The 57671-nt window shown below is 31.1% G+C and carries 55 protein-coding genes and 1 tRNA gene (2 of these 56 cut by a window edge); 40 read left to right on the top strand and 16 right to left on the bottom strand.

Annotated features, from left to right (window positions below; genetic code table 11):
- The 3 genes from CDLVIII_RS00530 to CDLVIII_RS00520 all read left to right on the top strand — a co-directional run.
- Positions 1-264, top strand: partial view of a RyR domain-containing protein gene (locus CDLVIII_RS00530; protein ID WP_009167529.1) — the 3' portion only. 2316 nt of this gene lie to the left of the window's left edge; the window shows 264 of its 2580 coding nt (coding positions 2317-2580); its start codon lies beyond the left edge, outside the window; it ends in the stop codon at positions 262-264.
- Between the two features lie 234 nt (positions 265-498).
- Entirely contained in the window at positions 499-1548 is a 1050-nt protein-coding gene (locus tag CDLVIII_RS00525) for a galactose ABC transporter substrate-binding protein (RefSeq protein WP_009167528.1), read from the top strand.
- A 412-nt stretch (positions 1549-1960) separates the two neighbouring features.
- Positions 1961-3673 carry a methyl-accepting chemotaxis protein gene (locus CDLVIII_RS00520; protein ID WP_009167527.1) on the top strand — a complete coding sequence of 571 codons (1713 nt, stop codon included), beginning with the start codon at positions 1961-1963 and terminating at the stop codon, positions 3671-3673.
- Positions 3674-3855: 182 nt separating this feature from the next.
- Here the strand turns inward: CDLVIII_RS00520 and CDLVIII_RS00515 are convergent, their stop codons facing one another.
- A complete protein-coding gene (locus CDLVIII_RS00515; protein WP_009167526.1) occupies positions 3856-4434 on the bottom strand; it encodes a cyclase family protein in 579 nt (192 codons plus the stop codon).
- Positions 4435-4601: 167 nt separating this feature from the next.
- Here CDLVIII_RS00515 and CDLVIII_RS00510 point away from each other — a divergent pair, with 167 nt between their 5' ends.
- The 9 genes from CDLVIII_RS00510 to CDLVIII_RS00470 all read left to right on the top strand — a co-directional run bounded on the left by CDLVIII_RS00510 (position 4602) and on the right by CDLVIII_RS00470 (position 13055).
- Entirely contained in the window at positions 4602-5090 is a 489-nt protein-coding gene (locus tag CDLVIII_RS00510; RefSeq protein ID WP_009167525.1) for a MarR family transcriptional regulator, read from the top strand.
- A 16-nt stretch (positions 5091-5106) separates the two neighbouring features.
- Positions 5107-5637 carry a methyl-accepting chemotaxis protein gene (locus CDLVIII_RS00505; protein WP_035301608.1) on the top strand — a complete coding sequence of 177 codons (531 nt, stop codon included), beginning with the start codon at positions 5107-5109 and terminating at the stop codon, positions 5635-5637.
- Positions 5638-5757: 120 nt separating this feature from the next.
- Positions 5758-6228 carry a Fur family transcriptional regulator gene (locus tag CDLVIII_RS00500; RefSeq protein WP_009167524.1) on the top strand — a complete coding sequence of 157 codons (471 nt, stop codon included), beginning with the start codon at positions 5758-5760 and terminating at the stop codon, positions 6226-6228.
- A gap of 334 nt (positions 6229-6562) precedes the next feature.
- Positions 6563-8239 carry a peptide-binding protein gene (locus CDLVIII_RS00495; protein WP_009167523.1) on the top strand — a complete coding sequence of 559 codons (1677 nt, stop codon included), beginning with the start codon at positions 6563-6565 and terminating at the stop codon, positions 8237-8239.
- Positions 8240-8512: 273 nt separating this feature from the next.
- Positions 8513-9475 (top strand): ABC transporter permease, encoded by a 963-nt coding sequence (locus CDLVIII_RS00490; RefSeq protein ID WP_009167522.1) that lies wholly within the window; start codon positions 8513-8515, stop codon positions 9473-9475.
- Positions 9476-9492: 17 nt separating this feature from the next.
- On the top strand, positions 9493-10332 hold the full coding sequence (gene opp4C / locus CDLVIII_RS00485; protein WP_009167521.1) for an oligopeptide ABC transporter permease: 840 nt from the start codon (positions 9493-9495) through the stop codon (positions 10330-10332).
- A gap of 14 nt (positions 10333-10346) precedes the next feature.
- Positions 10347-11339, top strand: coding sequence for an ABC transporter ATP-binding protein (locus CDLVIII_RS00480; RefSeq protein ID WP_009167520.1), 993 nt, complete (start codon positions 10347-10349; stop codon positions 11337-11339).
- Positions 11332-12324 (top strand): ABC transporter ATP-binding protein, encoded by a 993-nt coding sequence (locus CDLVIII_RS00475; RefSeq protein WP_009167519.1) that lies wholly within the window; start codon positions 11332-11334, stop codon positions 12322-12324. The genes CDLVIII_RS00480 and CDLVIII_RS00475 overlap by 8 nt, the downstream gene beginning before the upstream one ends.
- Positions 12325-12344: 20 nt before the next feature.
- Positions 12345-13055 (top strand): gamma-glutamyl-gamma-aminobutyrate hydrolase family protein, encoded by a 711-nt coding sequence (locus CDLVIII_RS00470; RefSeq protein ID WP_009167518.1) that lies wholly within the window; start codon positions 12345-12347, stop codon positions 13053-13055.
- Positions 13056-13151: 96 nt separating this feature from the next.
- Here CDLVIII_RS00470 and CDLVIII_RS00465 read toward each other — a convergent pair whose 3' ends face one another.
- The 3 genes from CDLVIII_RS00465 to CDLVIII_RS00455 form a co-directional block, all read right to left on the bottom strand.
- The gene (locus CDLVIII_RS00465; RefSeq protein WP_009167517.1) at positions 13152-14216 is read right to left on the bottom strand and encodes a galactose ABC transporter substrate-binding protein; all 1065 of its coding nucleotides are present in this window, start codon (positions 14214-14216) and stop codon (positions 13152-13154) included.
- A 174-nt stretch (positions 14217-14390) separates the two neighbouring features.
- Positions 14391-15554, bottom strand: a complete 1164-nt coding sequence (locus tag CDLVIII_RS00460) for an iron-containing alcohol dehydrogenase (RefSeq protein ID WP_009167516.1) — start codon at positions 15552-15554, stop codon at positions 14391-14393.
- Between the two features lie 480 nt (positions 15555-16034).
- Positions 16035-16268 carry a hypothetical protein gene (locus CDLVIII_RS00455; RefSeq protein WP_144005353.1) on the bottom strand — a complete coding sequence of 78 codons (234 nt, stop codon included), beginning with the start codon at positions 16266-16268 and terminating at the stop codon, positions 16035-16037.
- Positions 16269-16471: 203 nt separating this feature from the next.
- Here CDLVIII_RS00455 and CDLVIII_RS00450 point away from each other — a divergent pair, with 203 nt between their 5' ends.
- A complete protein-coding gene (locus CDLVIII_RS00450) occupies positions 16472-17119 on the top strand; it encodes an MBL fold metallo-hydrolase (RefSeq protein ID WP_009167514.1) in 648 nt (215 codons plus the stop codon).
- Between the two features lie 145 nt (positions 17120-17264).
- Positions 17265-18212 (top strand): 4Fe-4S double cluster binding domain-containing protein, encoded by a 948-nt coding sequence (locus tag CDLVIII_RS00445; protein WP_009167513.1) that lies wholly within the window; start codon positions 17265-17267, stop codon positions 18210-18212.
- A gap of 69 nt (positions 18213-18281) precedes the next feature.
- Here CDLVIII_RS00445 and CDLVIII_RS00440 read toward each other — a convergent pair whose 3' ends face one another.
- Complete coding sequence (locus CDLVIII_RS00440) at positions 18282-18902, bottom strand: LysR family transcriptional regulator substrate-binding protein (RefSeq protein WP_242836045.1); 621 nt, start codon at positions 18900-18902, stop codon at positions 18282-18284.
- Between the two features lie 490 nt (positions 18903-19392).
- On the opposite strand from CDLVIII_RS00440, the gene CDLVIII_RS00435 reads away from it, so the two are divergent.
- The 6 genes from CDLVIII_RS00435 to CDLVIII_RS00410 all read left to right on the top strand — a co-directional run bounded on the left by CDLVIII_RS00435 (position 19393) and on the right by CDLVIII_RS00410 (position 26780).
- Positions 19393-20292 (top strand): AraC family transcriptional regulator, encoded by a 900-nt coding sequence (locus tag CDLVIII_RS00435; protein ID WP_009167512.1) that lies wholly within the window; start codon positions 19393-19395, stop codon positions 20290-20292.
- 475 nt (positions 20293-20767) lie between these two features.
- A complete protein-coding gene (locus tag CDLVIII_RS00430) occupies positions 20768-22204 on the top strand; it encodes an MFS transporter (protein WP_009167511.1) in 1437 nt (478 codons plus the stop codon).
- A gap of 312 nt (positions 22205-22516) precedes the next feature.
- The gene (locus tag CDLVIII_RS00425) at positions 22517-23053 is read left to right on the top strand and encodes a VapA/VapB family virulence-associated protein (protein WP_009167510.1); all 537 of its coding nucleotides are present in this window, start codon (positions 22517-22519) and stop codon (positions 23051-23053) included.
- Between the two features lie 462 nt (positions 23054-23515).
- Positions 23516-25513 carry a methyl-accepting chemotaxis protein gene (locus CDLVIII_RS00420; RefSeq protein ID WP_009167509.1) on the top strand — a complete coding sequence of 666 codons (1998 nt, stop codon included), beginning with the start codon at positions 23516-23518 and terminating at the stop codon, positions 25511-25513.
- A 160-nt stretch (positions 25514-25673) separates the two neighbouring features.
- On the top strand, positions 25674-26054 hold the full coding sequence (locus CDLVIII_RS00415) for a desulfoferrodoxin family protein (RefSeq protein WP_009167508.1): 381 nt from the start codon (positions 25674-25676) through the stop codon (positions 26052-26054).
- A gap of 81 nt (positions 26055-26135) precedes the next feature.
- Complete coding sequence (locus CDLVIII_RS00410) at positions 26136-26780, top strand: flavin reductase (RefSeq protein WP_009167507.1); 645 nt, start codon at positions 26136-26138, stop codon at positions 26778-26780.
- A 95-nt stretch (positions 26781-26875) separates the two neighbouring features.
- On the opposite strand, the gene CDLVIII_RS00405 is transcribed toward CDLVIII_RS00410, so the two are convergent.
- Positions 26876-27922, bottom strand: coding sequence for a galactose ABC transporter substrate-binding protein (locus tag CDLVIII_RS00405; RefSeq protein WP_009167506.1), 1047 nt, complete (start codon positions 27920-27922; stop codon positions 26876-26878).
- Between the two features lie 185 nt (positions 27923-28107).
- On the opposite strand from CDLVIII_RS00405, the gene CDLVIII_RS00400 reads away from it, so the two are divergent.
- From CDLVIII_RS00400 to CDLVIII_RS30970, 7 genes are all read left to right on the top strand, one after another.
- Entirely contained in the window at positions 28108-29439 is a 1332-nt protein-coding gene (locus tag CDLVIII_RS00400; protein ID WP_009167505.1) for a replication-associated recombination protein A, read from the top strand.
- 392 nt (positions 29440-29831) lie between these two features.
- Positions 29832-30824, top strand: coding sequence for a sodium:calcium antiporter (locus CDLVIII_RS00395; protein ID WP_009167504.1), 993 nt, complete (start codon positions 29832-29834; stop codon positions 30822-30824).
- A 291-nt stretch (positions 30825-31115) separates the two neighbouring features.
- Positions 31116-31598 (top strand): MarR family transcriptional regulator, encoded by a 483-nt coding sequence (locus CDLVIII_RS00390; RefSeq protein WP_009167503.1) that lies wholly within the window; start codon positions 31116-31118, stop codon positions 31596-31598.
- A gap of 201 nt (positions 31599-31799) precedes the next feature.
- The gene (locus CDLVIII_RS00385) at positions 31800-32369 is read left to right on the top strand and encodes a flavodoxin family protein (RefSeq protein WP_035301992.1); all 570 of its coding nucleotides are present in this window, start codon (positions 31800-31802) and stop codon (positions 32367-32369) included.
- A gap of 137 nt (positions 32370-32506) precedes the next feature.
- Positions 32507-33742 (top strand): tetracycline resistance MFS efflux pump, encoded by a 1236-nt coding sequence (locus tag CDLVIII_RS00380; protein WP_009167501.1) that lies wholly within the window; start codon positions 32507-32509, stop codon positions 33740-33742.
- Positions 33743-34255: 513 nt separating this feature from the next.
- Positions 34256-34447: a hypothetical protein gene (locus CDLVIII_RS00375; protein WP_009167500.1), complete on the top strand. Its 192-nt coding sequence runs from the start codon at positions 34256-34258 to the stop codon at positions 34445-34447.
- 86 nt (positions 34448-34533) lie between these two features.
- Positions 34534-34692, top strand: coding sequence for a hypothetical protein (locus tag CDLVIII_RS30970; protein ID WP_186005536.1), 159 nt, complete (start codon positions 34534-34536; stop codon positions 34690-34692).
- A gap of 61 nt (positions 34693-34753) precedes the next feature.
- Here CDLVIII_RS30970 and CDLVIII_RS00370 read toward each other — a convergent pair whose 3' ends face one another.
- Positions 34754-34972 (bottom strand): DUF2922 domain-containing protein, encoded by a 219-nt coding sequence (locus CDLVIII_RS00370; RefSeq protein WP_009167499.1) that lies wholly within the window; start codon positions 34970-34972, stop codon positions 34754-34756.
- A gap of 42 nt (positions 34973-35014) precedes the next feature.
- Positions 35015-35239, bottom strand: coding sequence for a DUF1659 domain-containing protein (locus CDLVIII_RS00365; protein ID WP_009167498.1), 225 nt, complete (start codon positions 35237-35239; stop codon positions 35015-35017).
- Positions 35240-35475: 236 nt separating this feature from the next.
- Between CDLVIII_RS00365 and CDLVIII_RS00360 the strand changes: the two genes are divergently transcribed.
- Positions 35476-36000: a hypothetical protein gene (locus CDLVIII_RS00360; protein ID WP_009167497.1), complete on the top strand. Its 525-nt coding sequence runs from the start codon at positions 35476-35478 to the stop codon at positions 35998-36000.
- Between the two features lie 72 nt (positions 36001-36072).
- Here CDLVIII_RS00360 and CDLVIII_RS00355 read toward each other — a convergent pair whose 3' ends face one another.
- Positions 36073-36621, bottom strand: coding sequence for a TetR/AcrR family transcriptional regulator (locus CDLVIII_RS00355; protein ID WP_009167496.1), 549 nt, complete (start codon positions 36619-36621; stop codon positions 36073-36075).
- Positions 36622-36991: 370 nt separating this feature from the next.
- Here CDLVIII_RS00355 and CDLVIII_RS29125 point away from each other — a divergent pair, with 370 nt between their 5' ends.
- Complete coding sequence (locus tag CDLVIII_RS29125; RefSeq protein WP_009167495.1) at positions 36992-37936, top strand: hypothetical protein; 945 nt, start codon at positions 36992-36994, stop codon at positions 37934-37936.
- Positions 37905-38636 carry an ATP-binding protein gene (locus CDLVIII_RS00345; protein ID WP_242835810.1) on the top strand — a complete coding sequence of 244 codons (732 nt, stop codon included), beginning with the start codon at positions 37905-37907 and terminating at the stop codon, positions 38634-38636. The genes CDLVIII_RS29125 and CDLVIII_RS00345 overlap by 32 nt, the downstream gene beginning before the upstream one ends.
- 313 nt (positions 38637-38949) lie before the next feature.
- Here CDLVIII_RS00345 and CDLVIII_RS00340 read toward each other — a convergent pair whose 3' ends face one another.
- Complete coding sequence (locus tag CDLVIII_RS00340) at positions 38950-39951, bottom strand: SDR family NAD(P)-dependent oxidoreductase (RefSeq protein ID WP_009167493.1); 1002 nt, start codon at positions 39949-39951, stop codon at positions 38950-38952.
- A 197-nt stretch (positions 39952-40148) separates the two neighbouring features.
- Between CDLVIII_RS00340 and CDLVIII_RS00335 the strand changes: the two genes are divergently transcribed.
- Together CDLVIII_RS00335 and CDLVIII_RS00330 are read left to right on the top strand one after the other, a co-directional pair.
- Positions 40149-40559: a MerR family transcriptional regulator gene (locus CDLVIII_RS00335; RefSeq protein WP_009167492.1), complete on the top strand. Its 411-nt coding sequence runs from the start codon at positions 40149-40151 to the stop codon at positions 40557-40559.
- Positions 40560-40596: 37 nt separating this feature from the next.
- Positions 40597-41745 (top strand): metallophosphoesterase, encoded by a 1149-nt coding sequence (locus tag CDLVIII_RS00330; RefSeq protein ID WP_009167491.1) that lies wholly within the window; start codon positions 40597-40599, stop codon positions 41743-41745.
- 234 nt (positions 41746-41979) lie between these two features.
- Here the strand turns inward: CDLVIII_RS00330 and CDLVIII_RS00325 are convergent, their stop codons facing one another.
- Together CDLVIII_RS00325 and CDLVIII_RS00320 are read right to left on the bottom strand one after the other, a co-directional pair.
- Entirely contained in the window at positions 41980-43830 is a 1851-nt protein-coding gene (locus tag CDLVIII_RS00325; RefSeq protein WP_009167490.1) for an N-acetylmuramoyl-L-alanine amidase family protein, read from the bottom strand.
- A gap of 399 nt (positions 43831-44229) precedes the next feature.
- Positions 44230-44799, bottom strand: coding sequence for a hypothetical protein (locus CDLVIII_RS00320; protein WP_009167489.1), 570 nt, complete (start codon positions 44797-44799; stop codon positions 44230-44232).
- A 204-nt stretch (positions 44800-45003) separates the two neighbouring features.
- On the opposite strand from CDLVIII_RS00320, the gene CDLVIII_RS00315 reads away from it, so the two are divergent.
- The 4 genes from CDLVIII_RS00315 (at position 45004) to CDLVIII_RS00300 (ending at position 48175) form a co-directional block, all read left to right on the top strand.
- Positions 45004-45477, top strand: coding sequence for a hypothetical protein (locus tag CDLVIII_RS00315; RefSeq protein ID WP_009167488.1), 474 nt, complete (start codon positions 45004-45006; stop codon positions 45475-45477).
- A gap of 161 nt (positions 45478-45638) precedes the next feature.
- Positions 45639-46916 carry a hemolysin family protein gene (locus tag CDLVIII_RS00310; protein WP_009167487.1) on the top strand — a complete coding sequence of 426 codons (1278 nt, stop codon included), beginning with the start codon at positions 45639-45641 and terminating at the stop codon, positions 46914-46916.
- 416 nt (positions 46917-47332) lie between these two features.
- A complete protein-coding gene (locus tag CDLVIII_RS00305; RefSeq protein WP_009167486.1) occupies positions 47333-47782 on the top strand; it encodes a nucleoside deaminase in 450 nt (149 codons plus the stop codon).
- A 300-nt stretch (positions 47783-48082) separates the two neighbouring features.
- A tRNA-Ser gene (locus tag CDLVIII_RS00300) sits at positions 48083-48175 on the top strand.
- A gap of 107 nt (positions 48176-48282) precedes the next feature.
- Here CDLVIII_RS00300 and CDLVIII_RS00295 read toward each other — a convergent pair.
- From CDLVIII_RS00295 to CDLVIII_RS00280, 4 genes are read right to left on the bottom strand one after another with little or no spacing between them, the layout of a single operon-like run.
- Entirely contained in the window at positions 48283-49095 is an 813-nt protein-coding gene (locus tag CDLVIII_RS00295; protein ID WP_009167485.1) for an iron chelate uptake ABC transporter family permease subunit, read from the bottom strand.
- Positions 49088-49987, bottom strand: coding sequence for a metal ABC transporter permease (locus CDLVIII_RS00290; RefSeq protein ID WP_009167484.1), 900 nt, complete (start codon positions 49985-49987; stop codon positions 49088-49090). Before CDLVIII_RS00290 ends, CDLVIII_RS00295 begins: the two co-directional genes overlap by 8 nt.
- A 1-nt stretch (position 49988) precedes the next feature.
- Positions 49989-50831, bottom strand: coding sequence for a metal ABC transporter ATP-binding protein (locus tag CDLVIII_RS00285; protein ID WP_009167483.1), 843 nt, complete (start codon positions 50829-50831; stop codon positions 49989-49991).
- Entirely contained in the window at positions 50828-51796 is a 969-nt protein-coding gene (locus CDLVIII_RS00280) for a zinc ABC transporter substrate-binding protein (protein ID WP_050816219.1), read from the bottom strand. The genes CDLVIII_RS00285 and CDLVIII_RS00280 overlap by 4 nt, the downstream gene beginning before the upstream one ends.
- A gap of 390 nt (positions 51797-52186) precedes the next feature.
- Here CDLVIII_RS00280 and CDLVIII_RS00275 point away from each other — a divergent pair, with 390 nt between their 5' ends.
- The 4 genes from CDLVIII_RS00275 to CDLVIII_RS00260 form a co-directional block, all read left to right on the top strand.
- The gene (locus CDLVIII_RS00275; protein ID WP_009167481.1) at positions 52187-53566 is read left to right on the top strand and encodes a DUF2334 domain-containing protein; all 1380 of its coding nucleotides are present in this window, start codon (positions 52187-52189) and stop codon (positions 53564-53566) included.
- Between the two features lie 87 nt (positions 53567-53653).
- Positions 53654-55255 (top strand): permease, encoded by a 1602-nt coding sequence (locus CDLVIII_RS00270; protein ID WP_009167480.1) that lies wholly within the window; start codon positions 53654-53656, stop codon positions 55253-55255.
- Between the two features lie 34 nt (positions 55256-55289).
- Positions 55290-56063 (top strand): TIGR03943 family protein, encoded by a 774-nt coding sequence (locus tag CDLVIII_RS00265; protein WP_009167479.1) that lies wholly within the window; start codon positions 55290-55292, stop codon positions 56061-56063.
- Between the two features lie 438 nt (positions 56064-56501).
- Positions 56502-57671, top strand: the 5' portion of a protein-coding gene (locus CDLVIII_RS00260) for a permease (RefSeq protein WP_009167478.1). The gene runs 444 nt beyond the window's last position; only the first 1170 of its 1614 coding nucleotides appear in the window; it begins with the start codon at positions 56502-56504; its stop codon lies off the right edge, out of view.

The following is a 57671-nucleotide window of genomic DNA, read 5'->3' as shown; positions in this document are numbered from 1 at the left end:
TTTACGCAAAAGGAAATAGAGATATTAGCAGAAAATGAGCATAATTATTGGTATGAGTACAGAAAGAAAATAGGCTGGAAATGCAGTAGCGCTAAAGACAATGAAAATAAAGAGATTCCTGATTTAGTTAACTGGAGCAGTCTGTCACAGGAAAAGAAGAATAAAGCTTATGAAATGGTTAAGTGCTGGCCGGAAATTCTAGCTAAATCAAACTTTAAGATAGAGAGACTTAAATATTTATGTTACTGTGAAACTAAGCTGTAGCTTAGTTAAAAATTTATATAATATGTAAGCAAAAATATATATTGATAAATTGAAGAAATGCTGTAAGGATTTAAACCATAATTATCAATTATACATTGTAATATATATTATAAACATGTGAAGAGAAGGAATATTTAAAGCAATATAGAGTTTTAAATATTCCTATTTTTATAAGAATAATTTTATTTTTAAAACACAATCCTATAATTATAGAGTACTACAGGAGGTTTAATGATGAAATTATTAAAAAAAGTGACAATAAGTATTGTAGTTATAATTATGGTAAGTATAACACTATTAGAGGCTGTTACTAGTAATAGGGCGGCACCTAATTTAACAGGCTTAATTAATGTAGGAGTAGTCTTTTATAGATTTGATGATCCTTATGTTGTTCAATTAAAAGAAAGATTAGAAAACCTGGAGAATAAAAATAAAGGAAAAATTAAATTTAATTTTTATGATAGCAAAAATAATGAAGACATACAAAATCAAAATCTTGATTCACTATTAGAAAGTGAGGAGATTGATGTTCTTATATTAAGTTTAGTGGATTTAGTGAATGATCCAAAGGAAGTTATTGATCGAATCAAAAATAAAAATATTCCGGTGATTTTTGCAAGCAAACGAATACTTAAGGTAGATGAAAATGTTGTCAAATCCTATGATAAGGCATATTATGTGTTACCTGATTCAGAACAGGCAGGAAGGCTTCAAGGACAAATGCTGGCTAATATGTGGAATAAAAATAAAAATGCTATAGACATAAATAAAGATGAAATAATGCAATATGTGATATTGCAAGGTGGGATGAATAATACAGGAACAAATGATAGAACTAAATACTCTATTATGACAATTAAAGATGAGGGAACAAAAGTTGAGCAGCTTGCCTCAGTATTTTGCAATTGGGAGGAAAGCTTAGCAAGAGAAGCGATGGAAGGTTTGCTGGTGCAGTATGGCAATAAAATTGAAGTTGTAATTGCTAATAATGATACTATGGCTGTAGGTTCAGTAAAAGCACTGCAAAAGTTTGGATATAATAAAGATGCTAATACAAGAACTATACCAGTTGTTGGAATTGATGCAATACCAGAATCATTAGAGCTTATAAAAAATGGATATATGACAGGTACTGTTCTGCAAGATCCTGATGTTATGGCAGAAGCATTTTTTAAGGTTATAATGCAATTAGTCGGTGGAACACATTTTGATTGTTCAAAAGAATACAAATGTGATGAGAGTGGAAGAATCATCCGATTACCTTTTAAAGAACATACTAGCTAGAGCTAGATACTAAATAAATCCTAGGTAGAATATATTTTCATATGAATTAGCTTTAGCTTGGAAAATAATTAAACTTGTTTAAAAGAGGGTTGGTAAAATCTTATTTTCTTTAAAGAGAAAACCAAAAATAAAGCCTGAAGAGGAAAGATATGTACGTAAAAAGAGATATAACTAGTCATTATATTTTGTCTAATCAAAATTTATATAGGATAATTATTTTTTAGTATATTTTTAATTTAAATGTATATATCCTATAAAACGGTGTTAGTATTATTACAAATATTCATATATATGTCAGTATAAAATGTAATATTTGAATTAATTGTAACCTAAGTTATAATATAATTAGACAAAATATTTATATTGTTTAATGAATTGTATAATTACAAAAGTGGGAAGGAAGGTATGATTAATGGGGTATTTAAAGAATGTAAGAGTAAAGGTTAAATTGATTAGTGCATTTTTGATTGTTGCATTTTTGATTAGTGTTGTGGGAGTGGTCGGCATAGTGTCACTCAAGAATGTGGGAAGTAATGCAGGAAAGATGTATAAGCAAAATCTTAGAGTTGTATATGTATTAACAGATATGAAAGAAAATTTAGGTGAAGTCAAAAGTGATATGCTTCAGCTAATATATGTAGAAGATTTATCTAAGAAAAGTGACTTAGAAAAAGATATTCAAAGCAATACAGATGAAGATAATAAATATATAAGCGAATATGAGAGTTTACCTAGAAGCGATGATGAAAATAAAGTATTTGATACATTCAATAGTTATTTGATGAAGTATAGAACTTTGAGGGAAGATATTCTTAAATCAGTAGATCAAGGGGATTTCAGCAAAGCAAAAGAAAAGTATTTACAAATATCCGAAGTCAGTGATGAGATGATTGACAATTTAGATAAGTTAATAGATATAAACTTAGCGGATGCGGAATTGGCTAACAATAATATTAACTTAATATATGCAACCTCAAGAACAATAATGATAATAATAAGTATTGTAGGACTTATATTAGCAATTTTAATTGGATTAATATTATCAAGTGATATAAATAAACCGCTTCAAATAATCAAATCATTCGGTGAGAAACTTGCAAATTATGATTTGTCATATGAATTTAATATTAAAAGAAGAGACGAATTTGGAAATACAGCAGAGTTCTTATTTAAAGCACGGGATAATATTAGAGAGCTTATTAAAACTATCATTGATGATTCTCAAAGCATGAGTGCTTCTTCTGAAGAACTTTCAGCTACAGTAGAAGAATTATCATCAAAATCAATTAGTATAGAAGAAGCTGTAAATAATATCACCAGCAATATGCAGGAGTCAAGTGCAGGGGCAGAAGAGATGAGTGCATCAATTCAAGAGGTAGATTCAAGTATAAATGAGCTTTCAAGAAAAGCTATGGATGGAAGTAATAATTCAAATGAGTTTAAAGAAAGAGCTATGGCGGTAAAAGATAATAGCCAAAAAGCTATTCAAGAGTCAAATAAAGTATTTGTTGAAAAACAGGAAAATATGAAACGGGCAATTAAAGAAGGTGAAGTAGTAGATAATATTAAAATTATGGCAGATACAATAGCTGGCATATCAGAACAGACTAATTTACTTGCACTTAATGCAGCAATAGAAGCAGCTAGGGCTGGAGAGCAAGGGAAAGGCTTTGCAGTTGTGGCAGAAGAAGTTAGAAAACTTGCTGAACAATCATCTGGTGCAGTAAAAAGTATTCAAGAAACCATTGCAAAGGTGCAGCACGCGTTTAAGAATAGTATTGATACTGGAAGTGATATGTTAGATTTTATTAATAAAGATGTGTATGCTCAATTTCTTGCATACGAAAAAACTGGTGATCAATACTATAATGACTCTGACTTTGTAAGTAAAATGTCAGAAGAAATTGCAGCTATGTCAGAAGAAATTACAGCAACAGTAGGACAAGTAAGTGAGGCTGTACAAGGTATGGCACAGACAGCACAAAAATCAAGTGAACAGGCAGAGACAATAAAGGAGAGCATGAATGAAACTACGCAAGCAATGGAACAGGTGGCATTAACTGCTCAGAGCCAAGCAGAGCTTGCTCAAAAACTTAATGAAATAATTCAAAAATTTAAGATTTAACGTTATAAAGGGATAGTAAAACAGACTATAATTCTTCCAATAAAGTACAATAACAGATAAAAGAAAGACTTAGCTTAAATGGTTAAGTTTTTTCTTATGTTAAAAGTTATATTAATAAATAACAAGCATACATAAAACGAAAGTATGATTTATGTATGCTTATATTGTCTATTAATATGAATTTATATTTCAGCAATTACTCTGCAAGAGAGACCAGAGAAGCCGCTCATGTTTGTAGGGAAAGTATATACTTTGAAAGATTTTCTATGAGCTTCTTTTAATAATAAATCTAAATTAACAAGATTTTCAATGATGAAAATTCCTTTTTCTGCACAATGTAAATCAATGCGAGGATGATCCTTAGGTTTCTTAGCTCCTGCCATATCTACTCCTATAAAACTTACCTTTTTATCAATAAGATAATCTACTAGTTCATCAGATAATTCGATGTATGTTGAAAAATAGTCTTTTGTACCATAGCCATATTGCTTTAATATGCCTGAATGAAATAATACAAAATCATTTTCTTTTATGTCGCTTAAATCTAAATCTTCTAATTTTACTTCACCAGTTTTTATATGGCTTATATCAAATATTTTACCGTTTGTAATAATATTATCTAGTGAAAATTCCCCATTCATGACATCTAAATGAGTGCCTATATGTCCAGATTTTTCGGCTGCTTCATTAGTAGATTTAGTAGTAGAGTGTATTTCATCTAATATTTCTTTTTTTATTTTAAAACTTAAATCAATTTTCATGTAATAACCTCCATCATATTTATTTAATTTCCCAGGAAACAACATCATAATATCATAATATTATTTCCTTGTAAACTATTTTTTGAAAACAATATTGAATACATGTGTGATATGAGATATAATATAATTGTTTCCGAAGAAATTAATTTTAAAAGGAGGTTGTGATTGTGAAAACGGAAAATGCAAAATTCGAAATAGATTTAATAATAACTAAGCTTATAGCAGCCTTTGAACATATAAATAATTCGGTGGATAGTCATGAGGATGAAGTAAGAAGCTGGTTAATCAAATATGGTTATAAGGATCTTTACGATATGGGCTTAATGCTCTCAGAAATTCATACGATTAACTGCATTGGAAAAAATCAATTGACTAATGCAACATTTATATCAAAAGAATTAGGTATGACCAAAGGTGCCATATCTAAGATTACCAGTAAGCTGTTAAAGAAAGAATTGATAAAAGGAAATCACTTGGAAAATAATAAAAAGGAAATTTATTATACACTGACAGCAAAAGGAAAAGAAATCTTTAAAATACACGAAATACTCCATAAAGATGAACATGAAAAATTTATTAAAATATTAAGTAAATATGATAAAGAAGGATTAAACACTATAAATAGTTTTTTAGATGATTTAATAAGCGAGGTTTAAGAAGGAGAAGATAATTATGCAAGAGAATAACAATTTAATAAATAATAGAGAAATACAGGTTAAAGAATGTATTGAAACTATATCTAATCTATTAAATGAAATGAAGGGAAATATAGGTTTTTCAGAGGATGTAGCTAGCAGAGGAGATGAAGTGAGTAGTTTTATTTCAACTTTTGAAGGGCTTTTAACTCATACAAAATTTATAGAAAATATCTCATTGGAAATAAATGATGTTGCATCTAGAACTAATTTGTTGGCACTTAATGCATCAATAGAAGCTGCAAGAGCAGGTGATGCCGGTAGAGGCTTTTCAGTAGTTGCAGATGAAGTTAAAAAGCTTTCCATTGGAACAAAAGAATTGGTTTTAAGTATGAATGATACACTAAAAAAGATGTATTCTTTGACTGAGGAAGCAAATGCTGAAATAGAAAAATTAAAGAACAGGTTAAATAATATACAACAAGCTAGAAGTAACTTTTCTAAGGTAAGCAATGAAATGGATATTATACTTACAAAATTTGATGAATTAAAAGAAATCACTAAATAAGAATCATTAAGTAAAAATTATAATTCATTAAATATTTTATAAAATTTTTATAATTAGTTTAAAATAATTTTAAATAGAAATTTTATAATGAATTCATGAAATCGTGCGGGAGATGATATTATGAATCATTATTTAAATAATATATATGAACAATTAAAAATAGCAGGAATTGCGCTTACCTGTCAACGTAAGATTATACTACAAGTTTTATTTGAAAATAAAGATAATCACTTAAGTGTTGAAGAAATTTATCATTATGTTAGAATTAAAATTCCCGATACTGGTCTGGCTACAGTCTATAGGACTTTAGAATTACTATATCAATTAGGAATAGTGAGAAAATTAACCTTTGGCGATAATGTTGCTCGTTATGAGATGGTTTCAAGCGAAAGTGAACATAAGCATCATTTTATATGTAAAGAGTGTGGAACCATTATAGATGTAAAAGATGATTTTATAAGTATTTTTAATAATAGAATCAGCAATAAGTATGGATTTTATCTTACAGAGCAAAGCATAGTTTTTGAAGGTTTATGCTCACAGTGCTTAGAAAAGAACGCTACACTTATTGCAGGCAGCCAGCAAAATTAAAAGCAGCAACTGAAATTAATCCAGTTGCTGCTTTTTTATGTTATTTATATATTGATTATATAGAATACAGTCATTGATTTGGCTGTATTTATTTTATGTGCTATTTGTAGTTATAAAATGTAACAATTAGAAATATATATTAATTATTTTGGTATTTTATTGACAATTAAACAACCATGACATATACTAAACCTATAAAAATACTATGAATTTGATTTTTAAAATAATCAACTACAGATAGCTTGTACAAGAGAAAAATATCTTAGATAAACATAGTAATGTAGGTTCTTTAAGTAATATGCACATTATAAATTAATGAAAAAGGGGAGTAATTATGTTTTTTAGAAAAAATAAATTATTAGCTGGAATGCTTTTAGCTATGCTATCAATATCATTCTTAACTGGCTGCGGATCTACCTCTGCAGAAATACCAACTAATGCACCTTCAGCTTCGCAAGGTTCTGATGATGGTTCTGTACTTAGGTATGCAGTTGAATCTTCGCCAAAGGGACTATTTAATCCATTATTATCAAATACTACTTACGATAATAATGTAAATAATTTGGTATATTCACCATTGATTTTATTAGATGAAAATAATGAATTTAAACCAGGGCTTGCAGAGAAATATGAGTTTTCAGATGATCAGCTTACTTTAACCTTTCATTTAAGAAATGATGTTAAGTGGCAGGATGGAGAGGACTTCACAGCTGATGATGTAGCTTTTACATTTACAAGTATGGCTGATCCGAAGTATACAGGTCCAAGATTTAATGAAATTTCAAAGATAGCTGGAGCCCAGGATTATCATGATGGCAAGGCAGATTCTGTTAGTGGAATAAAGGTCATTGATAAAAATACAATAAGCTTTACTTATACTACAACCTATGCACCTGCACTATCTAACTTTTCACAGCGTGGTATTCTTCCAAAGCATATTTGGAGTAAAGTAAATATTGCAGACTGGGATAAACAAAGTGATTTGCTTAATAAACCAGTAGGAACTGGCCCTTTTAAGCTTACAGATTTTAAGCCAGACCAATATGTGGAATTAGCAAAGAATGATACTTATTTTGGCGGAACACCTAAAATTGATAAGTTCATCTTTAAAGTTACTAATGCAGAAACAGAACTTTCTGAATTAGCTAAAGGAGATCTTGATGTTGTAGAGCTTTCAAGCACTAAGGAAGAAGATTTAAAAACCTTGAAAGATGCTGGTATAAAGATTGAAGAAAAACCAAGTGCAAACTATCAATTTATGACTATGAATAGTAACCGCGAATTTTTTAAAGATAAGAGAGTTCGTCAGGCAATCACTTATGCTATAAACAGAAAAGGAATTGTAGATAGCTTATTGGGTGAACATGGACAAGTTATAAATACACCAATATCTCTAGCTGGCTGGGCTTATCCAGAATCAGGACTTAATAGTTATGACTATAGCATTGATAAAGCAAAAGAGCTATTAAAGGAAGCTGGCTGGAATGATAATAGTGGAGTTCTTGAAAAAGATGGCAAGCAATTTGAAGTAGATTTAATGGTACCAACAGGAAATAAAATACGTGAACAAAGTGCTCCAATCATTCAACAAAATTTAAAAGATGTTGGTATTAAAGTTAATATAAGCACTATGGATGTTGCATCTGCTATGGATAAGACTAAGGGAGAAGGAGATTATGACATGGGTCTTCTTGGCTTTACCTTAGAAGTAGATCCAGGTGATGCAGATCGTTACTGGTCTTCAAGTATTGCAAATGGATCACAATTTAATTTCTCGAACTTTATCAATGCTCAAAGTGATGAGCTAATTGAAAAAGCTGCAACTACAATTGACAGAAATCAGCGTAAAGAGATTTATGCTAAGTGGGGACAATTACTAAACGATGAAGTACCATATATTTTCTTGTATTCACAAAATGCTATTCATGCATATAATCCTAAATTACAAGGCTACAAATACTCAGCATATTCAGTATTCCCAGATGTTCAAAACTGGTCAATTTCAAAATAAGGTTAAGCCTTAATAAAGCAAAATCCACTGTACATTTGCTGGAAGGATTTTTATTAAAGACATGGTAAAAAACCTCCATAATTTTAATATATATGTTGCAATAATAAAATTATATTTGGAATGGCTATAGGCTAAGTAGATATCTCGATGTAAAATGCATAAAACTAATTGCAACATATATAAAAATTTTAATTATAAGAATAGAAGTAAAAGTATGCATTAAAGCAAAAGCTTTGGTGCATACAATTTTTATATAGGAAGGACTGAGATTTCTTGAGAAAATATGTTTTTAAGCGGTTGATACAAAGTATTCCCGTACTCTTTGGTATTTCTATTATTGTATTTATCCTTGTAAAGATGCAGCCTGGAGATCCATTTTCTTCTATGATGGATCCTAATTTAACAAAAGAAATGCAGAAAAAAATGTTAGATGAATTAGGATATAATGATCCTATTTTAATTCAATACTTTAAGTGGCTGCTTAGAGCGCTTCAAGGAAATCTTGGATACTCAATTCAATTTAAGCAGCCAGTATTAACTGTTATTGCAAGTCGTTTAGGAAATACGGTGATTTTATCTTTATGCTCTATGATACTTAGTATTTTAATAGCAATTCCATGTGGTGTAATAAGTGCTACAAAGCAGCGCACTAAAACTGACTATGTCGTTACAGTTTTTGCTTTTATGGGACTATCAATTCCATCTTTTTTCTTTGGAATGCTCTTGATTAAAATATTTTCCGTAGATTTAGGCTGGCTCCCGATTTCAGGGATGGTCAGTACTGGAGTTAATTTAAAAGGCTGGGCAGCTGCTTTTGATATTGCAAAGCATATGATACTGCCAATGATAGTGCTTGCTCTTATAAATACAGCAAGCTTAATGCGCTATACCCGTTCAGACATGATTGAAATACTTAAAACAGATTATATACGAACAGCTCGTGCAAAAGGGGTTAGGCGTAGAAGTATTATTTATCAGCATGCTTTAAAAAATGAATTGCTGCCTTTAATCACAGTAGTAACCATGCAGATACCTGCTTTGCTGTCTGGAGCACTGCTTACAGAAACAATTTTTGTCTGGCCTGGAATTGGAAGATTAAATTTTAATGCGGTTATGAGCCGTGATTATCCACTTATTATGGGGATAGTAATGATGGTTGCAGTGATCAGTTTATTAACTAATTTATTAGCAGATATACTTTATGCCGTAGTTGATAAGCGTATTAACTTTGATTAGAGGGAGGTGAAATACAGTTGAAGCATACAATTTTACATAGATTTTTAAAAAACAAGCTGGCAATGCTTGGGTTTATTCTTTTGAGCTTATTTATATTAGCAGCAATCTTGGCACCTGTATTAGCTCCTTATTCAAGGGATTCAATAGATTTAATGAGTATAGAAAGTCATCCTGGCTTAAAGCATCTTCTTGGAACTGATGAATTAGGCAGAGATGTCTTTACAAGGCTGCTTTATGGTGGACAGGTTTCTTTGGGAGTTGCTCTTAGTGCAACTATAATGCAGCTGGTTATAGGGGTAACCCTTGGCTGCATAAGCGGATTTTATGGGAAATGGATTGATAATATTATCATGCGTATAGTTGATACTGTTATGTGCTTTCCATTTTTTGTAATTGCAATTTCAATTGCAGCACTAATTGGACCTAGTGCCTGGAATGTTATTTTGATTATTGGCTTGCTTCAGTGGACAGGCGTAGCTAGAATTGTACGCGCTGAGATTTTATCTCTTAAGCATAGTGAATTTATTGAAGCAGCTCGTGCTATGGGATTTAGCAATTTTGAAATTATTCGTAAGCATTTACTACCTAATATATTATCGCCGGTCATTGTAAATGCAACCTTAAGTGTGGCTCAAGGGATTTTAATGGAAGCTGGCTTGAGTTTTTTAGGACTTGGAGTAAAACAACCACAGCCAAGCTGGGGGAATATATTATCTGCGGCCCAAAGTATGCGTGTACTGCAAAATGAATGGTGGTTGTGGATTCCTGCTGGATTATTGGTATTTCTCTCTGTCTTATCAATTAATTTTGTTGGCGATGGACTTAGGGATGCTCTGGATCCCAAAATGAAGCTTTAGGAGGTGCAGATCATATGAATTCACAAAATCTATGTATTAATAATCTATCAGTCAGCTTCACCAGTGATAATGGTAAGGTAATTGCTATAGATGATGTAAGTCTTTCTCTTGAAAAGGGCAAAATATTAGGAGTAATTGGAGAATCAGGCTGTGGCAAGAGTACACTTGCGTTATCAATAATGAAGCTTTTGCCAGAAAAAATAAGTCAAATTGAAAAGGGAGAAATCTTATTTAATGGAGAGGATTTAAGCAAATTTTCAGAAGAGAAACTTGAAAGTATTCGTGGAAATAAAATCTCTATGATTTTTCAAGAGCCAATGACTTCATTAAATCCATTATTTAAAATAGGGAGGCAGATTGGAGAGCCGCTTAAGATACATAAAAATCTCCATGGAAGTGAGCTTAAGAATAAGGTAATTGAACTTCTTAAGACTGTTCATATTCCAAATCCAGAAAAAATTTATAACGCTTATCCACACAATTTAAGTGGAGGTATGAGGCAGCGTGTAATGATTGCAATGGCTTTAAGCTGTGAGCCTGAAGTTTTAATTGCCGATGAGCCAACAACTGCTTTGGATGTTACTATTCAGGCTCAAATCTTATATTTATTAAAAAAATTGAATCAAGAAGTTAATACATCTATTTTATTTATTACTCATGATTTGTCAGTAGTAGCTGAAGTTTGCGATGAAGTTATAGTACTATATGGAGGCAAGATAGTAGAGCAAAGTGATATTTATGAATTATTTGATAATCCTAAGCATCCATATACAATCGGACTTTTAGAATCTAAGCCTCTAAACTTAGTAAATGGAGAACAGCTCCCAAGTATTCCAGGAATGGTTCCAGCTTTATCTAATATGCCTTCTGGCTGTCGTTTTAGTACCAGATGCAGTAAGAAGTTTTGTGAGAAATGTGTAAGTGAGCAGCCGCCATTGTTTAGAATTAAGGATAACCATAAAGCAGCATGCTGGATATATGATGAGGAGGGAAAGAATCTTGAGTGATATCATTTTAAAAGTAGAGCATCTTAAGAAAAAATATATACTTGAAAGAACTTTTTTAGGGAAAGAAAAAGTTGTTTTAGATGCAGTAGATGATGTTTCATTTTCCATTAAAAAAGGAGAGAGCTTTGCCTTAGTTGGGGAATCCGGATGTGGAAAATCAACAACAGCAAGAAGTATTTTAAAATTAATAGAAGCTGATGGGGGCAAAGTCACATTTGAAGATAAGACTTTATTTGATATTGAAAATAAGCAGGCAATTTCTAATAAAGATATGTCTAGTTTACGAAAAGATATGCAGATAATTTTTCAAGACCCTTATGCCAGTTTGGATAAGAAAATGAAAGTTGGACAAATTGTATCAGAAGGCATTGAAAAGCATAAACTAGCATATGGGAAAGATGCGCTTAATATGGCAGAAGAATATTTGAAAGTTTGTGGTATAGATAAGGAAGCTTTAGGTCGCTATCCTCATGAATTCAGCGGCGGCCAGAGGCAAAGGATTGGAATTGCAAGAGCGTTAGCTGTTAAGCCTAAATTTGTGGTAGCAGATGAACCTGTAGCTGCTTTAGATGTATCAATTCAAGCACAGATAATAAATCTGCTTAATGAACTAAAAAAGCGTTATTCATTAACATTTTTATTTATTTCACATGACTTGGGAGTTGTAAAATATTTTTGCGATAGAATTGCAGTCATGTATCTAGGAAGTATAGTAGAATTAGCAAGCGGGAAAGATTTGTTTGAAAACCCAATGCATCCATATACAAAAATGTTATTAGAATCTATACCCGTGAGTCATCCAAGATTACGAAAGCAGAGATTAAACTTAGAAGTAGAAGAGTCGGAAATATCACAGGAAAACAGGAAAGCTGGATGTAAATTCTGCAGCCGCTGCTCATATGCGAGAGAACGCTGCAGGCATGAAGCACCTGTTATAAAAGAAGTTAGTAATGGACATTTTCTGGCATGTCATTTATATGACTAAGTTGAAAAGGGGAGGATAATATGAAACCTGTTATTGGTATTACAAGCTCTATCAAGAAAGAGACGTTTAGGGTGTATTCCAATGTTGGATATGAATATATAGAAAAGATTGAAAAGGCTGGAGGAATTCCGCTAGAGATTCCAATATTAATTAATTCTGCAATTGAAACGCTGGATAATTTAGTTGAGTCTCTTGATGGGATCATATTTACTGGTGGTGATAATATAGATTCATTATGGTATGGTGAGCAGCCGTTAGTAGAGCAGAGTATAGAAACTAAATTACGCAATGAATTTGAGAGAGCTTTATTCTTTGTGGCAAAGAATAGGAGAATACCGATTTTAGGGATTTGTAGAGGAAGTCAGCTGATTAACGTTTTGCAAGGTGGAAGTCTTTATCAAGATATTAGTAAGCAGATAAATACTAAAATTGATCATAGCGGCGTTGGACGAAAACTGGAAGAAAAACATCATTTGGTCTTTTTAAGGAAAGATTCATTTCTTACAAAGGTTTATAAAAAGAATGAGCTTTTAGTAAATTCATTTCATGTTCAAGGTATTAAGGAGCTCGGTGAAAACTTAAAAGTCACTGCTAAAAGTGAGGATGGTATTATAGAAGCAATAGAGTATAAGGGCGATTTTTTTATGCAGGGAGTACAATGGCATCCAGAAGGATTGGACGATAATCTGCCTCTTTTTGAAGAATTCGTCAGTATTTGTTCAGCTAAATAGAAGATTAAAAAATAGCTTAAGAATATAAAAAAGAAAAAGGAACCAAAAGAATTAATGCCAGTAGCTAGAGTGAATCTAGTTACTGACATTTTTACGTTATTTTTTTATATATGCATCATATGAATATGGAACTTCAATTAATTTGTTCATAAGGGAATAGTTTGTATTTTCTATTGGATTTAAACCTTTAATTAAGTTAGTACCAATATCATAAAGAGCTTTAACTAAAACATTTGGATCTTGAGAGACAGTACCAGTCATAAATCCGTTGTCAATAAGTTCTTTAGCCTCTGGCAATCCGTCAATTCCAACAACTGCTATATTTTTTGATTTATCTCCTTTGTTATAGCCGTATTTTTGTAATGCCTCAATAGCACCTATTGCCATAACATCAGTATTGGAGATTACTGCTTCGATTTTATCATCGTAGTTTAAAAATATAGAGTCCATGGAATCTTTAGCTAAATCCTTTAACCAGTTATCATTTGCTGATGCAAGCTGTTCTATTTTTATTCCTGCATTATTAAGTGCTGAAATAAAGTATTTCGTTCTGGAAATTGCAGTAGGGCTATCCATTCTACCTTGTAAGATAACATATTGCAATATATTATCACCATTTTTATCTAGATCTTTCTTATTAGTATTCCATAGATTAACTACTATATTGCCTTCAGCAGTACCAGCCTTAGCAGAGTTTGCTGATAAAAAAGCGACTCTCTTACAATCTCTGGAGATATTTGATACTACTTCAGAAGGAATCCCTAAAAAAATCATTGGAATATTTTTGGGCTTAGTTATATCAAGAGCCATATTTACAGCATTTTCGCTAACATCTGCTAAATACACAATAATTAAATCAACTTCAGATTCATCTTTAGAAAGAAGATCTAGTGTCTCATTCTGGACGCCTATACTATTTTTTCCGTCATAGAAAGTAAAGTGAACTTTAGTTGGATTTTCCTTTTCTATATTTTCAAAACCTTTTTTTAGATGCAGCATATATAAATCATCGGCATTAAACAATAAGAATGCAACATTGACTAGCTTTTCAGAATTAGAGTTTGAGACTTGGCTTGCATATGCATTATTTTTATAGTTATACATTAATGTAAAAGTCATTATGATTATTGTAATAAATAGTATTATTCTCTTAAACAACATTATATTAGCCTCCATAGATTTTAATTTATAATACTATGTTGGCTTTTGATATAAATTTTATTCAATATTAGTTTTATTGATTATAGATGTTCATATGTTTACCTTTTGTGCTACAAATAGAAAAGGAATCCCTTTACAGGAATTCCCTCTATAGATTTATATATTATATAAATATTAAAATGCAGCCTTAAAAATATTAAGAACATCATTTTCATCTAGTGGCTTAAATGCATATTTAAATGATGGATTCACAGCTTTTTTAGCCATTATTTCTAACTTTTCTTCTTCAATTCCAACTTCCCTTAAGGTTCCTGGTATTCCTAGTTCTTTGAAGAATTCTGATGTTTTTTCTATTGCTTTATTAGCTATTTCAAATTTATCTAAATTTTTATCAATTCCCCACACATTTATTCCATATTGTGCAAATTTAAAAACGGTATTATCATCTAAAGAATATTTCATCCAATGTGGTGTTAATATTGCAAGACCAACCCCATGTGTTATATCATAAAATGCACTTAACTCATGTTCCATAGGATGTACAACCCATGGTGCTCCTGTTCCATAAGAAATCAAGCCGTTTATTGCCCAGCTTGATGCCCACATTAAATTTGCTCTTGCATCATAATTATTAGGTTCTTCTATTGCTATTTTACCATATTTTATACAAGCTCTAAGTAATCCTTCTGCTGTACTATCTTGAATATCTACTCCTTTTGAGTGATTAAAATAAGTTTCAAAAATATGACTCATGATATCAGCTGTTCCCGCTGCTGTTTGATTTTTAGGTACTGAATAAGTATATTCAGGATCTAAAATTGAAGCCTTTGGTTTTAAATTTTCATGAGCTGTTCCAAGTTTTTGATTTGAAGTCATATCAGAAATTACGGCAAATGAATCCATTTCTGAACCTGTAGCTGATAATGTTAATATACTAACTATAGGCAAAACTTTATTGATTTTTCCAGGGTTAGTTACTAAATCCCATGCATCACCATCATATTTTACTCCTGCTGCAATCACCTTACTGCAGTCAATCGTACTTCCGCCTCCAACTGCAAGAACTACTTCAACATTATTTTCTCTACAAATTTGAACCCCTTTTCTAACAGTTTCAATTCTGGGATTTGGTTCTATTCCTGAAAGTTCAACATATGATATTTCATTATCATTTAGGATTTTAACCATTTCATCATATAAACCACTCTTTTTAATACTTCCGCCTCCATAAGCTATAAGTACTTTATTTCCATATTCTTTAATTGCTGCTGCAAGATTTTTTATCTGCCCTTTTCCAAAATAAATCTTAGTTGGGATTGAATAATTAAAATTTTCCATTACGATTCTCTCCTTAATTAATTTAAAATTTATAGATAACAAACTTTGAACTTACACTTAAGCGATAACTTACCTAAATTATAAATACTTTTGTTCTGAAAAACTATTAAAATATCGCTGAAGATATTACTTTAAAGTCTTAGCAAATTTGTAAATATGTTTATCTAATAAGTCAAATTCGTAAATTGGTTATCTATAGTAATTATTTAAACTATATAATCACTTGTAAGTTAATACTACCCCTTTAAGTTAACTCTAAGTCAAGTGTTTTTTGGATGTGGATTACAGGATTTCATATTGATAACAAAACATATGCGTTATTATAATTCCAGAAATATAAGTGTTTTCCCAATTTCATGAGTTTTAATCTCACTAAGGAACCCTATACAGGTTCCACAATGGGAACTAAATATATTATTTATAATATATTTTTATATACAAATATGACTATAAAAATCGATTTTCATCTTTTTCATAAATCTAATTATTATTAATGGGATTTGAAATCATAACGTTTCTATCTATGACTTGAACTTTTTCTCCATTTACACTTAACGATCTTCCATTTAGATTGTAAATAATAAATCCAATGTCTTTATTATTATCCTTATATCCATAATCTATTACCTTAAATTTTATATCTATTTTATTCTCATAATTTGTTACTTTTATTTTATAATTATTAAATTCTCCTGCTTGATATCTATAATTCAAAATTACTAATTTTACTAGTAGATCTTGATATGATATCATTATAGGAATGAATGTTAAATTATAACAAGTTAGGTAATTGAAAGTATATTTTATAGATAAAGAAATTAAGAATTTGATTTTTGACTTGTCACTGCTTTATTGTTACCTTAACTTGTATATCTATAATATTGATATGTAAAATTTGAATATAAGGAGAAAGGGCTATGATGCATACGGAAAAAATAAAAAACAGAGGAATTTTATTTACATATGAAGGTTTTTCAACATGGGATCTTAATATTTATTTAATCAAGGGTGAAAAATATAATTATATTATCGATACAGGCTTAGGTTCTTTAAGCGTTGAACCAATTAAAAAGTACCTGGAAAATGACTCTAAACCAATAATTGTGATAAACACTCACTATCATTGGGACCACGTCTGGGGAAATGGTTCATTTGAAGATTGCTTGATTGTATCACATAGATTGTGCCGAGAAAAGATTGAATCAGAGTGGGAAGATATGCTGGATAATAACAAGCAGTACTGCTATGGAGAAGTTAAAATGATGCTGCCAAATTTAGTTTTTGAAGATGAACTGTATTTTCCCGATGATAAAATCAGATTATTTTATACTCCTGGACATACAATTGATTCTATAAGTATACTGGATGAAAAAGAAAAGATTCTCATAGCTGCAGACAATATTGGAGACAATATGGAGGAGCTTCTTCCTGAACTTTGCTGTGAAAAGGAGATTTATATAAATTCTCTTAAAAAGTATGAGAAGATGGATTTTGACTTATGTGTATCAGGACACAATAAGGTTTTAAAAAAAGATGTAATTGATCAAATATTAAAAATGATATAAAAGCAACAATATAGATATTCAACTTTTAACTTAAACTTATGTGGTGATTAACTGAAATTACACACAAAAAGTTTAATATAACACTGTTAAGGTAAAGCGGAATAGGCATTAACTAATAGTAAAAAAAGGTGAGGTGTTCAAATATATGAGTGATATTACTAAGGATTTTATTAATCAAATTGAAGCACATGGATTTAAAGCAGGAATCATATCTATTAAGCATATGGACGAAATACAATCAGATATAGAAGCTGTAATGAAGAATTATAAGGATGTTAGTACTCACATAGGTAAGTACTTAAGTGGATTTGTTTATGATTATATGGACGAGCTTCCAGATGCCAAATCCATTATAGTCATAGCAATGCCCCAGCCAATGAGCAGGATATATTTTACCTTAGGAGCTAAAAAAAGAGCAGTAATAATGCCTCCAATGTATTTATTAAACTCAAGTGTTGAGGGAGAAAAGCAGCATAAGAAAATATGTGAAGTAACTTCGATTGTTGAGAATATTCTTTTAGAAAAGAGCTTCAAGATGCGTAAAATTAATCTTCCATGCAAGCTTGTAGCCTCAAGAAGTGGACTTGGGTCTTATGGGAAGAACAATGTATGCTATGTAAATAACGAAAGCAGCTTTTATTGGATGGGAGTATATATATCGGATTTACCATGTGAAGAGGATTCTTGGCAGGAAGCAGAGATTATGAAGGCATGTACAAATTGCGATTTATGCGAGAAAAATTGTCCTACAGGAGCAATAGCTAATGATAGATTTCTAGTGCATGCAAGCAAATGTGTTACCTTGCAGAATGAAAGCACAGAAGATTTTACTGAATGGTTAAACTCAAAGTGCCACAACTCTATAATAGGGTGCATGAGATGCCAGATTATATGTCCCGTAAATAGGAGCAATATTAATGACATAGAAGATTTAGGAGAATTCGATGAAGCAGAAACAAAAATGATACTAGATAAGACTCCATTACATGAACTTCCAGAGGCAACTTATAAAAAGATTGAAGTAATCAATTTTACAGAATATTATGAGTTACTTGCACGTAATTTAAATGCTTTAATAGGTAAATATAGATAAATGACTTTATGTGTTAATTTACAGAAATCACATAAAGTTTTATTCCACAGATAAGAATGTATTTAAATTTTATAGGTTTTTAGGTATATCTATCTTTAGAAATTCTTCCATTGCTCTTGTGAGATATTTACCTTTTTTAGTATAAAAGTATACATTACGAGAAGTATTATCTTCCTCCAGCTTATAATAGACAACATCAGAATCTGATTTAGTGTGTTTTATAAGAGTGTCACTTAAAAAACTAATCCCCATTCCATAACAGGTAAGGTTATAGGAAGTAACTAATTGATCTAATTTTAAGATTATATTAGGGGAAAAGTTGTGATGCTGGTATATTTTTCCAGCACGCTTGCGTGAATCATTTCCAGACCTCAAAAATAAAAAAGGCTCATCCTTAAATAATTCTAATGGAACACTAGGGGTAACTGGGTCAAGGTGCTTTCCTTGTATAATATCGTTAGAGGTTAATTGATATTCTTTAGCTGATTTGTTAACTTCAAATTTTTGAGGAACAGCTAATATTAAGTGTTCATTGCAATACTTATGTTTAGAATATATGCTTTCATTAAATTCATAATTATCAATGACTAAATCTAAGGTACCAGAGAATAACTGCTGTTCTAAAAGAGCAGTATTAGCTTCTACCATATGTATTGAAACCTGCGGAAAGCTTTCTCTAAATTCAGTGATAATAGGAGGAAGAATATAAGATGCAAAAAGATTGCTCCCGCCTATAGCAATATTTCCTGTGCATTGAATGAAATTTTAGATCCATTTAATATGACAGAGCAAGGGATATCTGGGAAAAAGTCAAAAGTATTAATTTAATTCATGACTATTAGAAGCATTAAAGTATTAATTTATTGAGGGTAGATTTATAATATTGATGAACTAACTTTTTCAGAACCTATATAGAATAAAGAGCACCATTCATGGGATAATTATGAGAGGATGCTCTTTTTTGTTGTACTAGAAAATTATAAGATTTCATGAACTTAAAAAGCTCATTAATCAGTAATTAGAAAGGTTTTAATTGATAATTGACGATAATTGTTAACTGTAAATTGTTAATGGTATTATTAAAAGCTAACTGCTATAATTATTACATTATTAAAGATTAAAACTTCGTGGATGATTAGATTAAAACATAGCATAGTAGTAATAGTTTGAGGTGGAAGAGATGGAGAAGAATTTGATAATCGACGAGAATATGTACGGATATACTTCAGGAAATTATAGATTACCTCCTATTCATATAGAACATTGCTTTGCCAATGGAAGTGAGAGTGTTTTTCCCCCTCATTGGCATGAGCAGCTTTTATTGATGCATATAAAAAGGGGGACATTAATACTCAGGTGCAGGGAACAGAGAATTTTAGCAAAGCAGAATTCAATTATTGTTGTAAATCCAAATGAAATACATTCAATGGAGATTTTTGATTCAGATTTAGAGTACTATTTGTTAAAAATTGATATTTTGATGCTTTTAGGAAATCAGCCTGATTTGCAGCAAAATATGTATACAGAGCTGCTTTTAAAAAACCGCTTACTGTTTGAAAGTAAGATTACTAATGATGACTTTTTCTTTGGAATCATGGAGAATATCACTAAGGAGTTTCAGGAGAAAAAGGAAGGGTATGAGCTTGTATTAAGAGGGCTAAGTTATCAGATATTGGCGACTCTTTTGAGAAAGTATACAAAGGCAGTTCCGGATAAATCAGAACTCGACATGCAGTATAGAAAGTTAAATCAAATTAAGCCGGCTATTACATATATGGAAGTGCATATGGCGGAGAAAATCACCCTTGAGGAGCTTTCGAAGGTTACACATTTAAGTCCTAATCACTTCTCAAGAGTTTTTAGAACTGTGTCTGGACTTTCACCAATGGAATTTTTAAATAGAATGCGAGTTCAAAAGGCTGCCCAGCTTTTGCTTAATACTGATAAAACCATTACTGAAATTGCAATGAATACAGGATTTAATGATGGAAATTATTTTAGCAGATCCTTTAAAAAATACAGAGGCGAAACTCCTAGTGAGTTCAGAGAAAAGTACATAAAAGAATTAGAAAATATATAAAAGGATTAGGCAGGCAAAATACTTGTTTACAATCAGCTCATTATGATAACTAAATCAAACTTGTAATTCTAAATTTATGATTAAGATGCTATGAAGAAATATAATATATGAGAATAAGAAAGACATTCTAATAAGGCACATGAAAATAAATAACGAGTCCAAAATTGCGATGGATATTTTGCATCAGGGCAGGAAACAAAATGCCATTATAGCAGGACTATTATGGTATTTTGTTGACGCAGCATGATGCTAAATAGCCGTGCAAGTGGACTTGCTATTTATTTGATAGTGCATAATAGAGTGTCTTTTTTGCATGATAAGATTATGCTACATTTTGAGTGAATAATTCATGCGTATAAAATCCAGCTATGATAAATTTATCATAGGCACATGAAAAACATTTGCTTTGATCAAATGCAAATCCTAGTGTAGCTTCAGGAGCTTTATTTAATCAAAAACATAAGGAGAAATTAATATGGAAAAAACAAATAGATCAAGTTTAAAGAAAACAAGTAGCGGATTAGTAATTTTTGCTCTAGCACTTACAACTCTTATTTCAGCTATTAATACTAGTATTGTAAATATAGCATTACCAACTATAGGAAGCGCATTCCATGCCGAGTTTTCAAGTTTACAGTGGATAGCACTTAGTTATCTTCTAGCGGTTACTTCTCTAATCGTAGGTATAGGACGAATAGGGGATATATTTGGTAAAAAAAATATTTTTGTTTATGGAATTATAATTTTTACTGTGGCGTCCCTTTTATGTGGAATTTCAACATCAATTTATGAACTTATTATATTCCGAGGTTTGCAAGGAATAGGTGGTTCAATACTTTTAACATTATCTTTCGCCATTATAGGGGATTTAGTTTCTAAAGAAAAGCTTGTGGAAAGCATGGGAGTACTTACAGCAATGCTGCCTGTAGGATTTGCCCTTGGACCATCCCTTGGAGGTTTCATAATAAGCTTACTTGGATGGAGATACCTATTTTTTATTAACATACCACTTGGAATTCTTGCATTAATATTGGTTATAAAATTTGATGGAGTTCCAGGAGCCGAAAAGAAACAAAAATTTGATTTTTTAGGTATGCTAATATTAACTTGCACACTTATTTGTTATGTTCTTTCTGTAACTCTAGCAGAAGGACAAGGATTTAGTAGTGAAGTTATTGCACTTGCTCTTGTGGTGATCATTGGAATAGTAGTATTTATATTATTAGAAAAAAATAGAACTTTCCCTTTGATAGATTTAAAGCTGTTTAGAAACAGTGAGCTAAGTTCAAGCCTTATTATAAGTATATTAGTTTATACAGTTATGTCAGGGGCTGTTGTTATTCTTCCTTTTTATCTTCAACAGGCAAAAGGATTTACAACATCAGAATCAGGGTTATTAATGATGACTGGGCCTATAGGGTGTGCAATTTTTACACCTATAGCAGGAAAGGCTGCTGAACGCTTTGGGAACTTTATTGTTATGATATTAGGAATATTGGCTATGAGTTTAGGGTCATTATGGATGGCAACTATGGGTTTATCTTCAAGTGCTGTTTTAATTGGCATAATATCGTTCGTATTTAATGGCAGCCTAGCATTTTTCCAAACACCTAACAATGCTGCTATTATTTCTATGGCAAAACCTGAGCAACGTGGACTAGCATCTGGTCTTCTTAATTTATCACGTACTATCGGACAAACTACAGGGGCTGCAGTAATAGGTGCAATATTCTATTTCTTTAATAAAACTAAATCAATTCAAAGTTCAAATCCAGTGAATATTGTAGCTGGTATACACAATACTTTTTTGATTGCAGCAGTGATAGTAGCTTGTGGATTAATTATCGGATTAGTAACTATTCGATTAAAAAAGGATGAAACAACGTTTAGCTTAGAAGAAGAGGAAGCTTAGGCACAATCAAAAAAATAACAGACCAGTATGCTTGCCTATTTTGTGTCATACTGCATCAGCAAATTCTACTAATAGACCCGCTATGAGCAGAATTTACGTCCTTGCCTGACGCAAAATATGCGTCGCATCTTTGGTCTATTATTTTCTTTCATGTGCTTTAACTAGCAGCTACATTCCTTTTAATATTGAATATAAAATACTGTTTTAAATACGTAATATCTCACTACATATGTACCAATTCAATTTGATTAACATAAAATGATTATAACTGGGACTATTCACAGAATATAATCATGCGGGGGAACATGTGATATGAAAGAGTTTATTAATGTAAACACCGAGTATTTTAGAGGTTATATGGCAGGATATACAGCAGCCACAGCAAATTTAGAAGATGATAGTAAAAGTGGCGATGGTTTTGGTAGTGATAGTGTTTTTGAAAAAGTATTGGAAGAACTTGCTGGTATTCTGAGAGATAAATATAACTTGAGTTTCTGCAAAGCTGCCAGTGTCATAAACGATATTAAGGCAGCAAAAAAGGGATATTCTGCTAGCTATGATTTTCAATATCTAACTTTTTATGAACATTGCATTGTGGAGTGTAATGGAAAGCAATTTACTGGTGATTGTTCAGAAGTTTCATTAGGTGGAATTACCGGTGCAGCTACGCTTTACACAAATGATTTTAATAAGTTGTGTAGTGATACATCATCATTTTTGATTGTGTCTAATCCATCATCGTATTTAGAAATATGCTTCTTTGATAATGATGTAAATTATCTAGGGGATTTACGATATGGATTACCTAGAACTGCTGGAGTTTCTGGCTGCTCTGGTAGTTGGAATTAAGATATTAAAGCTAGAACATTATTTAAAAGCATAAAAGAGTACCATTCATAGGGGTAATTATGAATGGTACTCTTTTCTATATTTAAGGGGTAAATATTTATGAAAAAAAGATTTTATCAAATCTATGATTTTATTATAGCTAGCTATTGTGTCAGTATGATGACAAAATTTACAACGCATTACTATTATTTTAGAAAAAACATGCATGAAATTTAAAGCGAAATAAAAATGATGATTTTCACACTACTTTTAAGCAATCAGAATACAGTATTCTCATAGCAAGTAAGTGAAAATACAGAATTGATATTAAATACATATTTAATAAAATTATACAATACAAGAAAATGTAATAAATATCTATCCAAAAAACAATGTAAATGTTATAATTCTACAATAAAGACATGTTTCCTACAAGTTTTTAAAAAGATCAAGAGGTAAATAATTAATTCAGGGGGAAGGCGAATGAAATTAAGGAGTAAATTAACTATCAGCTTTATTATTTTTGCTATAATACCTTTAGCTATAGCTAGTATTATAGTTGGATTTATTGTGCAAAACTACAACAAAAATGATGCATATGAAAGGTTAGATCAGGAGATAGCATTAGCGGAAAATTCTATAAGTGGAAACATGAATATGTTAAAAAGTGTTGCACTAGATAGTCAGAATGATGAACTTTTGTATAGTTATTTAAAGGATAGTTCATCAGAGGAATTAAAGAGTAAATTAACAGAAAGATATAAAAAATTGTCCGATCAATATAATGTGTTAGCAAATGTAATCGTTTCTGGGAAAGATAAACAAGCTCTAATAACATTGCTGACTAAAGATACTGATATAAGCCAAGCTAAAGATAATAAGCCAAAGGCGATTGATGTAGCAGAGAAAACAAAACAACTATCATATTCAGGTATTAAACAGAGTACATTTAATGGAATGCCTGTATACAATATGTGCATGCCAATTTTAGATGAAGAAAAACAAATACTAGGTTATGTAATATATCAAATAGATTTACAAAAGTTATCGCAAGAGTATATTGCTAATACTAAAATCGGAAAATCTGGGTATATTTTTGCCATAGATGGTGAGGGCACAACAGTACTGCATCCAAAGGGTGAAGAAATCTTTAAAAAGGGTATTTTAGATACAAGCATTGGCAAAGAGCTTTTAAGTAAAAAGACGGGAAATGGTGAGTATGAGTATAATGGCGTAAAAAAATTAATCTCATATAAGGAAAATGCAGAATGGGGTTTAATATACGCAGCTAACATTCCTACTTCGGAATTAACAGTAGTCACTAGTACTGTAATAAATTCAATGCTCATTATAAGTGTGATTGCATTGGTTGTTTCAGCAAGTATGGCTGCATTAATATCAAAAAGCTTATCAAATCCAATTAACGATATTGTAAAGGTTATGAAAGTTATAGCACAAGGTGATTTCACAAATAAAGTGGTTGTTAAGAGCAAAGATGAAATAGGGATTATGGGAAGCAGCATAAATGATACAATGGACCAATTAAGAGATTCAATATCTGGGGTAAAGGATAATAGTTCAAATGTAGGAAGCTTATCAAATGCTCTTGCAAGTAATTCAAAAGAAATGGCAACTTCAGCTAATGAGGTAGCTTCAGCAATTGAAGAAATAGCAAGCGGAGCTGTAAATCAAACACGGGAATTATTGGATGTAACTAAGCAGCTAGACCTGCTTAATGCTGAATTAGATGATATCGATACTAAAATTTCTAATGTAAATATAAGCAGCAAAGATGCAGAAGATAAAGCAGCATCAGGAAAAGACTACATTGAATCTCTAACAATATCTATAGATGAGGTGAAGCAGTCTTTCTCACTGGTAAATAATAAAATTAATGAATTAGGTAATTCTGTAAGCAAGATAGGTAAGATAACTGATTCTATCAGCGAAATCTCTGAGCAGACCAATCTTTTAGCTCTAAATGCTGCAATTGAAGCTGCAAGGGCTGGAGATCAAGGGAAAGGCTTTGCTGTAGTTGCTGAGGAAGTAAGAAAATTAGCTGAAGAATCCAGCAAGGCTTCAGGTGAGATTATGAACCTTATAACATTAGTAAGCAGCAGTACAAAAGAGGTAATTGATACTTCAAGACAAATGGATGAGCTAATTGGAGGACAGGCAGTCGTTGTAGGAAAGACCATTCAGTCATTTGACAGTATATTAGATTCAGTGCAGAAGATAGCTCCAATGGTAGATGAAACCTATAATGCAGTGGAAAATGCAATAAAAGCCAAAGATGTGGTTGTTAATAAAATTGAAGGAATAGCATCAGTTGCAGAAGAAGTATCTGCATCAACTGAAGAAATATCAGCTTCAGCAGAAGAAATGTTTGCAACGACAGAAGAAGTTTCAGGCATAGCTTCAAGATTAGATGATTCAGTAAATGATTTAATAAGCAAGGTTGAAAGATTTAAAGTAGAATAATTAAACGATGATGAAATAAAGAGTGTCATTTATGATGGTAAATGAAAGGCGCTCTTTATATAAAAAAATAAATTAACAGAAGATTTTGAATTTAGTAAAAAATAAGGTATAATTTAGATATAAATATTTAAATTATATGGGAGATGAGGAGGAATTTATAATGAAAGAACAAAATTTTTATGTTTGTAAGCGCTGTGGGAATATGGTTGAATCTTTAAAGGAATCTGGAGCAAAGATTATATGTTGTGGTGAACCAATGGTTAAATTAGAACCAGGTACAGTAGAGGCAAGTGTGGAAAAACACGTTCCAGCTGTAACATATGAAAATGATATTGTTAAGGTTGAAGTTGGTTCTGTATTACATCCTATGATAGATACACATTATATCGAATGGATTTTAGTAAGAACAGAAAATGGTGAACAAAGAAAAGTATTAAAACCTGGAGATGAACCAAAAGCAGAATTCTGCTTATGTGGGGACAAGCCTGTTGCAGTTTACGCATACTGTAATTTACATGGATTATGGAAGGCTGAGATTTAGGAAATTTAATTAATAGTGAAGAAAAGTAAGTAAAAAATATACTTACTTTTCTTTCTGTATATCGAAAGGAAGTCGATAATTATGAATATGAATGCATTCTTTAGTATGTCATATGGAGTTTATGTAATTTCTACGTGGGATAATGGAAGAGCAACTGGCTGCATAGCTAATAGTGTAATGCAGGTTATGGCTGAACCAGCTACAATTGCAATAAGTATAAGTCATGATAATTACACAAATCAGTGCATTGAAAAGAGTGGAAGATTTGCAATTTCTATTTTAGGAGAAAATTCGGATCCATCAATAATTGGAGTTTTTGGATTTAAGTCCGGAAAAGATGTTAATAAATTTGATTCTATAGAATATGCTATTAAAGGAAATATGCCTGTTGTAGCTAAGAGCTGCTCTTATATTACCTGTGAGGTAATCAATAAAATGGAGACAGATACACACACTGTTTTTCTAGGAAAAGCAATAGAGGCAGATGTTCTATCAAATGATACAGCAATGACATATGATTATTATCATAAAGTTATAAAAGGAAAGAGTCCTAAAAATGCTCCAACTTATATTAAAGAGGAGAAGCCAGTGGAAAATAAGGCTGAAAAATATGTGTGCAGTATATGTGGTTATGAATATTCAGGAGATATACCGTTTGAAGAATTACCAGATGATTACACATGTCCAATATGTGGACAGCCTAAATCAGTATTTAAAAAGCAATAATATATTAAATGGAATTAATTAAATATAGAGTGCCACTCATATTAGTCTAAATGGTACTCTTTTTATCATATGAGAAAAATCTATTACTCATTTCATTAAGGGCTGATATATTTAGTGTAAGGAATACTGAAGGCAATTCCTGTTTCATCAAACTTATAATCTGTATTTTCGAGAGGCGGATGGCCATAAACTAAATTCATGCCAACAGCATAAAGCGCTTTAGCCCAATCAGATGGCTCTATTAAAACAGTTCCAGTCATAAAACCTTTTTTTATTAATTCTTTAGATTCCGGTATTCCTCCAGTACCAACAACAGGTATGTATTTATTTTTATCTCCTGTATTATATCCGTATTTCTGCAAGGCTTTAACAGCACCTACGGCCATAGAATCGTTATTAGAAAGTATGGCTTCAATTTTATTACCATATTTAAAGATAAGAGATTCGGTAGCATTTTTAGCACATTCCTCATTCCAGTTACAAGTAATTACAGCAAGCTTTTGTGTTTTTATCCCTGCATCTTCAATTGCAGAAATAGCATATTTAAGCCTATCATTTGCCATGAGATTATTAGTTTCCCCTTGAAATGCAATATACTGGAGTACGTTATCATTATTCTTATCTAAAATCTTTTTATTTTTATTCCATTCATCTATAATAATTTGCCCTTGAAGAGTACCCGTTTGCTTTGGATCTGTTGTTATAAAAATAACCTTTTTATAAGTTTTAATATTAGATAAATTCTCTGGTGGGGAAACATAAAATAAAATTATTGGAATATTTCTCTGTCTAGCCCTATCAACGACATTTTGTATTGTACTTTCCGTTGGATCTACTAAATTTATTAATATGAGGTCATAACGACTTTTCGTTGCTTTATCTAAATTTGAATTTTGTACGGCTTTATTATCCTCTCCATCGAAAAACGAAAATACAATCTTATCTGGATTCTTATTTTGAATATCTTCTAGAGATTGCTTAATAAGAGCTATGTGTGGGTTGCTATAATCATAAAACAGTACAGCAGCATTAACAATGGATCTTGAATTAACATCTGGATTGGCATATATATTATTATTTTGAGAATTATAAATCATTGTAAAAGAGAAAATAAATGCTAATATTTTTGTAAGCTGCTTCATTGTAAGCCTCCAATTACATTAAATGTTTTATAATAGCGTTAGCTTTTTTAGTTGAATTTATTCTATATGTTGACTTTAATAAATAATAACTATTTTTATGACTATTGAATTATTAAAGAAGCAGGATTATAATGTTTTAAATAGAACATATGTACTTATATTTTTAAAGAAATTAGGTGTAATAAATGGAATTTATGCAGGGATCTCTTTTTGAAAATATGAATAAATCACCTTTGGCAGACAGAGTTAGGCCAAGAACCTTAGATGAATATATTGGCCAAGATCATATCCTTGGAAAAGGAAAGGTATTAAGACAGCTCATAGAAGCTGATAATATCACTTCTATGATTCTTTGGGGACCTCCAGGTGTTGGGAAAACTACTCTTGCTATGATCATAGCAAATAGGACTAATGCAGATTTTATTACCTTTAGCGCTGTAACCTCAGGAATAAAAGAAATTAAAGAAATAATGTCAAAAGCGGAACAAGGAAGAATGTTGGGTACTCGTACTGTAATATTTGTTGATGAGATTCATAGATTTAATAAAGCTCAGCAGGATGCTTTTTTACCTCATGTGGAAAAAGGGAATATAATTCTCATTGGAGCTACTACAGAAAACCCATCTTTTGAAGTTAACTCAGCTTTACTTTCTAGAAGCAGAGTGTTTGTACTTAATTCTTTGCAAAAGGAAGACATTATAAAATTATTAAAAAATGTATTAAAAGATGAAAGAGGCTATGGGAATAGGGATATTGATATTTCAGAAGAGCTTCTTAGTCTAATAGCTCTATATTCTAATGGTGATGCGAGAACTGCACTTAATGTACTTGAAATGGCAGTAATGAGCGGTGAGTTAAAGGGCAGATCAACAGTAATAAGTAAGGAAATTGTTGAAGGGTGTATTCAAAAGAAAGCATTATTATATGATAAAAATGGAGAAGAACACTACAATCTTATTTCAGCTCTACATAAATCTATGCGTAATAGTGACCCAGATGCAGCAGTATATTGGCTGGCGAGGATGCTGGAGGCTGGTGAAGAGCCTTTATATATAGCAAGGAGACTCATAAGGTTTGCCTCAGAGGATATTGGACTTTCTGATCCTAAGGCTCTTGAACTGACAATAGCAGTATATAATGCAGTTCATTATCTTGGTATGCCCGAGTGTAATGTGAATTTAACTCAGGCTGTGGTTTACTTGTCTGTAGCTCCTAAATCCAATGCTCTTTTTAAAGCTTATGAAAAAGCTAAAGCAGATGCTCAAAGTACGATTGCAGAAGGAGTACCACTTCATCTTAGAAATGCACCAACAAAGTTAATGGCAGAGCTTGGTTATGGTAAGGGCTATAGGTATGCTCATGATTTAGAGGATAAAGTAGTTAATATGCAGTGTCTGCCTGAAAATCTTAAAGCTAAGCAGTATTATAATCCAACAGATCAAGGACTTGAAAAGAATATAAAGGAGCGATTAGAGCTTATTAAGAAGTTGAAGAACAAGGGCAGAAGTATTTATTAGAATATATATCCTACAATAATAAAATTACATTTGATAGGTCTATAGGTTAAGTAAATATCAAGATATAAAATGAGTAAAACTAAGTATAGCATATATACATGGAGATTTTATAAAAAATAATATGTAAATATATAATAAATTTAAAATCTTTGCAGAATATAAATATAGCTATTATAAAATTGACGCAGTGCTATAGATATGGTATATTTTGTTATATAGTATATTTTATATTTGCTTTTTATATAGGCAAAGGGGAGTAGTTTATTAGATAATGTCAACATATTGGTGTTAAAAGCCTGGCATTATCCACAGAATTGTGAAGCAAGACCTTTGGCGTATTTTTATAGTACGCTTAAGGTCTTTTTTATTCTATATTTTTAGGAGGATTTTAAATGATTATTGCACTTATTATTATGCTTGCTTCGGCAGTTTTAATTTATTTTAGCTGTGAATTCTTTGTAAATGCTATTGAATGGGTTGGAAAGGTGTTTAATGTTTCACAAAATGCTGTAGGAACTGTTCTTGCAGCCCTTGGTACTGCCTTGCCAGAAAGTGTTGTTACTTTAATTGCTGTAGTTTTTGGGGCGAATGCCAGTCAAAAGGATGTTGGAGTTGGAGCAGCGCTTGGAGGACCTCTCGTTTTAAGTACACTTGCTTATGCTGTTGTAGGAATAAGTATTATCATCTTTAGAAAAAAGAGAAAACTTGGAAGTCATCTTGAAATTAACGGTAAGAAATTAGGGCGTGATCAGCTTTGGTTTCTATTTATTTTTACTTTCAAGGTTGCCTTAGGATTTGTTGCATTTACAATTAAACCTTGGCTTGGAATTTTATTTTTTATAGCTTATGGAGTATACTTCTTTACAGAAATGAGTAGAGAAGGTGAAAAAGTAGAAGAGAAGCTAGAACCTTTAAAGTTTGCACCTAAAAAGGTAAACCCTTCTAAGTCAGTTATCTTATTTCAAACTTTATTTTCTTTGGCTTTAATATTTGTTGGTTCACAATTATTTGTACATAATTTAAATACCTTTAGTGTTTATCTTGGTATTCCAGCCCACATTGTTGCACTGTTTTTAAGTCCAGTAGCTACAGAGCTGCCAGAGATACTCAATGCTGTTATATGGGTTAGACAGGGAAAGGAAAACCTCGCTCTTGCAAATATCAGCGGATCCATGATGATTCAAGCTACAATACCTAGTGCGTTAGGTATTATGTTCACCTCATGGATATTTGATGAAAGCCTTGCATTTTCAGCAATAATAACCTTTATTGCTATTTTATTTTTATACATGACTTTAAAAAGAGAACATTTATCAGTTAAACGCTTATCTCTTGTTTCTCTGTTTTATGTAGTTTTTGTTATAGGAATGATATTTATAGTATAAGTATTTATATAAATTTTACTTTTGTATTGCTAATTAAGTACATACTTAATATTTATTAACTTATAATTTGTAATATATATGCTGCAATTAAAAATTTACAACTCTTAATGCAGCTTATATAGTAAATTATCATTAAAATCTATACAGTATATAAGCTAAATTTATAACTTATGCTTCTAGCTCTTTTTTCACGTAGAGTTCACTTCTTAAGATAATTATGTTAATATTGTTGAAGTAGAAACAAAAGTTTAATATAATGTTTTTAGTTTACAAACGAGTGGAGGATAGGTCATGAATAAAGAAGAACAGGTCATGAGTGGTTTCAGAGAATTATTTAACAAAATGGCTTGGCTTAATAAGTTTAAGATGGAAGACAGTTTTCAGGATTATAAGTCTTCTGAAGTACATTATATCGAATGCATTGGAAGAAATGTAGATTCCAACGTGACAAAACTTGCAGAATCCCTTTATATGACTAGGGGTGCCATAAGCAAAATGACCAAGAAGCTCATAAAAAAGGGTACCATTGAAAGTTACCAGAAGCCAGATAATAAGAAAGAAATTTATTTTCGTCTTACTGAAGAAGGCCAAAGAATTTATGAACTCCATGAAAAACTGCACAAAGAATTTCAGGAACGGGATAAAGCCGTGTTTGAGCAAGTGACTGATGATGAATTTGACAGTATGATTAAGTTTTTAGAAAACTATAGCAGGCATTTGGATAAAGAAATGAAGAAGATGAATATAGATACTAAGTCAGATAAATTTGAATAATTGAACCACAGGCAGCCAAACTCTACTTAGAATAGGCTGCATTTTTATTGCTATTATTTTGTTGACAAAGAAACAAAATGATGATATGATGATTTTGTTGACAGGGAAACAAAAATACCTGTTACGAAAGGATGATTTAAAATGAACACAGAAAATTCAAAACAAACTATAGATAAATCAGATGTACAAGGAGGAAAAGGAATGAATATTATAGGAATTAATACTAGTCCGCGAAAAGATGGCAATACTGCTTGGATAGTAAATAAGATACTTGAAGGTGCTAAAGAACAAGGTGCTGAGACTCAAGTCTTCAATGTCAGCGATCTTGATATCAAACCATGCCGTGGATGCTGGGCTTGCCATAATAGTGATAAGGGGTGTGTTATCAAAGATGATATGCAGAAACTTAATGCTGCAATCGATCGTGCAAATGTCATTGTTTTCGGTTCACCTATTTACATGATGCAGATGAGTGCTCAAGCTAAGACATTAATCGATAGGCTGTTTGCACGATTTTCTCCACGATACTCTCCATATTTTCAAGAAGAAAGTGCCGCTGAAAAAAGATTAATTCTTACGTTTAATCAAGGTAATCCTGATTCAGAACTGTTCAAGTCATATATTGAGTATACAAAGCACATGTTTGAGCTCTTGGAATTTGATGTTAAAGATGTACCTGTTGTTACCGGCTTGAGAAATGGACCAGCTAACGAAAGAGAAGATCTGAAGGCTATGTTAAAGGATGTAGGTTCATCGATTGTCTTGAAATAATTACTGTAATAATAAGGACATTAGGTGTTTTTGCCCATTCCTCCATATTGGAGGGCTGGTCAAAAATACCCAATTTGTCAAACGTAAAGTACGTTTCTTATGGAAGCAAAATAATAACTTTTGAGAGGAGGATTTAAATGTCTAAATTTAGATCACATAATATACATAACACAGAACAAACAATAGATAAGAATGCTCTAATATTTGGTCTTATATCTGTATTTCTTTGCGGATTAGGCTTCACTATAATAGCACCTGTTGTACCATTCTTAGTACAGCCTTATGTAAGCAATCCAGGAGAGCAAGCCATAATTGTTACGCTGCTCACTTCTGTTTATGCAGTCTGCGTGTTTTTGGCGGCTCCAGGACTTGGAGCTTTAAGCGATAAATATGGCCGTCGTCCAGTACTCTTAGTATGCCTTTTAGGTTCCGCAATCGGATACTTAGTTTTTGGAATAGGAGGTGCTTTATGGATTCTATTTGTTGGACGTATAATAGATGGCATAACAGGCGGAACCATAAGCACTATCTTCGCATATTTTGCGGATATTATTCCGCCTAACCAGAGAACCAAGTATTTTGGCTGGGTGAGTGCGATTGTAGGTGTGGGTACTGTCATTGGACCTACTCTAGGAGGACTGCTTGCTAAGTTTGGTTATTCTGTACCTATGTATTTTGGAGCAATAATAACTTTACTAAATGTTGTTTATGGATTATTTTTTATGCCTGAAAGCCTTGATAAGAATAATAGGCTAAAGGAGATTACCTTTATAAGATTGAATCCATTTATACAGCTTTCGAGCATACTTTCCATGAAAAACTTGAAAAGATTGCTTGTATCAGGATTCCTGCTTTGGATACCAAACGGATCTTTACAGGCGGTTCTCTCACAATTTACAATAGATACTTTTAGTTTTCAGCCTGCACTAATAGGACTTATGTTTTCAATTATAGGCTTCCAAGATATTATTTCACAAAGCCTCATAATGCCAAAGCTCTTGATGAAACTTAGTGATAAACAGATAGCAGTTCTTGGAATGACTTCGGAGATTATAGGTTATGGTTTTATTGCAGCATCTGCTATGCTTTCTTTCTATCCTCTTTTTATTGTTGGAATGTTCATATTTGGTTTTGGTGATTCCATCTTTGGACCTTCGTTCAATGGAATGCTCTCCAAGTCTGTGGATTCTAGTGAGCAAGGAAGGATTCAAGGAGGCAGCCAGTCTATTCAGGCTTTAGCAAGAATGATTGGACCCATCATTGGAGGTCAAATCTATGTGTCACTTGGACATGCTACGCCTGCTTTTATGGGGATTATCCTTATAGCAGCAGCAATATCAGTTTTGCATAAAGGTACGTATACAAATATATAAACAGTTACAAGTTAGGGATGAAACTCAAAGAGAAAGTTCTAGAAACTAAACATAAAAGAAAGTTAAATTACATGCACAATTTAACTAAGTTCGATAATTCAAATATTAAATAAAGAAAAACACACATAGGGGATATGTGTGTTTTTCTTCGGTTCTATATTTATTTATGGGTCTATATTTATGAAAAAAAGATTTACAAAATCTATACTCTTATTATAGTAATACATTGTGTCAAAATTGTGACAAATTTTTATCTTTATTAAAATTTATATTAGGAAGCTCTTTTTTTATTATGATTATACATTTATGATGTTAATTATGTATAAACAACTTCTAAACTTTATATAACAAATATGTAAGCTCCTGCATGGAATAAGGAGAAGAGAATTTAGTCAATAAAGATAGGACTTAAAAAGATACTTTAAATATACTAGAACTTATATATAATAATAGATAAAGACAAGCTTCTTTTAAAATATATGATTTTATCATTGCATATAAGAAGGTGAAGATATGGATAATAAAGAAATTGATGATCTGTTTTTCAAACTATATGGACAAGAGAATTTAGCAGAGGAATATAAAGAAGCAGCTAGAAAATCAAATGCATATGCTGGGATTAGAATATATATAAAGCTGGAGGAACTTATGAGCAAGGTTCTTGGTAAACTCGAAAAACTAATTATAAAATTATATAGGAAGTAAAGTAAGAAGTTAGTTTATATGCAAAATTTCTAATAGAATATATTAAATCACCTAGAACTATATATGCCGCCGGCTTATGTATTAAAATGTTTGAATTACTAACTAAAACCGAACTAATAACGGAAGTTTCTTATGATCTAAGAACTCCATTTACTGATCATATTACTTATTGCAAAATAAAAATAGAAGGCAGTCTTTTTGATCCGCATCCTATCTGCTTGACATGGTGTGGTTCATTTTTATAGACAGCCTTCTATTTTTTCAGTTATATAAGGTACGTTTAAAATTAATATCTTTTTAATGTGACTAAGCTACATCATATTTAGTAACTTGTCTTTGAGTTATTTGAGCACCGGATTTTTTAACGAAATCACCAGAATTAGTTTTAAAGATATTCTTGGCAATTAAAGTGTCCATAAGTGCATTTATCTCATCTTTGGCAAGGTTATCTCTAACGCCAGAGATGCTTAAAGTACTTTTTTCACCATCTGCAGTTAAAAAAGTCATAGCTAAAGCTTGTTCCATTAAATTCACCTCCAATCCTTATTAATTTACAGTATTAACAGACTAAGCAGTGACAAGGCTAGAAGATTCATTAATAAAGCAATCTCTAGTCTTAGAATCCAAAACACCTTTTATTGCTTCAGCAACATCGTAGATGTTTTCAGGAGCTGCATCTGTCTTCACATTGGAAAAAGTCTTTTTAGCATAGATTGGATCTCCAGATTTATCTACGCTTTTTTGAACCTCAATGCTTAAAGATGTTGTTTGAATTGATTTTGTTACAGCCATGATTACTACCTCCTTTACTTTGTTTTCATAAAGGATATATGGATGTTTTTTAGATTTTACATAAAAAATCTCCTTTATTTTAAAATTTTTTATAGATAGGATCGGTTCTTAATTAGAAAAAGCAAAATATTTAAGGTTATGAATTTTTATAGGGAATAAAATTTTTTGAAATAACTAACTATAAATAAGAATTAGTTTCTAGAAGAATACAATTTCTATAAAAAGGAGAGCTAATAATGAGAAAACAAGTGAAGAGATTAATAATATTTATATTACTTTTGACCTTTTCAATAGGAAATCCAGCATATGCACAAGTTAAAAGTGCACCTTTTGGACCTAAAGTAACAGATTTGAAGGATAAAGAAGGCATCCTTAATAATTTTCAGCAGATTAAAACCATACGTTCTAATTTAACTGTAATTGACATAAGTCCAGATCTAACAACAGAACAATTACAAGCAACAAATACAAATATTCAGAATTATATTCAACAGATGCAGGGAGTTAGAGAAAATTTGCAAAGGAATGCAAACACATATAGAGATTCTTTTGCAGATGTGTTTTTTTCAGAACAGATTATGCTCATTGCGGACAGCTACATTATAAGTCTTAGGAATCAACAACTTGTAATAAGGTCAATAGAAGCTAATGTACAAGAAGCAAAAAAATTATTTTATTCAAGCTATATGATACCTGTATATTATTATCTTACTTTAGGAGATCAGATGGCAGCATATATAGATGTTTATTTTGTTGTATAGGAATAAAATCACCGGCACATGAAGTAAAATATACTGGCATATAGGCTGTTATTTTACTTCATGTGCCTAAGACTAATTATGTATAAATTCAGAGATGACTTCAGCCATATGTTCGTCACTTTCCTTCATGCCACCTTTAGCCCATTTAATCAGTACATTATATAATCCACCAGCCATATATTCAATCCAAAAGGATTGTTTTTCTGGAGAATATGATTTGTCGCAGGAAGTCTCACTAGATAGGGTGTAGAGAGAATCAATGCATTTTTCAAGAAGCATATTGATTAAATTTGATTTAATTAAATTCGAAATTAACTTCTCATGTTTTCTAAAATAAGAGAAGTATAGGCGGAGATTTTCAATGTTATTATTATCATCTGAGATGCTGCAGCTTAATATTTCCTTGGAATATTCTTTAAAAAGCTCTTCAAGATAAGTTCCTATTATATCTTCTTTCTCATCATAATTTCTATAAAAGGCCATTCTTGAAACTCCAGCTTTTTTAGTTATTTCCGTAATAGAAATTTCTTTAAAGTCCTTCTTTTCCATTAAAATCATAAGAGCAGTGAAAATACTTTCTTTGGTTAGTATATTCTGCATGTTATTAGTTCTTTTTTCCATAACAATATCCTTTCTTTTGTGCTGCTTGACTAATATGCGGATGAAGTGTTTTATAGCTAACATTATACTATATTTAAATTAAGGTTACAATTGTAACACTAAAATTGATAAGATGATTATTATAGTTTAAACAAGTCAGCATTATTTAAACTTTTATTATTTAAAAACAGAAAAGACGATAAAAAATATCGTTGACAACGATATATGATTGCCATATTATGTAAGAGTAGAGATGATTTTTATTTAGGGGGATGAGATAAACATGAGAATAAAATTGAGTATATATTATTATGAAAGCAGCTAAGAATTGCTAACAAATCAGGTTGTAAAAAGTATTTTAGAATAACTTTGAAATAAAGTAGGTGATATTGTGTCGATATATAGAGCAAAACATAAAGGGAATTTTACGCAGATACTAAATGAGATATTAACAGATGAAAATTTAAGTTATGGTGCAAGGGGACTTATGGCCTATGTGCTGGCGCATCATGATAAATGGACATTCACTGGAGAATATTACTTTATAACTAAAAAAGATAAACTCTCTAAAATAAAGGGTTACTTAAAGGAATTAATGGAAGCGGGATATTTAAAAAGATATCAGGAAAAAGGAAATAAAGGTGAATTTGGTAAGATGTCATATATTTTTTATGAGCTGCCTGAAGCAGTCCTGTCTATAGCAGAAAAGCCTAAATTAGTGGAAGATAAATTACAAAAGGACAGGTATATAAAGCAGAGCTTAAAATCGAAAGAATTAGTATCGGAAGAAGTAATAAAGAAGAAGAAAGAAACAGAAGAAAGCCTTATACAATCAGAACTTATACCGAAAGCAGATTTACCGTTAACGGTAAATCACACACTTAATAATACTAATAATAACAATACTGATATAAATAATATTAATATATATAGTCATTGGAACAGTAAAAAAATAATAGTTCATAAAACTTTTAGTATTGATATAGAAAAAGCAATAGCAAAGGCATTAAAAAGCTATTCAGAGGACAAAATTATTCAGGCGATAGATGTTTATAGTGAAATACTAAAGAGTGAATTCTATTTTAGTTATAAGTGGAGTTTAGTTGATTTTTTAAGCAGAAAAAATGGAATAAGCACGTTTATGGAAGAGGGAAGCAATAAGGTTAATTATGAAGTATGGAAAAAGGAGAGTGAAGGCAGTGGAAATAGCAAAAGATTTACCCAAAGGGATAGAGGAGTGTTTAATGAGGGTGCAGAAGATATTAGAATCGAACTCCCAAAACGTGAATTTACCCACTATACAAATGAAGAACTCACAGAATTTGGAATCGACTAGATGCATATTATGTGATGATACAGGCTGGATATATCACAAGGAAAGACATTCATATTCTAAGTGCAATTGCAGCAAGGCACAGTTTGCAATAGAGCAGCTGGCAGCAACAGGACTTGGAACACGTGCTATTAAAAAATCTTTTAAGGATTTTGAACCATGGAATTCTAAGGTTAAAAATATGAAGGATATTGCGACTAATTACTTTTTAGCCTTTGATACCATTAAAGATGAGGCGGGTAATTCATTGGCTTTGCTTGGTGACAGTGGAGCTGGAAAGACGCATCTTTTAGTTGCACTAATCAATAATTTTGTAAGTAAGAAGAAGAAAAAGGTTGTGTACATGAGCTATATAGATGCAATCACAGAATTGAAGCAAAATGTCTTAAATGGTGATATATATCAGAGGATAATCAGAAAATATAAGAATGCTGAAATATTAGTCATAGATGATTTGTTCAAAAATGGGTATACAGAAAGTGATTTAAGGATTACCAGTGAAATCATAAATCATAGATATATAAATAACCTGCCTATAATGCTTAGCAGTGAATATTTACTGAAGGATTTAATTAATATTGATAAAGCAATTGGCGGGAGGATTAAAGAAATGTCACAAAATTATCTATATGAGATAACAGGGGTTGAAAATAACTATAGAATGAAAAATAGCTGCACTATAGATTTCCAAGTTAAGAAATAGATTTATATATTTGGACAAGTATTTTAATCTGTAGTTATTAGGCAAATGTATATGTCAAAATCTTTACTTTTATATCTATAGTAAGCAAAATTAGAAACTTATGAAATTACTAACTTTAATTTGAATAAGCAATTCTATAAAAAACCAGTTGCTTCAAATTATTAAAACAACTGGTTTTGTAAATGTAATTTATTAGAGCTGGTTTGTATTTTTATTTCACGTACATCCAATCTAGTAATTAAATGTATTTACTTATGAGTAAACTGGAGGGAAATAATAGATACCAATAATTAATATAGGGAACTATTATTTCTTAAAATGTAAATTTCACGCCAGTGAGTTTTTCACTTAGCTGCCAAAGCTTCTTTGCATAATCAGGGTCAATAGCCCAAGGACGTACCCCATTTGCTTTTACGCTATCTGCTGGAACAGCTTCTGCAATATTGCAGTCTTCGCAATATACGCCACCCATTTCATTTAACTCATCGTTTGTAGCACACCATACAGAAGTAGCTGCACCCTGCGCAATTGTTTTAAATTCGTTTGCCTGCTCATTGGATGAAGATTTTTTGTCATTGTCTGCAGCTTTGTTATCAGTTTTAATTTCTTGCTTAGTAATTTTTCCAGTATCATTAAATCTGCCAAGGTCTGTAGTAGGAATTAAGCCAGGGTGAACTGCAAAAGCTCTCACACCATAATCTCTTCCAAGTCTGTCAAGCTGAACGGCAAAAAGTATATTAGCTGATTTAGATTGAGCATAGCTTTTCCATTTATCATATTCTATGTGTTCAAAGTTTGGATCTTCGAAATTAACTCCGCCTAGACGTTGAGCTCTTGAAGAAACTGCAACAACCCTTGCATTACCAGATTTTTTAAGTGCTGGCCAAAGTCTTGCTGTTAATTGAAAATGACCTAAATGATTAGTTGCAAATTGAGCTTCATAGCCTCTTTCATCTCTCATTAGCGGTGAGGCCATAATTCCAGCACTGTTTATTAGGATATCAAGCGGTCTGTTAGATGCAATAAATCTTTTAGCAAAGTCATCTATAGAAGCAGGATTCATAAGATCTAAAGTTTCTAGTTCTATATTTGGAATTCTATTTACTGCCTTCTCTGCTTTTTCAATAGTTCTAGCTGGTACTATAACTGTAGCTCCAGCTTCTGCTAAAACTTTAGCTGTTTCAAGGCCAATTCCTGAATAGCCTCCAGTAACAATTGCAGTTTTTCCATGTAAATTTATATTACTTATAACGTCCTTAGCTGTTGAGAAAAAGTCATATTTTGAGTTTATTGGTGCTTGAATAGTATTTTCCATGTATTTTTCCTCCTTTTAGATGAAACAATTCATAAGAGAAGTTAAAATCTCTTACCATGTCCTCAGTATATTTCTTACACTGCACTGTAAGTCAACATATAATTTAAAAAAATATTGATTTATAATTAGTTTAATTCTTATAATTGTTACTATACTAATTGATATAAAATTTATAGATTATTCTTAAGGAGATAATTATGAGCTATTCAATAAAAGAGGTATCACAAAAATTAAATATATCGGCATATGCATTAAGATATTATGAACGTGAAGGATTATTGCCCTTTGTTAAGCGCGATAATAACGGCAGAAGAATATATACAAATGATGATTTGGGATGGATTCAGCTTGTTAACTGCATGAGAACCATGGGAATGTCTATTGCATACATAAAAAATTACGTTAAACTTTGTGTTAAGGGAGATGAAACCAAGGCGGAAAGAAGAAATATTATTCAGGATCAAAAAGATTTGATACAAAAAGAAATAAAAAAATACACTGAACTTTTAGAACTTGTGAATTTAAAATTAGATTATTATGATGAAAAAATCTCTAGAGATGAATTTAAGGAAATTATGCTTAAGAAGGATAGGCATGATTTAATATAAGATTTTGTAATCTATGAGGATAAGGAGCTGTATGAGCATGGGATTTTATTTTATTATAGGTGCAGTAATAGCCCTGTTTGGAGGTATAAACTATTATATTGGAGCCTGGCTTTGGAATACTATATTTATAGAAATACCTTTTGTAAGTGAAAATGTATATTGGATTATTTTCTCTTTGCTTGTAGTAGGGAGCTTAATAGGAGTAATATGGAACCGCTATTTGCCGCGTTATTTGCGGAAGAGCTCTTATCTAGCCTCTTCGTATTGGTTTGGGTCAATGGTCTATCTCACAATATTTATTACTATATTTAGGATAATTGGGCTACTTAATAAGAGTATAGATATGGATTTTATTAGTTCCTTCAATGCTGGTCTGCTGCTGCTTGTTATTGTTTTAGGTCTTCTTGCTTATGGAAGTATAAATGCAAAGAATTTAAAAGTAACTTCATATGATATAGAGATTCCTAAAGAAGCAGGCACTTTGGAAGAACTGCACGTAGCACTTTTATCAGATATTCATCTTAGCAGTCTGCAGGATAAGGGCATGAAAAAATTAGTAGATAAAATTAATTCAATAAAGCCTGATATTGTATTAATTGCAGGTGACATTATAGATGCTAACCGTGATATAGATTCCAAGGAGCTTGAACTTAAGGAATATAATTTTAAAAAGATAAAGAGTACATATGGAATCTATGCTTCTTTAGGAAATCATGATTACGATGATAAAGGTGATTCAGCATACCGCATAGAGAGATTTAAGCAGGCGGGAGTTAATGTGCTTAGGGATAACACTATTAAAATAGCTGATAGTTTTTACATTATAGGAAGAGAAGATAAATTTTATGAAAGAATCAGCAGGCAGAAACGTAAAAAGGTATCCGTGCTAATGGAGGATATAGATAGAAAGCTGCCTATTATTGCTTTGGATCATCAGCCTGTTGATTTAGAAGAAGCAGAAGAAGCTGGAGTAGATTTGCAGCTATCTGGACATACACATAAGGGACAGATGTTTCCTTTTAGCTTGATTACAAATAAAGTTTTTAAAGTTGATTATGGTTATTTAAAAATGAAGGAGCTTCAAGTTATAGTGTCCAGTGGTGCAAGGACATGGGGACCACCTATAAGAATTGGCAGCAGTTCAGAGGTAGTAGATATAATAATACATTTTACAAAGAAATCATAATGAAGAAAAGAGTTAGGGAAACGCAGTGAGAAAATAGTTAGTTATAAATTTAATTCTCATTAAAAATCCTTATAAAAAAGAGTTGCTGGAAGCATCCACTTCCAGCAACATACAAAAAATTTAAGAAAGAAATTTGGGAATTTTACTTGAATTTCCGCTAAGAGCGTGCAGAAATTCAAGCTTTAAGATATTTATTATAGGTTTATTTTATAATTTATAAGCTGTTCAAATTAATTATCCGATCCAAGCTCCTGAAGCTCCTAATTTGTAACCATCAACAGTTGTATTAGCAAGCATAGCCCCTGATGAATTTAAGAAGTACCAAGTACCATTATCATTTACCCAGCCAGTAGCCATAGCCCCTGATGATTTTAAGAAATACCAAGTACCGCTGTCATTTACCCATCCAGTAGCCATAGCCCCTGATGAATTTAAGAAGTACCAAGTACCATTATCATTTATCCATCCAGTCTTCATAGCGCCTGATCCATTTAAGAAGTACCAAGTACCGTTGTCATTTAACCAACTAGTAGCCATAACACCATCAGCCTTTAAGTAATACCAAACACCACCATCGTTAACCCATTTGTTAACAACTTTAGTACCAGTTGAATCGTAGAAGTTCCAAGTTCCATCTGCTAGCTTGTCCCATCCAGTTTTTGCTGGATCTACTGGTGTAGTATCTGAACCACTTTCACTAACAGTTGAGTAGATATCTCCATCATCTTCCCAAGTGATTAAATTATCTGCATCATAAACGCTTATAGAATCTAATGAAGAGTCACAAGAATAAACTTTAGTCATTTCATTATTTTTGAATTCATAAATTTTACCTTTAGCAACAACCCATACATTTCCATTAACGTCGATGTCATAAGCATTTCCGCTGTCTTTTACATCAACATCATCAGAATCATCTTTTTCAGCTAAATAAACATCAACTTTTTCACTTGTAAAGCTTGTAGGCTTAGCAGATTCAAATTTAACTTTATCTTTCTTTAAGTTGATAGATGTTACTTTAACATTATCACCAGAGTGATTTATAGCTAATAATTGTCCATTAACTACTGAAAAAGTATCTGTGCCTTCAATTGCACTATACGCATCATCCGCATCTCCAGAATCGAATACACCTTTAGTTACTTCATAAGAAGCTACAGTCTTTGGAATGTAAGCATCATCCTTCTTATCGCCTTGTGCTTTAGATATTTTTTGAATATATGTGTGTGTTGTTAAAACAGCGGCATTACCATCTATAGAAGCTGCAGCAGCCGTTGTTGTTCCAACTAAATCTCCAGTACCTGCTGCTTGGTCATATATATTAACTTTTACCTTAACGTAGAAATTATCTTTATCTTGAGTTAAAAGTTCTGGAGCAGCAGCTAATGTAGCTGATAACTTACTATCGTTATCTACATCAGTATAGTCGTTAGTGAAATCTTCTATTTTAACTACCTTACCTTTTTGTGAAGAGTAAGCATAGATGTTTGCTGTAGTAGAAATATCTATATATTTACCTGATTGATTAGTAAATCCATATAATTTACCGTTGAATGTATAATCTTTTCCGTCAGCGCCATCTAATGGAGTAGCTTCATATGAGTACCATACATCACTAAATTTTGGTCCTTTGTCAGCTCTTTCTAAATTAATAGCACTTGATTCTAATTGTCCATATCTATCAGTTTTTCTTAAATTTGTTCTTAATTTTGATGTTGCAGTATCTAAGTTATCAGATGGAGTAGTGTCATCAGTTACAGATCCATTTGATAAGTCAATTAGATATTCATCGCTTCCATCTTTTGCAAAAGCGTATTTTGTATCATATGAACCTTCAAGATCAGAATCTTCAACATCATCTAAATACTTATCTTTACCGCCTGCATTATAGTAGATTCCATCATCATCATCATCGCTCTTATATCCTTGATATAAGTATTTACCATCACTAAATGCTACAGCACTTTCAATAGTACCATCCATAGTGCTTAATTTTTGTGTATCAGCAGCCATTGCTGGAACCATTGATATCATAGATGCAGCTGCAATTAATAATGCTGCTACTTTATTCGCTCTTTTTAACATAATAATCCTCCCTGTTTTATATAAAAATAAATAGTATTAAGTTTTTAAAATAAAAATAAAGCAATATTTAACTCTCTCGTTATATTATACAAATGTAATAAATACATTTTGGTACTTTTTTTGAAAAAAAGTCGAAAAATAATATTAAAAGAGGTTATTAATATTGCTTTATATAATATAATACAAATGAAAAATTCAAACTTAGTACTTTTTTTATAACTAATTTAAGCTTTAAGATAGAATCCTTGAACTTAATATCCTCCAATTATTCAAATATGAAATTATTAAAGTTAGTATCCCATAGTGCAAAGGCCAGAAAGTATTTTAAGGCATTAAAATAACAGGCATATCAGTAAGTTTATTTATACTAAATATGCCTGTTAAGTAAATCTAATATACTTATATATCTTCAGGGATAATAGGATTGAGTCCATCTTCAAGTGGATTTATTGTAACCTCTGTTTCAAAACTTTTAAGAGGAGTCTCAACAACTAATTTATAGCTTCTAGAATAAATAATTGGGTCAAAGTTCTCAAAAACAGCATAACCGTTTAAGGAAGTGAGTGGAGAAATACTTGTATTTTGAAGAATATTTTCGGAGGAAATATCTATGCTGATAGATTTAGATTTATCTTCATTAGATAAGATGATTTTATCTTCTTCATAATAAGGTTCAAGTTTTGGAATTGAAGCTATGTAAGTTTTGGATCTATCAATTAGTTTTATATTTGTAATATCAATAGGTTTCATTGACATGTTCTCTATTTCTAAATTTATGATTGCAAGTTTGTATTTATTATTACAAAAGCAAAAGCAGTAGCTTTTTAAAATATCGTATGAGATTTTTAATTTAGGAAGGGTTTCTGAACGTTTTATAAATTTCACAATAAGTAAAAAACTATCTACTGTTAAAAATAATAGAAATATGAGAACTAAAATATTCGAATTTGATTTTATAAATGAAATCATTATTATTGCCACCTTTCAAGAAAATTTTATCATATATTATTGAAAAAATAAAAAGGATAAACACTAAATAAATGTGACATCTTACAAAAATAAAAAACCAGATATATTTTGACTAAAACACTTGATATAATTTACTTGAAAATATTTTCAAATATTTTAAAATATTAGTATAGGAACATAATCTTGTGAAGGGGAGCGGGAAATATGGAGGTAGTTTTAGAACAATTTATACCATCAGATAGATCTAAAAGAATAAGCAATATGCTTAAAAATTTAGCGATTATTTTTGGTGTGGCTGCAATATTATTTGTTTTAGGATCTATTATAATTGGACTTGCATTAGCAATAGCTGCTGCAGCACTTTTTGTAGGAAGTTACTTTATGTATATTGATTTTGAATATGAGCTATATAATGGTGATATTACTATAACTAAGGTATACAATGCAAGTAGAAGAAGGGTTGCTCAAAAGATTAATAAAGGTGAGGTTAAAAGAGTATATTTAACAGAAAGAAAAAATGCATTTAGAAAAGGAACAGAAGCATACTATAACAGTAACATAAATGGATTTAATATATATACTTTTGAATTAAGCAATAATAAAGTAATTCAATTGGCCCTAAATGAGGAATTAGAAAAGATAGTAAAAATAGCTTATGTCCAGAAAATGAGATTTTAAAATTAAATTAATTTGTAAATAAAAAAGAATGATTTAAAATTCTTCCTAATACATATATTATTAAATAAATGTTAAAATAGTGGAATTATATTACTTTTATTTATATTGTGATATAATAGAAATTACAAATAAAATTTGAGTTATTAGGAGAGTGATCATTTTTGGACCCCATTTATACGTGGCAGTTACTTAGCTTAGTTTTACTAATTGCAGTATCAGGTTTTTTCTCGATGTCAGAAACAGCATTAATGTCTTTAAGCAGAATGAGATTAAGGCATATGGTTGAGGAAAAAGTTCCTAAAGCTGAACTGGTTGAAAAACTTATTGAAGATCCAAGTAAACTTTTAGGAGCAATTTTAATAGGAAATAATGTGGCAAATATTGCAGCATCGGCAGTAGCTACCGTGCTTGCGACTGATTTGTTTGGCGACACAGGAGTTGGAATAGCAACTGGAATAATAACGATTCTAGTATTAATTTTTGCTGAAATAACACCAAAGTCTATTGCAAAACAGAGAGCCGAAACAGTTTCTTTATTGGTTGCTACACCCATAAAATTTATAGTAATAATATTTAAGCCTTTGGTTTATATATTTACTTCTATATCTTCACTTTTTACTAGAATTTTTGCAGGAGATGTTAGTGAGGACAAGTCTTCTATAACAGAAGAGGAGTTAAGGACTATAGTTGGAGTAAGTGAAGAAGAGGGTGTTTTGGAAAATGCTGAAAAAGAGATGATATTTAATGTAATTGACTTTGCAGATCTTCTTGTAAAAGATGCAATGGTTCAAAGGGTTGATATTGTTTCAGTGGATGAAGAAGCAAGCTATGATGAAGTCATGCATATATTCAAAAACGAACAATTTTCAAGAATTCCAGTCTATAGAGAGACCATAGATAATATTATAGGTGTATTGAATGTTAAAGATCTTGCTATGGTTGAAAATATAAGAGAAGATTTTAATATTTCAAAATATATAAGGGAACCATTATATACTTTTGAATTTAGAAGAATCGTGGAATTGTTTAAAGAAATGAAAAGAACAAGAAATCATATGGCTGTTGTATTAGATGAATATGGCGGAACTGTAGGATTGATTACAATAGAAGATTTAGTAGAAGAAATAGTTGGAGATATTGAAGACGAATATGATGAAGAAAAGCATCCTATTGATTTCATAGATGATAATGAATATGTTGTTGATGGAAGCCTCAGACTTCATGATATAAGTGATTTAGTAGGCTTTAATATAGATTCAGATGAATTCGATTCTATCGGCGGAATCATGATAGGTGAACTTGGAAGAGTTCCGGAAAAATATGAGGAAGTTACAGTAAATGGTGTAAAGCTAATTGCTGAAGAAATAGTGAAGAATAGAATCAAAAAAGTTAGAATGATTATTAATATTGAAGAAAAGCAGGCGGCTAATGATATGTGAAAGATAGACAAGCATGAGCGCAAGTTTTTTGGAAATGACTAGATAAATTAAGATAGGAGGGGTATATTTCTAAGAGATTAGAAATACCCCTTCTATTTGTTTAATTATTTTTATAAGGTTGAAAATTATAATTAGACATACATGAGTATAAAGCGTATGATTTTAATTACTATACTATATGCAATAAGATGTAATAGTGATAATAATATTTGTAATGTGCAGATTTTATTTTAGGTGAAATTAAGCAAGTAAGTGGCAATTATAAGTGATGAATGATAAGTGGGAAGAGACAATTTTTAGGAAGAAAAGCTTTCAGCTTTTCTAAGGATATGTTTTTAGAAATCCATTTCGTGGATTTTATTATTATCTTATAACTAATCACTTGTCACTAATAACTAACTAAAGGGTGGTGGATTATGAATGACTTTTTGGAATTAGCTAAGGAAGAAGCAAGGATAGCGATGAGTAAGGGGGAGATTCCAGTAGGTGCAGTAATTGTAAAAGATGGAGTAGTTATTGGAAAAGCTCATAATTTAAAGGAAACTTTAAAAGACAGTACAGCTCATGCTGAAATTTTAGCAATTAAAGAAGCTTCAAAGTATATTGGAGACTGGAGGCTGGGTGGGACTGAAATGTATGTTACCTTAGAGCCATGTCCAATGTGTGCCAGCGCAATTGTTCAAAGCAGAATATCTAAAATTTATATAGGAACTTTTAATAAGGATATGGGAGCATGCGGATCTGTAATAAATCTCTTGGACGATATGAGGCTAGATAATTTTGTAAGTACTAAATGGCTGTATGATTCTGAATGCTCAAAAATGCTAACAGAATTTTTTGACAACAGGAGAAAAAAAGATTTATAATAATAGGTGGATTAGTTAACAATTAACAAATGATGATTGGCTTGAAACGAAAGCCTATTAGCTATATACAGGATGCTCAAAGAGAAAGTTTTAAAAAAGAAAGTGTAAAATACTCCTAGATGAAATTTATGTTTTTAGCTGTTTTGGATGCTCACTTTTAAACTCTCACTTTTGGAGCATCATTTTCCTTTTAAGGGCTTTTTGGTTGCTATAGATATTCGGCTTTTAACTTAGACTTATATGACAACTTACTGAAATCACATATATTTGTATAAGAATTAAAATTAAATAAGAAGATAAGGAGAGATGGCCGAGGGGTTTAAGGCGGTGGTCTCGAAAACCATTGTACCTTTTTATGAGGTACCGGGGGTTCAAATCCCCCTCTCTCCGCCAAGGTATACATAAAAAAGTACCTTAAAGTTTAGTTTTACTTGCTTTAAGGTACTTTTTTATCCAGGTTAGGAAGTCTAATTATAATAATTAAAGGAAACTTTCTGTATTTAGTTACTTCCAAACTTTATTTTGCTGGTTATTCTTGAAAGAAAATATATTATCCCTCCAATTGTTGAAACAAAAAATCCAATTGGCCATCCTGAGTAATATGCTAAAGTTAATGATATCCATACTGAAGATACAGAGAATATCAGAGATAAAGCTATGACCAATTTGGGATTGCTTGTTATATAAGCACTTGCAGCAGTAGGAACTACAAGTAAACTAAAGCAGAGTAATGCACCAACTATTGGTACAGTAGCTGCGGAAATTAATCCTAGCACTATCATGAAAATCCCTTCTGTTAATATAACAGGTATTCCTCTTGATTCAGCAACATCTTTAGAAATAGAAACGAGTAGAAGCGGCCTATATAAAAGAACTATGATTACAAGGCAGATTAATCCCAAAATCGATGTTTGGAGCACTTGTTCATAGCTGATTCCTACGATTTGACCGAAAAGTAAAGCATATGCTCCAGCTGCATATTTATTACTCAAGCCCATGAATAGTGCTCCTATTCCAAGAATAACAACTAGGCTAAGGGCAGTAATTATATCATTACGTTCTTTTTTACTAAAAAGTCCAATTATTATTGCACCGCCAAGCACAAATATAGATAAGCCATACATAGGATTAATATTAAATAATATTGCACCAGCGCCTCCAGAAAATCCAGCTTGAGGTAATGCATGAGAAGCAAAAGAGTCTCCCCTGATAACCACAAAAAAACCAATAAGTGCACAGAGTATAGCTATTATTGTTCCGCTGATCCAAGCATGGATCATAAATGTATCTGTAAATAGTCCAAGGTTATTCATTGGATATCATCCTCCCTTTTTTGATTTTCTGAAGCATGGAGAATTGCTCCTTTATTCTGGAAAGTATATAAAAGACTAACACAAGAACAGATATAAAAAAGCTTACAGGCCACCCTCTTCCATTAGGAGGCCAATAGAAGCTGTCATAAGCTAGAAGAATTCCAAGGCATACACTTAAAATTCCAATAACAGCTGATAAAAGCATGGCGAAATTCATTTTATGTGTAAGCCTCATGGCTGCAGCAGCAGGACCAATTAAGAGGGCACTGCTTAAGAGAGAACCCATAATGAGTGAGCCTTCTTCAACTACAAGAGCTAATAAAATTATAAATACGATGCCTATTAAACGAACATTAATACCCATAGTTTTTGCAAGGTCAGTATCTATAGAGCATAGTAAAATAGGTCTATAGAAAATAGAAAACACAAAGATAGTAGCTACTGTAAGAAATGCTACTATATATATTGTGGAATGGCTAATGACGAAAATAGATCCAAATAAAATCAGCATAGGTTCACTTGCCTTTTGAGTGAAGTGAGTATCAAAGTATAAAAATAGTGCCTGCACTCCTAAAGCAATTGAGAGTATTACGCCTGTAGCTAAGTCTTTTTCTTTGGCTTTGTTACCTAAAAGCTCTACACCACAAGCTGCTAAAACTCCAAAGCCTAAAAAGCCCCACAATGAATTAATTCCAGATAAAAATATAATAGCTGCACCTGCACCGCCAAAATCTGCAATTGCATGAGCTGCAAAAGTTTGGCCTTTAATAATAACAAATACTCCAATAACGCCAGAGATGGCAGCAACAATGCTGCCAAGAATTAAAGCGTGTAAAACTTGAATACTTTCAAAAAAACCTGGTGCAAATAGAAAAGTTAAAAAATTTTTCATGTTAGAACCCCCGAGTTTTATAGTGTCTATCATATGAATAAGCATCTATGTTATTAGAGTATTGTTCACCTAATACTATAATTCGCCCTTTTATATTTAAAACTTCTACTGGGTAACCATATAGTTTGCTTAATACATCACTTTGAAAAACTTCATCCACTTGTCCCATTACAGCATTTCCATCTGCTAAATATACAACCCTGTCCATTACACCTAAAAGCGGATTCATATCATGTGCTACCAAAATTATAGCTATGCCTCGTTCACGGCCTATGCGTGATACCAAATTTATTATTTCATAAGCGCTTTTAATGTCTAGGTTTGATAGCGGTTCATCTAGAAGCAGTACCTTGGGATTTGTAAGCAAAGCTTGAGCAATAAGAAGTCTTTGCTGTTCCCCGCCAGATAGTTTTCCAGCAGGTGCATCTGCATATCTCATGGCATCTACAGCCTCTAATAGTTCATTTACAATTCTTTCTTTCTTTTTACTTGGAAAAGGAATTCCAAACTTATGTCCATCAAGGCCAAGAGCTACTAAATCCCGACTTCTTAAAGGAACGTTAGGATCTAAAAATATTTTTTGAGGGACATATCCAATTAGATGTTTTGACTCTTTTTCTTTATCATTAAAGATTGTCACTTTCCCATTTGTTGGCTGTAATAGACCTAAAATTACCTTTAACAGTGTAGATTTTCCCGCTCCATTAGCTCCAATAAGGCCAATGAATTCTCCTGGATACACGTTAATATTCACATCTTTAAGTACTAAATGTTCACCAAAGCTTACTTTAATGTTATCAAGAGATAATATTGGGTTAGATTTTAATGTATTTGTATTTATCATGAAATTTTCTCCGTAGAAACGCCATCTTTTAAAGCTTTAATTATGCTTTCAGCTTCAGTTTCCATCCAAGTTTGATATGTGTGGTTTGGAGGCATAGTTTCATATACACCTACAATTGGAATATTATTATCTTTTGCAAGTTGTAATAGGGCAGTAGTAGAATCATCAATAGCCTGTTGATTATATAAAAACACCTTTACTTGTTTATTCTTTAAAAGATTTTCCTGTATCTGCACATTTTGTGGAGAAGGATCAGTATCATTCATTACTGATGCTTGGTAATCCCATGGAGTTTTTATGTCTAAATTAGCAGCTTCTAGCAGATAGTCAGCTACAGGCTCAGTAACAGCAACACCTGCATTAGCATAGGAATCCTGAATTTGTTTTAGATCATCATTAAAAGTTTTTAAGGAGTCATTAAATTTGTTTAAATTACCTTCAAAGTAATCCTTTTGGTCTGGCAATTGACTTTCTAGATTTTCAGCGATAAGCTTTGCAACTTTTGGCATAGTGTCAGGCTTATACCAAAGATGTGGATTTTCTGTGTTGTCACCGTAGTCAAGAGATTTAGCCACATCAATTATTGTTCTATTTGAATTGGAAGCACTTGATTCAAGCTTGTCCATAAAATCATCATAACCTAGACCATTTTGAACGATTAAGGTTGCTATACTCACGGCTTCTGAATCTTTAGTATCTGCTTCATAAGAATGGGGATCTGTGCCAACATCACTCATAATAGAGGTTACTGATACATAGTCTCCACCAATTTGTTTTATAACATCAGCGTATTCATTTTCTGCACCAACGGCTTGGATTATTTTATCATCACTCTTTGGGCTAGATTGGTTAGAACTCGAAGAAGAGCTTTGAGCACAGCCGGCTAAGCCTAAAAATAATGAAAGTGAAAGTGCAGATAATTTCAATACACTTTTAGTTTTGATAATAAGATTACATTGTTTCATTCTTGCACCACCTATAAAAAAAATGTAAATGCATATTGTTTGCATTTACATTTACCTTAATCCTCTAAGTTTTATTTGTCAAGACTTTTAAAAATATTATTTATAATGGAGCTTAGGAAATTTTATTATATATATTTATAGAATAATAAAAAAATAGAGACAAACTTCATATTTTGTTGTATAAATTAATTTGTAAGAGGTTTAGCAGCAGAAGTGAAGCTATATACCTCGCAGAAGTATTTCGATGGAAAAATTAGCAATAAACTATTTTTATTGAAATAAGGTAAAACTAGGAAAGTATAAAACCTTTGTGACAAATAACTGTAACAAAGTTGTAATATAATATGTATTTGGAATTATATTTCATACATAAAAGGAGAGATTAAAATTATGCAAAAGAAAAGGAAAGCATTGACTTTCGCTATTTTAACAATGATATTATCTATATTTATGTTTTTTCATTCTATTTTTTACTATAAGTTTTTTAGTAAAGATCCAACTATAATAAATAATATGGTTTATGCCAGTTCGCTTCCAGATAATGGCTTTAAATCAGTATATACTCCAAAGCTTAAATTTGATGATGAGCCTATAAGCGAGGTTAATAATGTAACCTTAAATATTTTAAACGAAACTAACATTACAGATGTTCCTATGCTGCTTAAGGCACAAAGATACTACATCCCTCTTAGTTTTATTTGCAGCAAATTAAACTATACGCTTGACACTTCAGATAACAAAATATCATTATACAACAATGATAATAAAATTTCTCTAACTCAAAATTCCTATATTAAAAATTCTAATACAGGCTATCTTCGAGGTAATTTAATAAATAAGGATGATACTAATTATATTTCAATTTCAGATATAGAAAAACTATTTAATTTAATTGCTGTTTTTGATTTTAAAAATAATAGTATCAGTTTACTTGATAATAATGTTAAAGCACCTAATGAAGAGCCAACATCTTATAGTGACAAAGTTGCCTTAATCAGATTAGAAGACTTCGGCTGTGGCGGCAATTATGCAATAGATAAAAACCAAGCAAAAATAAAGTTAATGGCTAATCTCTTATATTCTCAAGGAATGAAATTTCATGTTAGCTGGATTCCTAGATTTGTATCGCCAGCTGATAATATTGATAATGATTTGTTAACAAATAACAACATAACAAATGTAGGTTTTGTTGATCTTTTAGATTATTTTATCAATAAAGGTGGCGAAATAGGACTTCATGGCTACACTCATCAGCATGGCAATGAGATAAGTGGAATTGGTGAAGAATTGGCGAAGGATGTAAATGATACAGAGGCGGAAACGCGTAGTGTAATTGAAAAAGGGATTGACACCGCAAGTGCCTTAAATATTCCTATTTCTTATTATGAGAGTCCGCATTATTTAGATACTGAACTTCAAAAGAAAGTAATTGCAGATTACTTCCAATTTGTATATGAACCTTTTAATGGTACAGATAATACCAATATATATAATTTAAATGACACTAACTTATTTGTTCCAACACCTTTAGGATATGTACATGATTCAGATCCTTCATCTATAATTAGTGGACTAAAAGATGAAAACCCTGATATACTTCATAGTTTTTATTATCATCCATTTGTTGAACTTAAATATGTAGATTTTAATACTAACAACAATAAACTTAATGTAACCTATGATGAAAGTTCACCACTGCAAAAAATAACTAAAGCCCTTGAGGATGATGAGTATACTACAATTCATATTGATGAACTCAAATCTAATTAGATTTGAAAATTTTAATGCAGACTAAGTTTTAACATTTAAATTAAAGAGAGCCATCAATAATTTGAATAGACTTTGTTGAGGTGAAGTATGAAAATAAAGATAAAAATAGTCAGTGGATTTCTTGGCTCTGGAAAAACGAGTTTTATAAATTCTATGTTACAAGAAGAAAAATTACAGGGTGAAATCATTGTTGTTATCCAGGACGAATTTGGGGATTGTGAAATAAAAGATGATTTGAATAATCAAAATCAAATTATAGTAATTAAAAGTGATAGTGATAAAGGAATTAATGGAGATTTCATAAAAGAAATTATAAGCAAACATGCTCCAAATAGAATTTTTATTGAAGCAAATGGCATGAAGGATTCCAGTAACATAATTAATCTTTTTAATAACAGAGGGCTTAAAAAAATATGCAAGGTTACTGATATAATAAATGTAATTGATGCAACAAGCTTTATTATGTATCTTAAAAATATGGGAAGTATAATCAGCACTAATATTTTTAATAGTGAAACTATAATTTTAAATAATGCAGATCAGCTGGAGAAGAAGGAATTTTCAAATATACAAAATGAGATTGAAAATATTAATGAGACAGCCAATATTATGAAGCATGTTGCTGCAATAAACGGTGAAAACTTAGACAAAGAGGAATATGAGGAAATAAAAAGAAATGAACTTTTATTTTCTAATGCCATTATATATGTAGGTCTTGGAATGCTCTTATTTATCTTTTTTACACTAACAGTATTAAATGTTAAAATATCTGGTGCATATTTTGATAAATTCAAAAGGTTTTATGATGTGTTTATAAGTATATTGATTCAAGGACTTCCATTCATTCTTATTGGAAGCTTTGTATCTTCAATAATACAGATTTGTATATCTAGAGATACTTTTATTAAAATATTTTCTAAGAATATCATTTTATCTTGTATTATTGCAGCTTTTTCAGGCTTACTATTTCCCATATGCGATTGTGGGACAATCCCTATAGTTAAAGGCCTTATGAAGAAGAAGATTCCTATAGCAGCAGGAATTACTTTTATGTTAGCAGCACCAATTGTAAATCCAATAGCAATTATTGCAACTATATATGCCTTTCCAGGAATGAAAGCTGTAGTTATTTACCGAATAGCTACAGGAATAGTAATTGCAATTTTAGTAGGATTGATTATGCAGCTTATTACAAAAAAGGATGAAGAGATTTTAAAAAGTGATGTAGACATAGCTAAGTGTGACTGTGGCTTTTGTAATGATGACTATGATTACCCAAAAAACAAATTTCAAAAGGTTAAAGCAGTGTTTATTCATGCAGGAGACGAGTTTTTCAATATAGGCAAATTCATGATTATTGGTACTTTTTTATCTAGTATTTTTCAAAGCCTGCAACTTATAAATGATAATATGTATATTACAAATGATAGCAGAATTTCGCTTATAATAATGATTTTATTATCTTTCTTACTGTCAGTTTGTTCAACTTCAGATGCCTTTGTTGCTAAAGGCTTTCTAAAAGTATTTTCCATAAACTCTATAATGGGATTTTTAGTAGTTGGACCTATGTTAGATATTAAAAATATGATTATGCTCTTTGGAAGTTTTAAAAAGAAATTTGTATTAAAGTTAATATTTATTATTTTTGTGGTGTCGTTTAGTGTTCTGATTAATTGTAAATTAGCTTAGACATACTCAATAAACTAAATGAAAGAGGCAGCATATGAAAAAATTAAATGCGGACATAATTATTAAAATACTAATATTGGTGTGCTTCTCCATATTTTACTTTAAGATTATTAAAGATGATGAAATACTGAGATATGTACATCCAAGAATTATTCCATTTTCAATTTTTGGAATGATAGCAATGTTTATAGTTGCAATATTTTTAATTACTGATAGACATCATATGAAAAAAAGGAAAATGAGACTTAAGAATTATATAATTTTTGTAATTCCATTGATTATGATATTTTTCATGCAAAATGCTAATGCAGATTCTTCAATAAAAGCTAATGAAATAAATACAAATTCAAATGAAATATTAAATGCCTCTAACTTAGCTTATGATAATATTAATTCTTCTGACTCACAGAAGGAAAATGGTGGACAGGATGGGCTATCTAGAAATGATAATGTTATTGAAGTGAGTGCTGATAATTTTCTAAATTCAATTGATAAGCTTATAGAAGATTCAGATAAATACGAAGGACAGGAAATAGAAATAACGGGTTTTGTCTATAAGGATACAACGTTAAAAGCTAATGAATTTATAATAGGCCGATTTGTAATGGCGTGTTGTGCAGCTGATTTACAAGTTAAAGGAATTAAATGTGATAGCAATAACCTGCAAACGTATGATAGTGACACCTGGGTAAAAGTAAAGGGGAAAATTAAGACCGAAACTGTTAACTATGAAGCAGAGCCAGTCATAGTAGTAGAAAGTATAGAAAAAGATCCTAATCCTTATACTTCATATTTATATCCATTTTAAAAAACATATGGGATCATATACTATGATTCAAATCTCTATTTTATAGGGTGCTGTGTACATGCCCTCACGTATCTAGTGAGAGGAAGTATACGGCACCCTTTATTTATGTCTTTGAAAATATAAAAATTCTTGATTTTAAAACTTAGTTATATCAATGGGTTTATCAGAATGGAGTGAGAAAAAAATGTTACTTTAATTTATTGAATCATAATAATCACCAATGCAGCATAGATATAAAATATTATTATGTAAATATGTTTTGTTAGAATGTCTCACACATAATATATTGAATTTAAGAAAATCCACATTCATCGTGATAAGGAGGGATATCAAAATTAAAGTAAATTCGATAATTGCCAATTGCACATTGTAAGTTTTTAATTGCAACATAAATATTTAAAGGTATAAATCTATTTAAAGTATGTTTTGAGGTAAATTATGAATATAAAAGTTGAAATAATAATGGGCTTTCTTGAATCTGGAAAAACAAATTTTATAAATTCTATGCTTAAAGGTGATGAACTAAAAAATGAAACTATTGTTATTATTCAAGATGAATTCGGACGATGTGAAATAAATACTGACCTTAATAACTCAAAAAGCAAAAATAAGGTTACTGTAATAAAAAATGATGGAAATGATGATATTACTGCAGATTATATAAAAAATATCATAAAGCAGCATTCTCCTGACAGAATATTCATAGAAGTAAATGGTATGAAAAATTCAAATGCTGTTATTGATACATTTAAGGATAAAAGCATAAGTAAGTTATGTAGAATTGATGATATAGTAACAGTTATTGATGTTAAAAAGTTTTCTATATTTCTTAGAAATATGAGAGGTATGTTAGTTCCTCTTATTTTTAATAGTGATACTATAGTTTTAAATAATGTTGATAAGTTAAATAAAAAAGAATTTAAAAATATTCAAAAGGAAATTAGAAACATTAATGAAACAGCTCGCCTCCTGGAGCATTCTTCATTATTAAACATAAAAGAGCTTTTTCAAGAGGAATATATAGAAATTAATCAGCAGCAAGGTTTCTATTTAAAAACATTATTTTATGTAAGTTTATTAATGTTTATATTTATCTTTTTAGTTACTGCATCAATGTCTGATACTAATACACAGAATGAATATTTAGATGAATTCAAAAAATTTTACACTGTATTTATAAGCATATTAATACAAGGCCTTCCTTTTATTTTAGTAGGAAGTTTTGTATCTGCAATCATACAAATTTGTATATCTAGAGAGACCTTTATTAAAATATTCCCTAAAAATATTTTTTTGTCATGTATAGTTGCAGCTTTGGCAGGCTTATTATTTCCAATATGTGATTGTGGAACAATACCAGTTGTTAAAGGTCTTATTAAAAAGAAAATACCATTAGCGGCAGGAGTTACTTTTATGCTGGCAGCACCAATAGTAAATCCAATAGCAATTATCTCAACTATGTATGCTTTTGAAGGCACTAAAAGTATAGTGATTTCAAGGATAACTGCTGGAATAGTAATTTCTATTTTAGTGGGCTTAATTATGCAGTTTTGGACAAAGAAAGATGAGAATATTTTAAAAAGTGATGATACAATAATTAACTGCAAC

The sequence above is a fragment of the Clostridium sp. DL-VIII genome (genome assembly GCF_000230835.1).
Taxonomy (GTDB): Bacteria; Bacillota; Clostridia; order Clostridiales; family Clostridiaceae; genus Clostridium.
Note: the sequence above shows the minus strand (reverse complement) of the source record. Positions and strands in the feature narration are given on the sequence as shown.

Bases quoted from the DNA above. Each gene is read 5' to 3' on its own strand.
- CDLVIII_RS00525 (WP_009167528.1), top strand. From the start codon at position 499: ATGAAATTATTAAAAAAAGTGACAATAAGTATTGTAGTTATAATTATG.
- CDLVIII_RS00520 (WP_009167527.1), top strand. From the start codon at position 1,961: ATGGGGTATTTAAAGAATGTAAGAGTAAAGGTTAAATTGATTAGTGCA.
- CDLVIII_RS00515 (WP_009167526.1), bottom strand. From the start codon at position 4,434: ATGAAAATTGATTTAAGTTTTAAAATAAAAAAAGAAATATTAGATGAA.
- CDLVIII_RS00505 (WP_035301608.1), top strand. From the start codon at position 5,107: ATGCAAGAGAATAACAATTTAATAAATAATAGAGAAATACAGGTTAAA.
- CDLVIII_RS00500 (WP_009167524.1), top strand. From the start codon at position 5,758: ATGAATCATTATTTAAATAATATATATGAACAATTAAAAATAGCAGGA.
- CDLVIII_RS00495 (WP_009167523.1), top strand. From the start codon at position 6,563: ATGTTTTTTAGAAAAAATAAATTATTAGCTGGAATGCTTTTAGCTATG.
- CDLVIII_RS00480 (WP_009167520.1), top strand. From the start codon at position 10,347: ATGAATTCACAAAATCTATGTATTAATAATCTATCAGTCAGCTTCACC.
- CDLVIII_RS00470 (WP_009167518.1), top strand. From the start codon at position 12,345: ATGAAACCTGTTATTGGTATTACAAGCTCTATCAAGAAAGAGACGTTT.
- CDLVIII_RS00465 (WP_009167517.1), bottom strand. From the start codon at position 14,216: ATGTTGTTTAAGAGAATAATACTATTTATTACAATAATCATAATGACT.
- CDLVIII_RS00460 (WP_009167516.1), bottom strand. From the start codon at position 15,554: ATGGAAAATTTTAATTATTCAATCCCAACTAAGATTTATTTTGGAAAA.
- CDLVIII_RS00450 (WP_009167514.1), top strand. From the start codon at position 16,472: ATGATGCATACGGAAAAAATAAAAAACAGAGGAATTTTATTTACATAT.
- CDLVIII_RS00445 (WP_009167513.1), top strand. From the start codon at position 17,265: ATGAGTGATATTACTAAGGATTTTATTAATCAAATTGAAGCACATGGA.
- CDLVIII_RS00435 (WP_009167512.1), top strand. From the start codon at position 19,393: ATGGAGAAGAATTTGATAATCGACGAGAATATGTACGGATATACTTCA.
- CDLVIII_RS00430 (WP_009167511.1), top strand. From the start codon at position 20,768: ATGGAAAAAACAAATAGATCAAGTTTAAAGAAAACAAGTAGCGGATTA.
- CDLVIII_RS00425 (WP_009167510.1), top strand. From the start codon at position 22,517: ATGAAAGAGTTTATTAATGTAAACACCGAGTATTTTAGAGGTTATATG.
- CDLVIII_RS00420 (WP_009167509.1), top strand. From the start codon at position 23,516: ATGAAATTAAGGAGTAAATTAACTATCAGCTTTATTATTTTTGCTATA.
- CDLVIII_RS00415 (WP_009167508.1), top strand. From the start codon at position 25,674: ATGAAAGAACAAAATTTTTATGTTTGTAAGCGCTGTGGGAATATGGTT.
- CDLVIII_RS00410 (WP_009167507.1), top strand. From the start codon at position 26,136: ATGAATATGAATGCATTCTTTAGTATGTCATATGGAGTTTATGTAATT.
- CDLVIII_RS00405 (WP_009167506.1), bottom strand. From the start codon at position 27,922: ATGAAGCAGCTTACAAAAATATTAGCATTTATTTTCTCTTTTACAATG.
- CDLVIII_RS00400 (WP_009167505.1), top strand. From the start codon at position 28,108: ATGGAATTTATGCAGGGATCTCTTTTTGAAAATATGAATAAATCACCT.
- CDLVIII_RS00395 (WP_009167504.1), top strand. From the start codon at position 29,832: ATGATTATTGCACTTATTATTATGCTTGCTTCGGCAGTTTTAATTTAT.
- CDLVIII_RS00390 (WP_009167503.1), top strand. From the start codon at position 31,116: ATGAATAAAGAAGAACAGGTCATGAGTGGTTTCAGAGAATTATTTAAC.
- CDLVIII_RS00385 (WP_035301992.1), top strand. From the start codon at position 31,800: ATGAATATTATAGGAATTAATACTAGTCCGCGAAAAGATGGCAATACT.
- CDLVIII_RS00380 (WP_009167501.1), top strand. From the start codon at position 32,507: ATGTCTAAATTTAGATCACATAATATACATAACACAGAACAAACAATA.
- CDLVIII_RS00375 (WP_009167500.1), top strand. From the start codon at position 34,256: ATGGATAATAAAGAAATTGATGATCTGTTTTTCAAACTATATGGACAA.
- CDLVIII_RS30970 (WP_186005536.1), top strand. From the start codon at position 34,534: ATGTTTGAATTACTAACTAAAACCGAACTAATAACGGAAGTTTCTTAT.
- CDLVIII_RS00370 (WP_009167499.1), bottom strand. From the start codon at position 34,972: ATGGAACAAGCTTTAGCTATGACTTTTTTAACTGCAGATGGTGAAAAA.
- CDLVIII_RS00365 (WP_009167498.1), bottom strand. From the start codon at position 35,239: ATGGCTGTAACAAAATCAATTCAAACAACATCTTTAAGCATTGAGGTT.
- CDLVIII_RS00360 (WP_009167497.1), top strand. From the start codon at position 35,476: ATGAGAAAACAAGTGAAGAGATTAATAATATTTATATTACTTTTGACC.
- CDLVIII_RS00355 (WP_009167496.1), bottom strand. From the start codon at position 36,621: ATGGAAAAAAGAACTAATAACATGCAGAATATACTAACCAAAGAAAGT.
- CDLVIII_RS00345 (WP_242835810.1), top strand. From the start codon at position 37,905: ATGAAGAACTCACAGAATTTGGAATCGACTAGATGCATATTATGTGAT.
- CDLVIII_RS00340 (WP_009167493.1), bottom strand. From the start codon at position 39,951: ATGGAAAATACTATTCAAGCACCAATAAACTCAAAATATGACTTTTTC.
- CDLVIII_RS00335 (WP_009167492.1), top strand. From the start codon at position 40,149: ATGAGCTATTCAATAAAAGAGGTATCACAAAAATTAAATATATCGGCA.
- CDLVIII_RS00330 (WP_009167491.1), top strand. From the start codon at position 40,597: ATGGGATTTTATTTTATTATAGGTGCAGTAATAGCCCTGTTTGGAGGT.
- CDLVIII_RS00325 (WP_009167490.1), bottom strand. From the start codon at position 43,830: ATGTTAAAAAGAGCGAATAAAGTAGCAGCATTATTAATTGCAGCTGCA.
- CDLVIII_RS00320 (WP_009167489.1), bottom strand. From the start codon at position 44,799: ATGATTTCATTTATAAAATCAAATTCGAATATTTTAGTTCTCATATTT.
- CDLVIII_RS00315 (WP_009167488.1), top strand. From the start codon at position 45,004: ATGGAGGTAGTTTTAGAACAATTTATACCATCAGATAGATCTAAAAGA.
- CDLVIII_RS00305 (WP_009167486.1), top strand. From the start codon at position 47,333: ATGAATGACTTTTTGGAATTAGCTAAGGAAGAAGCAAGGATAGCGATG.
- CDLVIII_RS00295 (WP_009167485.1), bottom strand. From the start codon at position 49,095: ATGAATAACCTTGGACTATTTACAGATACATTTATGATCCATGCTTGG.
- CDLVIII_RS00290 (WP_009167484.1), bottom strand. From the start codon at position 49,987: ATGAAAAATTTTTTAACTTTTCTATTTGCACCAGGTTTTTTTGAAAGT.
- CDLVIII_RS00285 (WP_009167483.1), bottom strand. From the start codon at position 50,831: ATGATAAATACAAATACATTAAAATCTAACCCAATATTATCTCTTGAT.
- CDLVIII_RS00280 (WP_050816219.1), bottom strand. From the start codon at position 51,796: ATGAAACAATGTAATCTTATTATCAAAACTAAAAGTGTATTGAAATTA.
- CDLVIII_RS00275 (WP_009167481.1), top strand. From the start codon at position 52,187: ATGCAAAAGAAAAGGAAAGCATTGACTTTCGCTATTTTAACAATGATA.
- CDLVIII_RS00270 (WP_009167480.1), top strand. From the start codon at position 53,654: ATGAAAATAAAGATAAAAATAGTCAGTGGATTTCTTGGCTCTGGAAAA.
- CDLVIII_RS00265 (WP_009167479.1), top strand. From the start codon at position 55,290: ATGAAAAAATTAAATGCGGACATAATTATTAAAATACTAATATTGGTG.